The organism is Sulfurovum xiamenensis (assembly GCF_030347995.1).
GTDB classification, from domain to species: domain Bacteria; phylum Campylobacterota; class Campylobacteria; order Campylobacterales; family Sulfurovaceae; genus Sulfurovum; species Sulfurovum xiamenensis.
Genome location: NZ_JAQIBC010000002.1, coordinates 403,700 through 460,685, shown reverse-complemented (window position 1 = coordinate 460,685; position 56,986 = coordinate 403,700). Strand labels below are relative to the sequence as shown.

Annotated in this window: 68 protein-coding genes (2 of these 68 cut by a window edge); 58 read left to right on the top strand and 10 right to left on the bottom strand. The window is 38.2% G+C overall.

Features of this window, described 5'->3' with window-relative positions:
- From trxC to PF327_RS05425, 7 genes are all read left to right on the top strand, one after another.
- Positions 1 to 291 carry the 3' portion of a thioredoxin TrxC gene (gene trxC / locus PF327_RS05455; RefSeq protein ID WP_289401617.1) on the top strand. Its footprint begins 138 nt before the window's first position, so 291 of the gene's 429 nt are visible here — the last part of the coding sequence; the start codon falls outside the window, past its left edge; the stop codon is at positions 289 to 291.
- Positions 292 to 963, top strand: coding sequence for a response regulator transcription factor (locus PF327_RS05450; RefSeq protein WP_008242313.1), 672 nt, complete (start codon positions 292 to 294; stop codon positions 961 to 963).
- Positions 917 to 2,107, top strand: a complete 1,191-nt coding sequence (locus PF327_RS05445) for a sensor histidine kinase (protein ID WP_289401616.1) — start codon at positions 917 to 919, stop codon at positions 2,105 to 2,107. The genes PF327_RS05450 and PF327_RS05445 overlap by 47 nt, the downstream gene beginning before the upstream one ends.
- Positions 2,101 to 2,433, top strand: coding sequence for a hypothetical protein (locus PF327_RS05440; RefSeq protein WP_289401615.1), 333 nt, complete (start codon positions 2,101 to 2,103; stop codon positions 2,431 to 2,433). The genes PF327_RS05445 and PF327_RS05440 overlap by 7 nt, the downstream gene beginning before the upstream one ends.
- Before the next feature lie 112 nt (positions 2,434 to 2,545).
- Positions 2,546 to 2,869, top strand: a complete 324-nt coding sequence (locus PF327_RS05435) for a hypothetical protein (RefSeq protein WP_008242316.1) — start codon at positions 2,546 to 2,548, stop codon at positions 2,867 to 2,869.
- A gap of 117 nt (positions 2,870 to 2,986) precedes the next feature.
- On the top strand, positions 2,987 to 3,304 hold the full coding sequence (locus tag PF327_RS05430; protein ID WP_008242317.1) for a hypothetical protein: 318 nt from the start codon (positions 2,987 to 2,989) through the stop codon (positions 3,302 to 3,304).
- Positions 3,305 to 3,397: 93 nt separating this feature from the next.
- Positions 3,398 to 3,694, top strand: a complete 297-nt coding sequence (locus PF327_RS05425) for a c-type cytochrome (RefSeq protein ID WP_289401614.1) — start codon at positions 3,398 to 3,400, stop codon at positions 3,692 to 3,694.
- A 127-nt stretch (positions 3,695 to 3,821) separates the two neighbouring features.
- Here PF327_RS05425 and PF327_RS05420 read toward each other — a convergent pair whose 3' ends face one another.
- The gene (locus PF327_RS05420; protein ID WP_008242319.1) at positions 3,822 to 4,505 is read right to left on the bottom strand and encodes a DUF4395 domain-containing protein; all 684 of its coding nucleotides are present in this window, start codon (positions 4,503 to 4,505) and stop codon (positions 3,822 to 3,824) included.
- Positions 4,506 to 4,837: 332 nt separating this feature from the next.
- On the opposite strand from PF327_RS05420, the gene PF327_RS05415 reads away from it, so the two are divergent.
- Genes PF327_RS05415 through PF327_RS05400 form a run of 4 tightly spaced genes read left to right on the top strand, consistent with a single transcriptional unit; the run spans position 4,838 to position 8,184 of the window.
- Positions 4,838 to 5,296: a DUF4395 domain-containing protein gene (locus PF327_RS05415; protein ID WP_289401613.1), complete on the top strand. Its 459-nt coding sequence runs from the start codon at positions 4,838 to 4,840 to the stop codon at positions 5,294 to 5,296.
- Positions 5,277 to 5,690 carry an RrF2 family transcriptional regulator gene (locus PF327_RS05410; protein ID WP_289401612.1) on the top strand — a complete coding sequence of 138 codons (414 nt, stop codon included), beginning with the start codon at positions 5,277 to 5,279 and terminating at the stop codon, positions 5,688 to 5,690. Before PF327_RS05415 ends, PF327_RS05410 begins: the two co-directional genes overlap by 20 nt.
- A gap of 8 nt (positions 5,691 to 5,698) precedes the next feature.
- The gene (locus PF327_RS05405) at positions 5,699 to 6,958 is read left to right on the top strand and encodes a trans-sulfuration enzyme family protein (RefSeq protein ID WP_289401611.1); all 1,260 of its coding nucleotides are present in this window, start codon (positions 5,699 to 5,701) and stop codon (positions 6,956 to 6,958) included.
- Positions 6,959 to 6,975: 17 nt separating this feature from the next.
- On the top strand, positions 6,976 to 8,184 hold the full coding sequence (locus PF327_RS05400; RefSeq protein WP_289401646.1) for a CAP domain-containing protein: 1,209 nt from the start codon (positions 6,976 to 6,978) through the stop codon (positions 8,182 to 8,184).
- On the opposite strand, the gene sppA is transcribed toward PF327_RS05400, so the two are convergent.
- The gene (gene sppA / locus PF327_RS05395) at positions 8,185 to 9,039 is read right to left on the bottom strand and encodes a signal peptide peptidase SppA (protein WP_289401610.1); all 855 of its coding nucleotides are present in this window, start codon (positions 9,037 to 9,039) and stop codon (positions 8,185 to 8,187) included.
- Positions 9,032 to 10,246 (bottom strand): aminofutalosine deaminase family hydrolase, encoded by a 1,215-nt coding sequence (gene mqnF, locus PF327_RS05390; protein WP_008242330.1) that lies wholly within the window; start codon positions 10,244 to 10,246, stop codon positions 9,032 to 9,034. Before mqnF ends, sppA begins: the two co-directional genes overlap by 8 nt.
- 62 nt (positions 10,247 to 10,308) lie before the next feature.
- On the opposite strand from mqnF, the gene aroQ reads away from it, so the two are divergent.
- From aroQ to PF327_RS05335, 11 genes are all read left to right on the top strand, one after another.
- Positions 10,309 to 10,797, top strand: a complete 489-nt coding sequence (gene aroQ, locus PF327_RS05385; RefSeq protein WP_008242331.1) for a type II 3-dehydroquinate dehydratase — start codon at positions 10,309 to 10,311, stop codon at positions 10,795 to 10,797.
- 69 nt (positions 10,798 to 10,866) lie between these two features.
- Entirely contained in the window at positions 10,867 to 11,886 is a 1,020-nt protein-coding gene (locus PF327_RS05380) for a M24 family metallopeptidase (protein WP_289401608.1), read from the top strand.
- Between the two features lie 8 nt (positions 11,887 to 11,894).
- Positions 11,895 to 12,389 carry a 2-amino-4-hydroxy-6-hydroxymethyldihydropteridine diphosphokinase gene (folK, locus tag PF327_RS05375; RefSeq protein WP_289401607.1) on the top strand — a complete coding sequence of 165 codons (495 nt, stop codon included), beginning with the start codon at positions 11,895 to 11,897 and terminating at the stop codon, positions 12,387 to 12,389.
- Complete coding sequence (locus tag PF327_RS05370) at positions 12,382 to 13,470, top strand: flagellar biosynthesis protein FlhF (protein WP_289401606.1); 1,089 nt, start codon at positions 12,382 to 12,384, stop codon at positions 13,468 to 13,470. Before folK ends, PF327_RS05370 begins: the two co-directional genes overlap by 8 nt.
- Positions 13,460 to 13,930: a FliM/FliN family flagellar motor switch protein gene (locus tag PF327_RS05365; protein WP_289401605.1), complete on the top strand. Its 471-nt coding sequence runs from the start codon at positions 13,460 to 13,462 to the stop codon at positions 13,928 to 13,930. Before PF327_RS05370 ends, PF327_RS05365 begins: the two co-directional genes overlap by 11 nt.
- Position 13,931: 1 nt before the next feature.
- Positions 13,932 to 14,951, top strand: coding sequence for a tRNA 2-thiouridine(34) synthase MnmA (mnmA, locus tag PF327_RS05360; RefSeq protein WP_008242343.1), 1,020 nt, complete (start codon positions 13,932 to 13,934; stop codon positions 14,949 to 14,951).
- 126 nt (positions 14,952 to 15,077) lie between these two features.
- Positions 15,078 to 16,184: a MotA/TolQ/ExbB proton channel family protein gene (locus PF327_RS05355; protein ID WP_289401604.1), complete on the top strand. Its 1,107-nt coding sequence runs from the start codon at positions 15,078 to 15,080 to the stop codon at positions 16,182 to 16,184.
- 4 nt (positions 16,185 to 16,188) lie between these two features.
- Positions 16,189 to 17,406: an OmpA family protein gene (locus PF327_RS05350; protein ID WP_289401603.1), complete on the top strand. Its 1,218-nt coding sequence runs from the start codon at positions 16,189 to 16,191 to the stop codon at positions 17,404 to 17,406.
- Entirely contained in the window at positions 17,396 to 17,578 is a 183-nt protein-coding gene (locus PF327_RS05345; RefSeq protein WP_289401601.1) for a hypothetical protein, read from the top strand. The genes PF327_RS05350 and PF327_RS05345 overlap by 11 nt, the downstream gene beginning before the upstream one ends.
- A 117-nt stretch (positions 17,579 to 17,695) precedes the next feature.
- The gene (locus tag PF327_RS05340) at positions 17,696 to 19,366 is read left to right on the top strand and encodes a M30 family zinc metallopeptidase (protein WP_289401600.1); all 1,671 of its coding nucleotides are present in this window, start codon (positions 17,696 to 17,698) and stop codon (positions 19,364 to 19,366) included.
- 12 nt (positions 19,367 to 19,378) lie between these two features.
- Positions 19,379 to 19,660, top strand: coding sequence for a hypothetical protein (locus tag PF327_RS05335; RefSeq protein ID WP_289401599.1), 282 nt, complete (start codon positions 19,379 to 19,381; stop codon positions 19,658 to 19,660).
- Between the two features lie 5 nt (positions 19,661 to 19,665).
- Here PF327_RS05335 and murA read toward each other — a convergent pair whose 3' ends face one another.
- Positions 19,666 to 20,934: a UDP-N-acetylglucosamine 1-carboxyvinyltransferase gene (gene murA, locus PF327_RS05330; RefSeq protein ID WP_289401598.1), complete on the bottom strand. Its 1,269-nt coding sequence runs from the start codon at positions 20,932 to 20,934 to the stop codon at positions 19,666 to 19,668.
- Between the two features lie 245 nt (positions 20,935 to 21,179).
- On the opposite strand from murA, the gene PF327_RS05325 reads away from it, so the two are divergent.
- From PF327_RS05325 to PF327_RS05315, 3 genes are all read left to right on the top strand, one after another.
- Entirely contained in the window at positions 21,180 to 21,737 is a 558-nt protein-coding gene (locus tag PF327_RS05325) for a hypothetical protein (RefSeq protein ID WP_008242364.1), read from the top strand.
- A gap of 85 nt (positions 21,738 to 21,822) precedes the next feature.
- Positions 21,823 to 22,161 (top strand): hypothetical protein, encoded by a 339-nt coding sequence (locus tag PF327_RS05320; RefSeq protein WP_008242367.1) that lies wholly within the window; start codon positions 21,823 to 21,825, stop codon positions 22,159 to 22,161.
- On the top strand, positions 22,162 to 24,240 hold the full coding sequence (locus PF327_RS05315) for an ATP-dependent helicase (RefSeq protein WP_289401597.1): 2,079 nt from the start codon (positions 22,162 to 22,164) through the stop codon (positions 24,238 to 24,240). It abuts the gene before it with no gap.
- Here PF327_RS05315 and PF327_RS05310 read toward each other — a convergent pair.
- From PF327_RS05310 to PF327_RS05295, 4 genes are all read right to left on the bottom strand, one after another.
- Entirely contained in the window at positions 24,237 to 24,986 is a 750-nt protein-coding gene (locus PF327_RS05310) for an NYN domain-containing protein (RefSeq protein ID WP_008242373.1), read from the bottom strand. The genes PF327_RS05315 and PF327_RS05310 overlap by 4 nt on opposite strands.
- Position 24,987: 1 nt before the next feature.
- A complete protein-coding gene (gene rsmD, locus PF327_RS05305) occupies positions 24,988 to 25,593 on the bottom strand; it encodes a 16S rRNA (guanine(966)-N(2))-methyltransferase RsmD (RefSeq protein WP_008242375.1) in 606 nt (201 codons plus the stop codon).
- 24 nt (positions 25,594 to 25,617) lie between these two features.
- On the bottom strand, positions 25,618 to 26,946 hold the full coding sequence (locus PF327_RS05300; RefSeq protein WP_289401596.1) for a C40 family peptidase: 1,329 nt from the start codon (positions 26,944 to 26,946) through the stop codon (positions 25,618 to 25,620).
- Positions 26,947 to 27,015: 69 nt separating this feature from the next.
- Positions 27,016 to 27,549 carry a DUF2062 domain-containing protein gene (locus PF327_RS05295; protein ID WP_008242379.1) on the bottom strand — a complete coding sequence of 178 codons (534 nt, stop codon included), beginning with the start codon at positions 27,547 to 27,549 and terminating at the stop codon, positions 27,016 to 27,018.
- 117 nt (positions 27,550 to 27,666) lie between these two features.
- Here PF327_RS05295 and PF327_RS05290 point away from each other — a divergent pair, with 117 nt between their 5' ends.
- From PF327_RS05290 to PF327_RS05225, 14 genes are all read left to right on the top strand, one after another.
- Complete coding sequence (locus PF327_RS05290; RefSeq protein ID WP_248576856.1) at positions 27,667 to 28,602, top strand: ribose-phosphate pyrophosphokinase; 936 nt, start codon at positions 27,667 to 27,669, stop codon at positions 28,600 to 28,602.
- A gap of 23 nt (positions 28,603 to 28,625) precedes the next feature.
- Positions 28,626 to 30,437: a translation elongation factor 4 gene (lepA, locus tag PF327_RS05285; RefSeq protein ID WP_289401595.1), complete on the top strand. Its 1,812-nt coding sequence runs from the start codon at positions 28,626 to 28,628 to the stop codon at positions 30,435 to 30,437.
- Positions 30,437 to 30,793, top strand: a complete 357-nt coding sequence (locus tag PF327_RS05280) for a hypothetical protein (RefSeq protein WP_289401594.1) — start codon at positions 30,437 to 30,439, stop codon at positions 30,791 to 30,793. Before lepA ends, PF327_RS05280 begins: the two co-directional genes overlap by 1 nt.
- Positions 30,793 to 31,239, top strand: coding sequence for a hypothetical protein (locus tag PF327_RS05275; protein ID WP_289401593.1), 447 nt, complete (start codon positions 30,793 to 30,795; stop codon positions 31,237 to 31,239). Before PF327_RS05280 ends, PF327_RS05275 begins: the two co-directional genes overlap by 1 nt.
- Positions 31,240 to 31,347: 108 nt before the next feature.
- Entirely contained in the window at positions 31,348 to 32,136 is a 789-nt protein-coding gene (gene thiD / locus PF327_RS05270; RefSeq protein ID WP_289401592.1) for a bifunctional hydroxymethylpyrimidine kinase/phosphomethylpyrimidine kinase, read from the top strand.
- On the top strand, positions 32,120 to 32,740 hold the full coding sequence (gene thiE, locus PF327_RS05265) for a thiamine phosphate synthase (RefSeq protein WP_289401591.1): 621 nt from the start codon (positions 32,120 to 32,122) through the stop codon (positions 32,738 to 32,740). Before thiD ends, thiE begins: the two co-directional genes overlap by 17 nt.
- Positions 32,737 to 33,615 (top strand): ABC transporter substrate-binding protein, encoded by an 879-nt coding sequence (locus PF327_RS05260; protein ID WP_289401590.1) that lies wholly within the window; start codon positions 32,737 to 32,739, stop codon positions 33,613 to 33,615. The genes thiE and PF327_RS05260 overlap by 4 nt, the downstream gene beginning before the upstream one ends.
- A 12-nt stretch (positions 33,616 to 33,627) precedes the next feature.
- Complete coding sequence (locus PF327_RS05255) at positions 33,628 to 34,578, top strand: YbgA family protein (RefSeq protein ID WP_289401589.1); 951 nt, start codon at positions 33,628 to 33,630, stop codon at positions 34,576 to 34,578.
- The gene (locus tag PF327_RS05250) at positions 34,575 to 35,444 is read left to right on the top strand and encodes a hypothetical protein (protein ID WP_289401588.1); all 870 of its coding nucleotides are present in this window, start codon (positions 34,575 to 34,577) and stop codon (positions 35,442 to 35,444) included. Before PF327_RS05255 ends, PF327_RS05250 begins: the two co-directional genes overlap by 4 nt.
- A gap of 29 nt (positions 35,445 to 35,473) precedes the next feature.
- The gene (locus PF327_RS05245) at positions 35,474 to 36,829 is read left to right on the top strand and encodes a cryptochrome/photolyase family protein (protein ID WP_289401587.1); all 1,356 of its coding nucleotides are present in this window, start codon (positions 35,474 to 35,476) and stop codon (positions 36,827 to 36,829) included.
- A gap of 8 nt (positions 36,830 to 36,837) precedes the next feature.
- Positions 36,838 to 37,476, top strand: coding sequence for a pyridoxamine 5'-phosphate oxidase (gene pdxH / locus PF327_RS05240; protein ID WP_289401586.1), 639 nt, complete (start codon positions 36,838 to 36,840; stop codon positions 37,474 to 37,476).
- Positions 37,477 to 37,614: 138 nt separating this feature from the next.
- Complete coding sequence (locus PF327_RS05235) at positions 37,615 to 38,598, top strand: DUF2156 domain-containing protein (RefSeq protein WP_289401585.1); 984 nt, start codon at positions 37,615 to 37,617, stop codon at positions 38,596 to 38,598.
- A 2-nt stretch (positions 38,599 to 38,600) separates the two neighbouring features.
- Positions 38,601 to 39,038: a GNAT family N-acetyltransferase gene (locus tag PF327_RS05230; protein ID WP_289401584.1), complete on the top strand. Its 438-nt coding sequence runs from the start codon at positions 38,601 to 38,603 to the stop codon at positions 39,036 to 39,038.
- Positions 39,019 to 39,669, top strand: coding sequence for a hypothetical protein (locus PF327_RS05225; protein WP_289401583.1), 651 nt, complete (start codon positions 39,019 to 39,021; stop codon positions 39,667 to 39,669). Before PF327_RS05230 ends, PF327_RS05225 begins: the two co-directional genes overlap by 20 nt.
- Before the next feature lie 11 nt (positions 39,670 to 39,680).
- Here PF327_RS05225 and PF327_RS05220 read toward each other — a convergent pair whose 3' ends face one another.
- Positions 39,681 to 40,574: a metallophosphoesterase gene (locus tag PF327_RS05220; RefSeq protein WP_289401582.1), complete on the bottom strand. Its 894-nt coding sequence runs from the start codon at positions 40,572 to 40,574 to the stop codon at positions 39,681 to 39,683.
- A gap of 194 nt (positions 40,575 to 40,768) precedes the next feature.
- On the opposite strand from PF327_RS05220, the gene PF327_RS05215 reads away from it, so the two are divergent.
- From PF327_RS05215 to trpB, 6 genes are all read left to right on the top strand, one after another.
- Positions 40,769 to 42,199, top strand: coding sequence for an SDR family oxidoreductase (locus tag PF327_RS05215; protein ID WP_289401581.1), 1,431 nt, complete (start codon positions 40,769 to 40,771; stop codon positions 42,197 to 42,199).
- 103 nt (positions 42,200 to 42,302) lie between these two features.
- Positions 42,303 to 42,851 (top strand): lipocalin family protein, encoded by a 549-nt coding sequence (locus PF327_RS05210; RefSeq protein ID WP_289401580.1) that lies wholly within the window; start codon positions 42,303 to 42,305, stop codon positions 42,849 to 42,851.
- Positions 42,841 to 43,206, top strand: a complete 366-nt coding sequence (locus PF327_RS05205; protein ID WP_289401579.1) for a sirohydrochlorin chelatase — start codon at positions 42,841 to 42,843, stop codon at positions 43,204 to 43,206. Before PF327_RS05210 ends, PF327_RS05205 begins: the two co-directional genes overlap by 11 nt.
- A gap of 58 nt (positions 43,207 to 43,264) precedes the next feature.
- Positions 43,265 to 43,807, top strand: a complete 543-nt coding sequence (locus PF327_RS05200) for a flavin reductase family protein (protein ID WP_081501814.1) — start codon at positions 43,265 to 43,267, stop codon at positions 43,805 to 43,807.
- On the top strand, positions 43,804 to 43,974 hold the full coding sequence (locus PF327_RS05195; RefSeq protein WP_155993677.1) for a hypothetical protein: 171 nt from the start codon (positions 43,804 to 43,806) through the stop codon (positions 43,972 to 43,974). The genes PF327_RS05200 and PF327_RS05195 overlap by 4 nt, the downstream gene beginning before the upstream one ends.
- A gap of 115 nt (positions 43,975 to 44,089) precedes the next feature.
- On the top strand, positions 44,090 to 45,298 hold the full coding sequence (gene trpB / locus PF327_RS05190; protein ID WP_008242419.1) for a tryptophan synthase subunit beta: 1,209 nt from the start codon (positions 44,090 to 44,092) through the stop codon (positions 45,296 to 45,298).
- Here the strand turns inward: trpB and PF327_RS05185 are convergent.
- Complete coding sequence (locus PF327_RS05185) at positions 45,276 to 45,734, bottom strand: SRPBCC family protein (protein ID WP_008242421.1); 459 nt, start codon at positions 45,732 to 45,734, stop codon at positions 45,276 to 45,278. The genes trpB and PF327_RS05185 overlap by 23 nt on opposite strands.
- A gap of 150 nt (positions 45,735 to 45,884) precedes the next feature.
- Between PF327_RS05185 and PF327_RS05180 the strand changes: the two genes are divergently transcribed.
- From PF327_RS05180 to PF327_RS05120, 13 genes are all read left to right on the top strand, one after another.
- Positions 45,885 to 46,652 (top strand): SDR family NAD(P)-dependent oxidoreductase, encoded by a 768-nt coding sequence (locus tag PF327_RS05180; RefSeq protein WP_008242424.1) that lies wholly within the window; start codon positions 45,885 to 45,887, stop codon positions 46,650 to 46,652.
- 10 nt (positions 46,653 to 46,662) lie between these two features.
- The gene (locus PF327_RS05175) at positions 46,663 to 47,085 is read left to right on the top strand and encodes a nuclear transport factor 2 family protein (protein WP_008242426.1); all 423 of its coding nucleotides are present in this window, start codon (positions 46,663 to 46,665) and stop codon (positions 47,083 to 47,085) included.
- A gap of 4 nt (positions 47,086 to 47,089) precedes the next feature.
- Positions 47,090 to 47,380: a hypothetical protein gene (locus PF327_RS05170; protein ID WP_008242428.1), complete on the top strand. Its 291-nt coding sequence runs from the start codon at positions 47,090 to 47,092 to the stop codon at positions 47,378 to 47,380.
- The gene (locus tag PF327_RS05165; protein ID WP_289401578.1) at positions 47,377 to 48,645 is read left to right on the top strand and encodes an MFS transporter; all 1,269 of its coding nucleotides are present in this window, start codon (positions 47,377 to 47,379) and stop codon (positions 48,643 to 48,645) included. Before PF327_RS05170 ends, PF327_RS05165 begins: the two co-directional genes overlap by 4 nt.
- A 25-nt stretch (positions 48,646 to 48,670) precedes the next feature.
- Complete coding sequence (locus PF327_RS05160; protein ID WP_289401645.1) at positions 48,671 to 49,096, top strand: methyltransferase family protein; 426 nt, start codon at positions 48,671 to 48,673, stop codon at positions 49,094 to 49,096.
- 82 nt (positions 49,097 to 49,178) lie between these two features.
- On the top strand, positions 49,179 to 49,694 hold the full coding sequence (locus PF327_RS05155) for a lipocalin family protein (RefSeq protein WP_008242435.1): 516 nt from the start codon (positions 49,179 to 49,181) through the stop codon (positions 49,692 to 49,694).
- Complete coding sequence (locus tag PF327_RS05150) at positions 49,691 to 50,926, top strand: NAD(P)/FAD-dependent oxidoreductase (protein WP_008242437.1); 1,236 nt, start codon at positions 49,691 to 49,693, stop codon at positions 50,924 to 50,926. Before PF327_RS05155 ends, PF327_RS05150 begins: the two co-directional genes overlap by 4 nt.
- Positions 50,923 to 51,663, top strand: a complete 741-nt coding sequence (locus PF327_RS05145; protein ID WP_008242440.1) for a DUF1365 domain-containing protein — start codon at positions 50,923 to 50,925, stop codon at positions 51,661 to 51,663. Before PF327_RS05150 ends, PF327_RS05145 begins: the two co-directional genes overlap by 4 nt.
- Before the next feature lies 1 nt (position 51,664).
- Complete coding sequence (locus tag PF327_RS05140; protein ID WP_008242442.1) at positions 51,665 to 52,891, top strand: SAM-dependent methyltransferase; 1,227 nt, start codon at positions 51,665 to 51,667, stop codon at positions 52,889 to 52,891.
- Positions 52,888 to 53,442, top strand: a complete 555-nt coding sequence (locus PF327_RS05135) for a DUF3833 domain-containing protein (protein ID WP_008242444.1) — start codon at positions 52,888 to 52,890, stop codon at positions 53,440 to 53,442. The genes PF327_RS05140 and PF327_RS05135 overlap by 4 nt, the downstream gene beginning before the upstream one ends.
- Before the next feature lie 76 nt (positions 53,443 to 53,518).
- Positions 53,519 to 53,713: a redoxin domain-containing protein gene (locus PF327_RS05130; RefSeq protein ID WP_289401576.1), complete on the top strand. Its 195-nt coding sequence runs from the start codon at positions 53,519 to 53,521 to the stop codon at positions 53,711 to 53,713.
- 77 nt (positions 53,714 to 53,790) lie between these two features.
- Positions 53,791 to 55,953 carry a hypothetical protein gene (locus PF327_RS05125; RefSeq protein WP_289401575.1) on the top strand — a complete coding sequence of 721 codons (2,163 nt, stop codon included), beginning with the start codon at positions 53,791 to 53,793 and terminating at the stop codon, positions 55,951 to 55,953.
- Positions 55,947 to 56,986 carry the 5' portion of a site-specific integrase gene (locus PF327_RS05120; RefSeq protein ID WP_289401574.1) on the top strand. The gene runs 847 nt beyond the window's last position, so the window shows 1,040 of its 1,887 coding nt (coding positions 1-1,040); it begins with the start codon at positions 55,947 to 55,949; its stop codon lies off the right edge, out of view. Before PF327_RS05125 ends, PF327_RS05120 begins: the two co-directional genes overlap by 7 nt.

The window sequence follows — 56,986 nt, the reverse complement described above, 5'->3', positions numbered from 1 at the left end:
CTGGGTACCTTTGTAGCGAACTCGGAAATTCCTGTAATCGTTGATTTTTGGGCTCCTTGGTGTGGACCTTGTCTGCAGATGGCTCCTGCTTTTGAAGAAGTTGCTTTGGCAATGCCGCTTCAGGCGCAGTTCGTGAAGGTCAATACGGATGAACAGCAGGTCCTAGGTGCCCAGTACGGTATACAGAGCATACCTACGCTCATCGTGTTTAAAAATGGTAAAGAGGTGGATAGAGTGAGTGGTGCGTTAGATGCCGGTAGACTACAAAGCTGGGTAAGGCAGTATCTGTAGATGAGTAAAATATTATTGCTGGAAGATGATGCCAATCTCAATGACACCGTCACAGAATTTCTGGAAGAGAAGGGTCATGAGGTGGTCAGTGTCTATGATGGATACGAAGCACAGGAAAAATTATATGAGAGTAAGTATGATTTGCTTCTTTTGGATGTCAACACCCCAGGTATGAATGGTTTTGATCTTTTAAAAGAGGCAAGAGAGAATGACGTGGTCGCACCGGCTATTTTCATCACATCTTTAGATTCAGTGGATGACCTAGAAAAAGGTTTTGAAAGCGGATGTGATGACTACATACGTAAACCTTTTGCTTTGAAAGAACTGCAGATACGTGTGGAAACACTGCTTAAACGTGCTTTTTATCATGAATCCAAAGAGTTGATAAAGATTGCAAAAGATATTGCCTATGACATTAAAAATAATGAACTGATCATCAATGGCAAAACGGTATCTTTGGGACATAAAGAGTCTATGCTTCTTAAACTTTTTATGAAAAATGAGGATGAGGTCATTGTCCATGAACGTATCTATAAACATTTATGGGATTTTGATGAGGAACCTAGTGATACGGCACTTCGTACTTACATTAAAAATCTTCGCAAAATCATAGGTAAGGAAAGAATTGTTAGCATTAAAAAACAAGGCTACAAATTCACTGTTGAGAAGTGAGAAAAAATCTCTATTAAGATTTTTAACACTTTATGTGGCCATGGTCATATTTTTGATCACACTGCTATCACTGTTTTATTATCAAAGTCAGGAAAAACTGATGCTTTCTGATCAGCGGGCGATGCTGACCAAATATGCGTATATCCAAACGAGAAGACTGAAAGTACTGCATCATTTTTTTCCTGAAAGAGTCGAATATCCTCGTGATCCCCGTTTCAAATCAGCGATCTATGATCTAGAACATATGAAAATATTTTCATTACTGGAAGATGAAAATGTACGTTTTGATGCGGAAGAGATCTATATTACGAATGGTCATATACATTTAGTAAAAATGCTGGATGAATTTTATTTGGGAACGAAATACCTTGTTATAGAAGTAAAAGACAGTGGTGCATGGCGAGGAGAGATATGGAAAAATATCATCACTTATGGTATGGTTGTCTTTATCTTTTTTATGCTGTTCGGACTCTATCTTGCTAAACTGTTTTTAAAACCGATGCGGGATTCCATTGTACTGTTAGACAGGTTTATTAAGGATACGACACATGAACTTAATACACCGCTCTCTGCGATACTGGCAAATATAGAGATGATGGATACCGATGTGATGGTAGAGAAAAATAAGACCAAACTGGCACGTATCAATATTGCAGCCAAAACGGTTTCTGTACTCTACAAAGACCTCACCTATCTTATGCTGGAAGAAGATCAGCAGAACCATGACGAAGAGATCGAGATCAAAGAGCTCATCTATAACAGAGTAGAGTATTTCTCTGTTCTGGCGCAGTCAAAACATATAGCCTATGATCTGGATCTGGAAGAGTCAACGATCATGATGGATAGAAGAAAATTGACCAGAGTCATAGATAACCTGATATCCAATGCGATCAAATATAACAAACGTAACGGTACCATAGGCATACGATCAAGAGAAGGGTTGTTAGTAGTCTGGGATACAGGTATAGGGATACATGAAGAAAAAGTACCTTATATTTTCGATCGCTATATGAGATTTAATAACAGTGAAGGTGGTTTTGGTATCGGTCTGAGTATTGTTAAAAAAATAGTGGATGAATACCATATCTCAATAGAGGTAGACTCAAAAGAGGGAGAGGGTACAAAAATGGTGTTAAGATGGTAAAGCCTATCATTCTATGTTTTGGTTTGGTTTCATGTGTGTTCGCCCAGAATGCGTATGAACGTCATTGTGTGGAGTGTCATAAAGAGTTACCCACATCACTGCAGCGTATGTTTATGCGTTATCTGCTTGTCTATAGTGGTGAAGAAAATGTAAAAGCAGGGATGAAACACTATTTGAAATACCCTTTAAAAGAGATCTCTGTCATGTCTGACCTGTTTATAGACACATATGGTATTAAAGAAAAAACCAAGTTGAGTGACAGTGAAATTGATGAAGCACTGGACATTTATTGGGATAAATATAAGGTATTTAATAAGTTGAAGTAGTTACATATTGTCAAGCTTTAGATATATATTGGGATAAGTTTAAGGTTTTTAATAAGTTGAAGTAGTTACAATAACTTTGGATAAGGTTATATTATAAAAAAGGAAGAATGAAATGAAAAGAATAGTCACTGTACTTAGTCTTGTTGCATTTGCAATGGTTAGTACGCCTACAGTTGCATCTGCGAGTGTTAAAAAAGGTCAAAAAATATACAAGAAGAAGGTGAGAAAATATTGTGGATTCTCAGGTGTGAGATTTGCAAGACAGCATAATCAGGATGAATGGGAAGAGATATATGATGATGGTGAATTTCCAGCAGAAATGAAAAGAATTTGTCCCAAATTACCTCTAAATAAAATTAAAAAATCATGGTGGAAACATTTGTATGAATTTACTTATGAATATGGTGAAGGTGGATCTCACGTTCCAAAGTGTTAACACAAATGTAACTTCTCGAAGCAGTTGTGAACCTTCTGCTTCTTCTTTCACACACTTCACAATATTTTCACAATTACGTGCTATTATACTTTTACCTAAAAATAAAAAGGATTATATATGAAGACTATGACTAAATTAGCAGTTGCTGCTTTACTTGGTATGACATTACTTTCATCAACTGCATCTGCAGATGTGAAAAAAGGTCAAAAAATTTATCTTAAGAAGCTAAAAGCTCCTTGTGGATTCAATGGTGTTAAGTTTGCACAATCACATACACAAGATGAGTGGGAAGCGATCCATGAAGCTGGTAAATTTGAGGCTGAAGTTAAAAAGCTTTGTCCAAAAGTAAAAAAATTCAAGGCAAAATATATTCCAGATGTATATGACTTTGCATATGAGTATGCAAGTGATTCAGGTAACGTACCATCTTGTTAAGGTATGTATCTTAAACTAAAATAGAGGTGGGAGGTCTACTAAAAGCAGATCTTCTTAATGTTAAACAAATAAAATAAACTTAAAGGAATTAAAATGAAAAAAATCGCAATCGCAATGTTACTTGCTGGATCTACACTACTTATGGCTGATGGTGCTGCTGCTTACGCTAAATGTATCGGTTGTCACGGTGCAAACGGAGAAAAAGCTGCTTTAGGTAAATCTGCTATTATCACAGGTCAAGATGCAGCTAAAACAGTTGAACAACTTAACGGTTATAAAGCAGGTACACTTAACCAACACGGTATGGGTGGTCTTATGAAAGGTCAAGTAGCTTCTATGGATGATGCTACTATCAAAGCTGTTGCAGATTACATTGCAGCAATGAAATAAGTTTTTAATTTCAATTCAAAAGCCTTTTGGCTTTTGAATGTTTCTACACTCTTTTTAAAATTTCTCTCATCATTATTTAATTTACATATATTTTTTATTGTAATACAAACAAGTATTTACGTTTATATTACATACTACTTCCACATTTTCCTGTTTCACATTTCATTTGTTTCATGTATCTCTCTTCTTCTATATTAGGATCTTTAGCGTGATTCATACTATCACTTAAAAAATATAGACCTGTAAAAAACAGGACTAAGCTTGTCATTTGCAGTTTAGAGAATTGTTGTATCTTGTCTTTAGTTTTGACCACACAGACATTACCTGGACAATAGAGTGGTTTGTTCTTTTGTATCTTCTGATAGAGTATGCAACCTATACATATGCCAAATGCAGTCTCACTAAATAAAAATGTAATACAGAGTAGACAGATACCAATTTTAATTGTAGTCATGATCTCAAATATTACAATAATGAAGAACATAATTAATGAAAGTAAAAACCCGATTGACCACGCAAATCTTTTTTGTTTGGCACCCACATATTCCGGTGTTTGATTTTGGACGAAAAAACGACCTATAATGAGGCTAGGTGCATAGTTTGGGTTGATAAAGATACGTATAAAAAAGTCTATCATAAAGACCGTTACAAAAATTTTTGTAAAAATAAAATTATGTGTTATATATGAATTTACAAATGATGCAATAGCCGGCAAAAGTAATATTCCTGCACCTGCACGTGCTTCACGTTCATTCAGTACAGGTATGTCATACCCGTCTACCGATTCACCAAAATAGATATATTTCTTCATTTAAATAAAATTCCTTTTAAGCATTTATATAAGAGATTATATTGTCATTGTGTGTATAGAGTGTGTAGTATTATACCCTTTTTCTATAAAACCTATAGATTTACTTGACATTAAAAATAGATTTGGTTAAAATACAATTATAAGCACTTGTAAAAACCCTAGAGATTTACATAGACAAGGTCATTTACATTTTTCTTGGTGATTTTAGTCTCCCCCTATACACAAGCTTAGAAAAAAGTCAATGTAGTAAATTACTCTAGGGTCTTTAGAGGTGCTAATGATATGGCGAATGGGCTTCACCCAAAAATGTTACTTCAGTGAAAGGAAAGAATATGTCTCCAAGTTGTCCGATATCTACAAGAAGAGTTGACGCTAATATGGTAAGAATGATCTCTTTCCAGGTAGCTCTTTTTACGCTTTTATTTTTGATCACACAACAGAGTTTCTTTGCATGGGTTATCCTATTTGATTTCTTTATGAGAGCATTACGTCTCTCAAATTTCAGTTTATTTCAGATCATTGGTAAATTTGTACTCAAAGGATGGGGTGTTGCACCTAAACTTTGTGATGAATCACCCAAAAGATTCGCTCTGTATCTGGGACTCGTCACTTCGTTAATTATTGTTGTATTTTATTTTGCTGGTTTTATACTATTTGCTACAGTGGTAGCGGTTATTTTATTAATTTGTGCATTACTTGAGACAGTATTCGATTTTTGTATAGGATGTAAGCTATACTACGCAATACAAATCGGTAAAGGTCTTTTAGGAAATGATAGGAATATCCAGTAAAACAATTTATGCTATCGCTGCACTTCAGGAGTTAGATTCTATTCCGGATGATAAAGTTCTGAAGATAAAAGAGATAGCAGCCAATGCATCCATCCCACAAAACTTTTTGGAACAAATACTTTTAGAACTTAAAAAGCAGGGTCTTCTTACCAGCATCAAAGGTGCACATGGCGGATACAAACTCGCAAAAAGCCTTAAAGATATCACGCTTAAAGATGTGGTACTTATCTTGGAGTCAGATATATTTGCTGATAACTATCAGACAGATAGTCAAGCTCTAAAATTCTTTTGGGATGATATTAAACAAAAAGTCTCAGCGGTTTTCGAGATCCCGTTGTCGGAACTGAAGAACTATCAACTTAAAGCCAACCAGATACTTAATTATTCAATATAGGAACAACGATGAACAATCCCACTGATTTTGACTACTTCAATACCTTACTTGTACAAAATGTAGGTTCAAGAGTAGGCGCTATTGCACCTACGATCACCCCATCTGCAGCGTATGGCTATGAAAATGCCGAAGAGGCAGAAGGTATATTTGCTGCCCAGGTCAATAAGCCACTTTATGCTAGAGTAGGTAATCCGACCAATGCCAAATTGGAAGCTATCGTAGCGAAGATGGAGGGCGGATTTGGTGCCATTGCCACCTCTTCAGGTATGGGTGCTATCTCTATGGTCTGCAGTGCTTTTTTATCTGCTGGAGATGAATTGCTTTGTATCGGTGGATTCTTCGGGGGAACCTATTCTCTGGTCAACGAAACTTTGGCACGTTTCGGTATTAGCAATACTTTTTGTACCGTAGACGATTTCGAACATATTGAAGCAACACTTCAGCGCGGGATCAAGATGGTTCTTTTTGAGTCTGTAGGAAACCCAAGCCTTACCCTTCCTGATATACAGCGTATTATAGACCTCTGTAACAAGTATGAAACCTTGGTCATGATAGACAATACTGCGACGCCACTTCTGGTTAGACCGCTGGAGATGGGTGCGGACATCTCTGTGCACTCCTCAACCAAAAATATGTCTGGACACTCAGCTGCACTAGGTGGTATAGCTGTTTTCAGAGCTGTAAAAGAAGAGGGGGATAAACTGCTGAACCCGAAATATGCAGATGTACACAAAATAGTGAAAAAGATGGGAGAAAAAGCATTTATACCTATCTGTAAAAAACGTGCTATCCGTGACTTTGGTATGACTGCCAATGCCTTTGGTTCATTTATGACCATGATAGGATTGGAAACACTCTCACTCAGAGTAGAGAGGATCAATAAAAGTGTGGAAACTGTCGCAGCACTGCTTGATGAAAAACTGCCTGATGGGGTAAGCGTAAACCACCCGTCATTAGTATCAAGCCCAGATCATGCACGATACAAATCAGACTTTGCACAGGGGTGCGGCCCACTACTCACTCTAGACTGTGGCACAAAAGAACGGGCATTTACACTCCTTAACAAACTGAATCTTGTGATACAAACTGCGAACATAGGGGACAATAGAACACTAGCATTGCATATGACAAGTACCATTTATAGTGATTTTGATGAGGAGACCCGTAAATTTCTAGGTGTACATGAAGGATTGATCCGTGTTTCCATAGGCCTTGAAGATCCTAAGGCCATTGCAGAAGACTTTTTACAAGCAGCAAATGCACTGTAAGTAGCTAAGTGCAATATATGTTTCTGCGCTTTTCTCTGTTCCTCATGTTTTTGTTGGTTTCTCTTGAAGCCAAGAGTGAAGATGGAGGACTTAACTATCTCAATATGATGAGAGAAAAGAGTGGTCTTATTAAACTTAAAACCAATAAAGCTTTACACAATGCAGCTGCTTCTCACGCCCACTATCTCATACAGCATCAAAGAAATGGACATTACGAAACAAAGGGAACTTCAGCATATACAGGTAGTACACCTTCTCAGCGTGTAGTGCAAGCAGGGTATCCTTCCACATTTGTGATGGAAAATGTCTCTATTAATACCGTAGGTCAGAAAAAATCCATTGACAATCTTTTTTCCGCGATCTACCATCGTTTAGTATTTTTGAATTTTGATAAAGATGAGATAGGTTTGGGGGTTTCCTCCAGCAAGAAAAAAAGACAAGTGAAACATGCCTATGTCTATAATTTGGGTTCTTCAGGTATTGCAGAGCTTTGCAGCAGGCCCTTTACTTTGACACGTGGTGTCTACTATATGACAGAGATTTGCAAACAGAGTAGCAAGATGGTACCTCAGTCACTTTTTGAAGAAACAAAAAATAACGTAAGACGAAAAAACAGCGAGATCATAGTCTATCCATATGCTGAACAGACTGATATCTGGCCTGCATTTTACAATGAATCTCCAGACCCACTGCCTGGTTATGCCGTCAGTGGTTTTCCTCTTTCTGTGCAGTTCAATCCTGTCTATCATACGCATGTAAGGTTGCAATCTTTTCGTTTATTTGATGAAAATGGACAAGAGATCAAAGAGACCAAGATCCTGCAGTACAACAATGATCCTAACCATATTTTGACCAAATTGGAATTCGTACTTATGCCATTGAAAAGATTGGAGTTTGATACAAAGTATATTGCAGTCTTTGAAGGTATTGCCAATGGGACTAAAGTCAAAAAACTTTGGAAATTCAGGACAGCAAAGCCTGAAGGAAAACTATACAGGGTGAGTAGGACTAAGACAACATTGGCTGTAAAGGCAGGTTCATCAGCCATACTTTACATGGTTCCGGACTCCAGAAAAGATATCTTACACAGTTACCGGTCCAGGGGAGGTATCAATGCCTCATTCCTGGATCAAAATACCTTAAAGGTGACGTTCCCGAAGAGACGTTCTTCAGGAAGGGTCAGTTTAGACTTTGGTAAGAAAAAAGTTTTCTTTGACGTACAGTAGTTAGAAGGAAGCTTTTAACCCGTAAAAATAGTTTTGTAACTGCATCATACCTTTGGTGGCAAACTGTTCCATAAAGCTTTCGAGCTTATCTTTTTCTTTCCATCTCGGATCTGTGACATTCGCAAGTTTTTCCACTTCTGCTTTGGCTTGGCTTTTCACCCCGACATGGTCTATGAGTCCTGCATCTTTGGCTCTTTTGGCTGAGAATATATGTGCATCTGCATACTCTTTTGAATGTTTTAGATCTAAGCCTCTCGCATCGGCTACATCATGTATAAACAGTTCATAGGTATCTTTGGTAAGCCTTTCGAGTTCAGCACGTTCTTCTGTGGTCCATTCTCTTGTTGGTGTACCTGCTTCTTTGTAGGTACCTTGTTTGACTATTTGTGTTTTCACACCGATCGTATCCATCAATTCTTCTACATTCGCACTCTCCATGATCACCCCGATAGAGCCCACGATAGAACCTGGATTGGCAATAATGGTATTTGCATGGATAGAAGCATAGTAACTGCCACTTGTCATCATGCCAGAAGCATAGGCAACTACGGGTTTATGCTCCTTTAATGCTTTGATCGCATAGGCGATCTCAATAGAAGGGGGCACCGCTCCTCCGGGTGAATTGATGTTCAGCAGTACACCTTTGATCTTAGGGTCTTTTTGTACCTCTTCTATCTCTTTGAGTATCACATCCGCATCCATGATGGGACCTGAAAGCTGTATCTCTTGCAGATTGGCAGGTTTTAATTCAGTCGTTGAAGTGGGCATAAGCACAACAAAAGCAATGAGTAAAAAAAGCATTCCCAAAAAGTGTTGACCGATCCATTTGATCACTTTTCCTATAGCACTAAACATATTTTTCTCCTTCTATATAAACTTCGGAAACTTCTTTCGTATGCAAGATGGTCCACAGTGCCAACTCCTCTGTTCTCTTCGGTGCTTCGGGCAGTGTAACGACTGCAAAGTCCGCAAGTTTGTCAACTTCTATTTTACCACAGTTGAGGCCTAATATATCAGCGGCATCTGTAGTCACTGCACGTAGCAGTTTTTCCGAAAGTTCCTGGATCGGTATGTCATTGTGCAGCATGATCGCAGCTTTGAGTTCATCGAAGATATTGAGTGAATCGTTAGAACTTAATCCATCTGTAGCGATACTGAAAGGCAAGGATAGATCTTCAATGGCAAGCCTTCCGCATCCCAAATATCTGTTAGAGCGAGGACAATGGGCAATAGAGTGTCCTTTCTTGGTCAAATAGTCTAACTCATCCTCCGTTGCCTGCACACAGTGTGCAAAATGCGTCGGATAGGTATCAAAGGCATGCATGAACTCTTCGATATTGGTGACAGTTGTGGAGGTGTTAAAGTATTTCAGAAAAAATGCTTTGAGTGTACCGCTACTGGATTCGAGCCATTCTCTTTCGGCCTGTGATTCTAAAAAATGCGCACTAAGGGGCATCGTGTGTTTTTTGGCCAGGTTGACCGCTTTTTGCAGCAGTATCGGATGCACAGAATAGGGAGAGTGTATTGCTATGGCCGGAATGATACGAGAACGCTTCTCACATGATTGAGAGGCTCTGACACGCTCCTGAAAGTCACCATAGAGCATATCGGCGTACATGGCATTTGAGCCTATCAGTTCATTGAAAAAGACCACACGTTGAGGGGTTTTTTCACACACTTCAAGTTCATTCCCAAAACTTGAAATGGCACCAAATGTCGTGATGCCTGAACGCAGCATTTTTTGACACTCATGAAGCATCATTTCATTGTTACATGCACCCATGAGTTCTTCTCTATGTTCTATGACAGAATCAAGCCAGGGTTTGAAAGAACCATAGACCAAAGAGGTTTTATTCGCAGAAAACTCTAGATGTACATGCGTGTTGATAAATCCAGGGTAGAGTATCGAGTTTGGTTTGGTATGGATGACCTTAGCATCTGGATAACGTAGGATGAGTTCTTCTAATGGACCAATATCTTTAATGATTTCTGTAAATGCAACTGCTTGATTTTGTATGTAGCCATGGGGTGTATAGAGAAAGTCTGCATTTATTATCTTCATTTTGCCTCACATTTAATATATTTTGATAGAATAATACCTAAATTATATAAACAAGGTAGAAAATGAAAATAGTAGTGATCCAAGGTCCAAACCTCAATATGCTAGGAATCAGAGAGAAAAATATCTATGGTCCAATGAAATTAGAAGATATCCATTCGCAAATGAAGGCATTTGCTGATCAAAATAAAACAGAGATCGAATTTTTTCAAAGCAACTTAGAGGGTGAGATCGTTGATCGTATCCAGGAGTGTATCGGTGATGCTGATGGTATTATTATCAATCCAGCTGCATATACGCATACCTCTATCGCAATTCGTGATGCTATTGCTGCGGTACAGATACCTACACTTGAAGTACACCTTTCAAACATTTATCAAAGAGAAGAATTTAGACATAAGTCATTGATAGCACCTGTGTGTGCAGGTCAAATTTCAGGTATGGGGCCATTTAGTTACCACTTGGCAATGGTTGGTATGACACAAATGCTTTCAGAAGTGGCAGCAATGAGAGAACATCAAGCAAAAGCACAAGCAGCAGCACAACAAAAATAATTCTAACCCTTTCCTCTCCTCCGAGAGGAGGGCTATACCCCAATTTTAAACCAAATCAAAAGGTCACCTATGAACTACATGCTCAAAGATGAAAATGCTATCTACTATGAATGTGGCTACAGTTGTGATAATGCCCTTTATCTTTCTTTGGGAAATGAAGCATTTTTTATCACAGACAGTCGTTACACCATCGACGCCACACAAAATGTCAAAAATGCAACTGTGGTTATTGATCGTGACCTTTATGGTGCTGCCGTTTCCCTGCTCAAAAAGGCGCGGGTTAAAAAAGTGATCTTTGATCCCAAAGAGTGGAGTGTAGACGGTTTTGAGCGTGTGAGTTCCCAATGTAAAGTAAAGTTTGATCCACAGCCGGATTTTTCACATAAAAAACGTATCATTAAAAGTGATGAAGAACTGAAGATACTTGCTAAGGCAGCAAAACTTGGAGCAAAAGCGTTTAAAGCACTGGCAAAAGAGTTTTCTGCCAATGGTTTTGGTGAAAATGAATATACACTTACCTACAGAGCAAAAGGTGTTTTGAGTGACTTTGGCAAGTATGAACTGAGTTTTGATCCTATTGTGGCGGTGAATGCCAATGCTGCGAAACCTCATGCCATGCCGACATCTAAAAAATTAGCAAAGAATGATCTGCTCCTAGTGGATGCAGGATTGAAATATAAACGCTATTGTTCAGACCGTACACGTACGGTACAGGCAGATAAAGATTTTGTATTTGAGACAAAGCAGCGTTTTAAACGTAAAAAGATACAAAAAGCGTATGATACGGTGCTTAAAGCACATGACAATGCCATCGCTAAGGCACGTTCGGGAATGAAAGCGAAAAAGGTCGATGCCCTTACACGTGACATTGTGACAAAGGCAGGTTTTGGAGAGTATTATGTACACTCAACAGGACATGGGGTGGGATTAGACATCCATGAGATGCCTTATATCTCTACAAAATCAGATACGGTGATCGAGGATGGTATGGTCTACACGATAGAACCCGGGATATATATTCCCGGTGAGTTTGGTATCCGTATCGAAGATATGGTAGCGATGGTAGACGGTAAAGCTGTTGTCTTGTAGGTTATGCTATGATAAGAAAGAAAATAGATGCAAGTAACACTCTAATCAGAACAAAAGAGTTTCCTTGTATTCTGTCAAGTCATAGTGGCTATAGGGCTTTATTGGGGATCGGTGGGAATATTGGTGATGTTGTACGTCGCTTTGAACATCTTTTTTACTACCTTCAAAGATCCTCACTGCTACGGATCATAGAGACGGCACCTATCGTAAAAAATCCTCCCTTTGGGTATACAGAGCAGGGAGATTTTTATAACTCTTTACTGCTTATTGAGACATTTCTAAGCCCTAAAGCGTTACTGCGGTACGTGCTGCGTGTGGAAAAGGTATTTGGGCGTAAACGACTTTTTAAAGATGGCCCCAGAACATTAGATATAGATATTATATTTTATGAAAATGTGAAAATGGAAACAAAAGATTTGACACTCCCACATCCGGGTTGGAAAGAACGAGCGTCAGTATTGATCCCATTATCAATGATGAAAGGGTATAACAATAATGGTTAATGAAACATTTGTAGCTTCTGATCCAAAAAGTGCATACGAGCAAGCCGTAGAGAAATACGGAGAGAGTGTTGAACTCATTTCAGCAAAACAGATCAAATATGAAGATGGCAAATTACGTTCTGAAGTATGTATTGCTGTACCTAAAGATCTCTTTATGGAAAAGTCTTTTGGCAAAATTTCTACTGGGGATCATGCTTCTGAAAAAGATGAAGAGGAAACACTGTTGGCAGAACTGGGTGAACTGAAAAAACAACTCTCTTTAATGAAAGAAGATATGCTAGATCCAGAAGATGAAAGTGTCGTACAAAAAGTAAAAAAACTTTTTATGAAAAAAGGCATTGCAAAAGTTTGGCTGGATGATATTTTAGCGTCCTTAATGGGAAGTACTATACTGGGTGATGCAACACTACTTGTTTCTTATTTGCTTGAAGAGATAGATGAAAGTTTGAAAGTACATGAAGAGACACTGGACGAGCCTAAGATCATGATGCTTGTAGGTCCAACGGGTGTAGGGAAAACAACAACTATCGCTAAACTGGCTGCTCGTTATGCCTATCTGATGGATAAACCTTATAAAGTAGCGCTTCTTAATCTTGACAGTTATAAAGTAGGTGCCTTTGAACAACTGGCACACTATGCGGATATTATGCAACTTGAGCATATTACTGTAGAGAGTGTAGAAGGTTTTGCTGCAGGGTTAGAAGCTTTGCGTGATTATGATGTTATCTTGGTAGACACAGCGGGTATGTCGCCTTATGATACGAAAAAACTTATTAAAACGGTTGAGTTTGTTCAGACGGATATCCCTAGAAAACTGGAGGTCAGTCTTGTTTTCTCTGCGACGGTAAAATATGAAGATATGGATGATATTTATAATAACTTCTCATTCCTGGATATAGATTCTGTGATGATCAGTAAATTTGATGAGACAAAGCATTTTGGAACGTTGTTGAATTTTATGCTATTATACAAATTACCTATGAGCTATTTCTCGACAGGTCAAGAGGTACCGGATGATCTTATGGTTGCTTCAAAAGAGTATCTTTTAGAGCAGTTTATCGGAGACTTGGATGAAGCATGAAACGCAGGCTCTTCGTTTAGCGAAGATGATGCAAAAGCATATAACTTATCCGACATATGAACTTACCTTGCCACTTGTTATGGTACGAAGTAGCAAGTTTAAAAAACTCAGTCTGAATGATATACTGCTTACAGGCTTTGACAGATTACAACTGTTATTAATGAATGGTGAAACTATCTGTGCTAAAATACGGCTCAAACCTATGCACAATACGTATGGATCAGAAATTGTTCATATCGTTGAAGATACGATAAAACATCCTGATAGTAAAAAATATAAAATGCTAAAGATCTCTTTTGGTAGTGTGCAAAGCAAAGCGTTGGAAATAGGATCTACGATAGATATCACACATCTAGATCTAGAAAAAGTAACGCTTGTATCAGAGGGTAAAATAATCGCAGAGGGCTCTTTGGTCAATGTAGATGAAGAGATAGCAATACAAATAAAGAAAGTGAATTGATATGAAAAAGAAAGTATTAGTCGGTATGAGTGGAGGTGTAGACTCAACGGTGACATCGATACTCTTGCAAAAAGAGGGATATGAAGTTGAGGGTGTCTATATGAAACTCCATCAGAAACCTGGGTATCATGAAGAGAATTTTGCCAAAGCACAAAGAGTAGGTGAGTACCTGGGTGTAAAGGTACACTTCCTTGATCTGAGTGAAGAGTTTGATAAGCAGGTTTACAACTATTTTGTAGATAGTTATAAACAGGGACTGACTCCAAATCCCTGTGTCATGTGTAACCGTACCATCAAGTTTGGAAAGATGGTGGAGTTTGCGGACAGTATCGGTGCAGATCATGTCGCGACAGGGCACTACATCAAATGTGACGGTGAGTTCATCTATGCAGCAGATGATCCGAACAAAGACCAGAGTTATTTCCTTTGTGAAGTAAAAAAAGAGGTTCTGCCTAGATTGCTTTTCCCATTGGGTACATGGGTGAAAAAAGATGTTAAAGCCTATGCAGCCAACATAGAAGTGCTGAAAGACTTTGCCACACAAAGAGAGAGTTCTGAGATCTGTTTTGTGGAAAACACCTACGATGAAGTCTTGGCAAAGCATATGGATATTGATATGCCTGGTGAAACAGTAGATACCGAAGGAAACGTAGTCGGTACACACAAAGGATACATGCATTACACGATAGGAAAGCGTAGAGGTTTCTTTGTTGATGGCGCACATGATCCGCACTTTGTACTTGATATTAAACCTGAAACGAATCAGATCGTTGTAGGCACCAAAGAGAAACTTGAAGAGCATGAGTTTGAAGTCAAACAGATCAACCTTTTTAAGGATCTTACTGAGTTCGATTGTATGGTAAAAGTCCGTTATCGTACCACTGCAGTACCATGTCATGTGAGCATCAACGATGGAAAAGCCAGAGTAACGTTGGAAGAGCCTGTCTTTGGGTTGGCAAAAGGACAGATCGCTGCATTTTATGAAGCAGACAAGTTGATCGGCGGCGGAGTCATCTGTTAAACATTAAGATGAAGTGATGTAGAATATCATTACCTTTATATTAAGGAATATTAATATAAAATCTTCTATATTTTCATTTAAACATTTTGGATATAATGGATTAATTCACTTTAAGTAGGATGCTTTATGCAACAATTTGACAGAAAAAAATCAGCTTCATGTAGTTCAAACTTTTTTATCATATTATTGATACCTTTTCTTTTTTTGTTAGGATTGATACTTGCATATTTGGGTATCTTCCCTGTGAATGTAGAGACGCATACCTTGGGTATCGTAGCATTTATATTTGTGGTATTTGTCACTTTTGTAAGACATAATGCAAATTACGCAGTGTGTCATATGAAAGGCTCTTTTGCTAATATGGAAGAGAACCTACAGGCAGCCTTACGTGAAAATGCATTAACAATCATGGGTAAGACCAAATCTACTTTACATATCAAAGAGTTTATCACTGAGTATTATGCGGATATCCGTAATGACAATTTTGCACGTGTGGCACCTTCAGTCTTTCCTATGTTGGGTATCTTGGGTACATTTGTCGCTATAGCCTTGTCGATGCCTGATTTTACAGTGAAAGATCTTAGTGCACTTGACCGTGAGATCTCTATCCTCCTTTCGGGTATCGGTACGGCATTTTATGCATCGATCTACGGTATTATGCTCTCACTTATCTGGACCTACTTTGAAAAAAGGGGTATCGCAAAAGTAGACAAACAGGTCTTTGATCTGGAAAAACTCTATGGACAGCGTGTATGGAAAAGATCTGAATTGATCAAACATGAACATATGCAGAGTGAGCTTAAAGACCAACAGATCGTTCAGACACTGAAAGAGACATTCAATATGGATTTTATTAAAGAGTTGAATGATCAGTATCTTAAAAATTTTACAACGATCGTACATGATACAACAAACAGTTTTACAAAGCTGACCGTACATATGCAGGAAGCTGCTTCAGAATTACGTGATACACTTGAGAATATTCAGCACAGACAAGCAAGTGTGGATGCCGTTGATGCGATGGAAAAAAATATTGAAGGATTCAATGAAAATGCTCAAAACCTTCAAAAATCTATGGAACGTTTTGACGGTTCAGTGGACCATACGTTTGAAAAGATAGATGAAGAACTTGGACAGGCTGTTGAAAAGCTTTCAGAATTTGGACGTATCATCTCTGAACAGAATGAACAGATACTTGAAAATATAGCTACATTAAAACAGCAAAAAAAGTAAAAAAATGTTTAGAAACGACCAGACGAATGCAGAAAGCAATTTCTGGATATCCTATGCAGACCTGATGGCAGGTTTGCTTTTTGTTTTCATTTTACTGATCGGTGCGATCGTATCAAAATCTGTCATATTGAAAGCAGATCTGCATACCAAAGAAGAGACTCTTTCAAAACTCTCTGAGACACTTGACGTGAAAGAGTATACATTGACAAAGTTGAATAAATCTTTGGCAGAAAGTCAAGCACTTTTAGCTGAAAAAGAGAGACTGTTGACACTGCGAAATGCACGTATTGCCGAAGATACGATCAAATTGACTGAAGCGGAAAAACAACTACAGCTTCAAAATGCACGTATTGCAAAAGACCAACTACGATTGGCTGAAAATGAAAGAATCTTCAAGCTTCAGATATCTGAAATAAAAAAGCTGAATAAACAGTTACTTGAAGCGAATGCCAAACAGGATATGCTTAGTAATAAAATCGTTATCGTTCAAAATCTGCTAGATGAAAACAAAAATGCATTAGATAAAACGACAAAAAGTTTAGAAGAGTATGAAGGTAAAGTAGTGATTCTCTCTAACGAGTTGAATGAGATGAAGAATAGTGTAAAAATAAAAGATGAAAAACTCTTAACGCTTCTGAATGCCATAGATGAAAGAAAAACAAAGTATGATGAACTGGTGGCAAAGCTTCAGGCACAAAAGGCAAAGATCAAATCACTGACAGGTATCAAGCTCAAAGTTGTGGCCGCACTAAAAGAGGCATTGGGTGACAAGATTGATATAGATAAAAAGACAGGGTCACTCAGACTGGCTTCCAATATACTGTTCGGAAGCGGAGAAGCAACGCTAAAGCCAGAAGCAAAAGTAGAGCTAAAGAAAGCATTTGAAGAGTACATCGGTACTTTGGTCACGAATCCAAGTATCAAGTCTCACCTCGATAAAATCATCATTGAAGGACATACTGACAGTGTGGGCTCATACATCTATAATTTGAATCTTTCGCAAAAACGTGCACTGGCTGTGATGGAGTATCTGCTGACGTTGGAGTTCACGAAAAAGCATAACATTCAACCGCTTATGATCGCCTCAGGTAGAGCCTATCAGGATGCTATCATGGTTGATGGTGTTGAAGATAAAGAAGCATCGAGACGTATAGAGATCAAATTTAGACTCAAAAATGAAGACGCGATGCATGAGATAGAAAAGGTATTAGATGCGCAGTGATTTTGAGCCTGTACATTTAAAAGAGGCAAATGCTGAATTAGACAAGATCCTCTCAGATTTCAAACGACCTCAAGAGCAGGAAGAAGAAATCGTAACAAAGTCTCTATGGAAAAAGTTTTTAGACTTATTTAAACGAAACCCTTTTGAATTACCTGATGAGCTCTCTAAATAAACTCAAGATTTTTATCTTTGCCTCAAATTTCATATAGATTTCATACAAGTTTCGTATAGTATGTTATACTAATAATATAATGTCAATATTTGACCGAGCGAACAGAGGAATAATAAAATGCAATTCAATCGTTTTTCAGCATTATTGGTGGTTGTGGGAATAACACTTTCCGGCTGTGGGGGTGGAGGTGGATCAACAAGTACTGATCCTGTAATACCGCCAACCAATATAGATGTAAACGTTACTATTACTGGTGACTATCAGGTTGAAAGTCTAGGGACTACAAATACAATCAATGCCAAGGTTTCGTTGGGAACTTTGACGAGAGATCTTTATCTGGTACTAAGCAATAGTGCAACTACTTCTTATACTCCAACGATTACACATAACCCGAAAGTTATTGTAGTACCCCAGGCTAAAACTGTTTTTTCTACAGATGTTAAAGAAAAGCCTCGCATTCTTCTTCACCCTCAATATGTTGAGGACTTCAATGCTCAAATAGGTACATTGCTTTCTAAAGCAGAAGAAAATCAGTTTCAAGCTAAAACGATCGCTGTACCGGAGAGAATGGAAGATATTGCAGGTACGAGTACAGGTATATTTTATCGTAGTTCCGATACATCGGATCCTACTGCAGCAACTGCTAGATATGTCTCAACTTTACCTGTAAGCACTGATTTTGGAAATAAAACACTCAATATATGGGTATCAGATGACAGTTATGGTGTGGGATGTGCAAAAGCTAAATGTGTGACGCAAGATATGGTAAATGCTTTGGCAGATACTTTTTTGAAGAGTGCTTCGGATAACGACATCTATGATTGGGTAACCAATATTTATGGAGAAGAGTGGGGAAGTAATGCAGAAGAGAAATACAGTTATCTTATTCCGGCCAATGATGAGATCACTATCTTACTGACAGATATAGATGATGATGGACTACCAGCTTCTGGAGAAGGAAGGGTTGTTGGGTTCTTTTGGGCAAAAGACAATTTTGATAAAAGTGTAGTGAGTGGGTCGAATGAAAGAGTAATGTTCTATATAGATTCTGTGATGTTTGCCAATGGTAATACAACGTGGAGTATTGATGATTATTGGCCTAAGGAGATGGTTTCAACACTGGCTCATGAATTTCAGCATATGATCCACTATTATCAAAAAAATATTTTACGTTATGCAACTATTAATGACAATACAGATACTTGGATCAATGAAATGCTTTCTGAAAGTACAGAAGATATTATTGGTACTAAAATCGGACATAGTGTTGAGGGAAGATATCCGACTTTTAATGAAAATAATACCCTTTCACTAACAACATGGAATGGTATCTTGGCAGACTATTCTAAAGTCAATGTATATGGAGCCTATCTCCTTAGAAATTATGGAGGGGCACAAGTGCTTCATGATATTATGCATAATAGTTTTGACGATCAACAGGCAGTCGTATATGCTGTCAATCAATCTTCTAATGGTTTAGGTAAAACGTTTGCAAACCTACTGAGTGAATGGGGGATTGCTGTGATGCTTTCAGACCATGATAATTTAGTGGATACACCAGAATATAATATCGGTACGTTATTTGAGGATGTGTATGGCAGTACAATATATCAGATGAACTCTATAAACTTATTTAACTATAATCCACCACCGATCATATATACAACAAGTGGTACTGTCAAGTCTAACGGGAATTACTACTATAAAATAGGTGATAATGTAACAGGTGATATTACTGTCAGTTTAGAGCTAAATGGTCAAACTGAAGCAACGTTAATAGCCAAATAGAGAGAAATATAAATGAAAAAACTAATTATGATATTAACTTTCCTAGGATTTACAGGATGTGCACACGATAATGTGATGGAGCTTGAGGGAAGGGTAGCGATGAAAGGCTCTTCACCGCATACGTATGTAAGTATTAAAGACACGAAAACCCAAACCTCTTACAAGATACAAAATCAAGCCAAGTTTGACCTGATGAAAAAACAAAATCAAACTATTAAAGTCAAAGCAGTGCTTATCAAAGAAGCGATAGGCCCTGGTTTTCCGGCAGTGATAGAAGTTGTAGAGGTCCAATAGACCTTCTACTTACTCTCTTTCTTTCTCACGATATTTGCTCCCAGTGCAGCAAGTTTCCCTTCCAGGTTATCATATCCGCGGTCTAGGTGATAGATACGTCTTACATTTGTCGTACCCTCTGCAACAAGCGCAGCTAGAACAAGTGCGGAAGAGGCTCTGAGATCTGTTGCCATGACATCTGCACCATAGAGCTTATCCACACCTTTCACTGCTGCAGTACTCCCTTTGAGCCAGATATCTGCTCCCAGACGGTTCAGTTCACTGACATGCATAAAACGGTTTTCAAAGAGACGCTCTTCTATAAGGCTTTCACCTTCAGCCATGACTGCAAGTGCCATGAATTGCGCTTGCATGTCTGTAGGGAAGCCTGGATATTCAATCGTGATAAGATTGACAGGCTTGAGGGTTGAAGCAGGGTGGATAGTGATACTCTCATCACCCAGATCGAACGTACACCCCATATGTTCCAGTTTGTCTATAGATGCGCGTATGTGTTTATGGTTGACGTTATGAAGGGTAATACTTGAATGTGTGATAGCCGCCGCACAAAGGTAGGTTCCTGCCTCTATACGGTCTGGAATAATCTCCACCGTTTTAAATGTAAGAGGCTGTCTATCTGTACCCTCTATAATAAGCTCATCCGTGCCGATACCTTCTATCTTTACACCTGCATCACGTATCATTTCACAGAGTTGTACCACTTCTGGTTCTTTTGCCGCATTAATGATAGTGGTAGTTCCTCTAGCCAATGCAGCAGCCATCACGATATTTTCTGTACCGCCTACTGTGATCTTGTCAAAAATGATCTTTGCACCTTGAAGGCCATTAGGTGCTTCAGCACGAACATATCCGCCTTTGATCTCTATATGTGCACCCATCTCTTCCAATGCCTGAAGATGAAGGTCTATAGGACGCTGTCCAATTGCACAACCACCAGGTAGACTCACTTCACATTCACCAAATCTTGCAAGTAGAGGACCCAAAACCAAAATGGATGCTCTCATTTGAGAAACGATTTCATAGACTGCTTTGGTAGAGTTGATGCTGGCATTGTTGATATGTGCTACGGTATTATCATGTTCAACGTTACCTCCAAGCATCGTCAGAAGTTTAAGGAGCGTTCGGATATCTACTACATTAGGAAGGTTTGTTAATATGACCTCTTTGTCACTGAGTATAGTCGCAGCGATGATAGGAAGCGCAGCATTTTTAGCACCACTGATCGTCACATTTCCACTTAATTTTCTACCACCTACTATCTCTAAATAATCCATCCATCATATCCTCAAATTATATTTGAAAGATTTTACCTAAATCTCGATTAGAAGTGACCAATGGATAGAGGGGGTCAGCACTGTAATAATAGCCAATATTACACAATGTTTTTCTTTTTACATTAAAAAATAGAAAAATTAATATTATTCACTATTATTTAATCTAACTATAACGAGAACTTCTGTACTATATTTAATAATATATACTCAAAAAGGGCTATAAGCCCACATTTTAAGGGAAAAGAATGTCGAGTAGTTTAGATAAATTAAAAGCGCTTACGAGTCGCTTGGAAGATAAAATCGAAGAAAAAGAAAAAAAGTCTTCGCTTGTATCGACTGAGCAAAAAGAAGTGCCAAAAACTCAAAAAAAACCACGGGTAAAAGCTGTTAGTAAAGCAGGTGAGAACTGTGACAATGTTCGTGAAGAGAATATTGTACGGGTCAAAGAGCTTTATGAAAAACTTAAAATATTTGAGAAGTCTCCAGACTTTGATAAGGTCTTTATGTATAAAGCGATGAACCTCTCTGGTATCGGTTTAAAAGAAGATGATTTTGGTGAAGTACGTGAGGGTAAATATATCCAGGTGATCGCTATTACTTATGAGCCGGATAAGTATGGTAAAAAGAAAGCGAAAAATATCTCTTTAGGATATTTCGGTAAAGCGGAGACCTTAGAGAATAAACGTAAAAATGAGATCATTGAGTTTGTTTTGCGATGGCGTTATGAAAAAGCCTTTCAAAATGTGGAGCATTATAAAGATCTCATATCACGTGTTGAAGTACCATCTGATACGCTCTTTTAAAAGTTAGGAAAATTTAATTTTTCTAACGCTTCGCTAATCAAAAATTTGCTACAATCAACTTATAATTTTACTACATAGGATTGTTATGCATCTCGATCTTACACCTGAAGCACTTTTGGCACAACTTGGTTATACAAAAACGGAACAAACACTCAAACAGATCAATGATATTATCAGTAATACAAAGAACTTTGATAAGTTTTCACAGCATATTCCTTCATTTAATGATGCTTTGGCTGTTGAAAAAGGTTTTATCGCTATGTCCAACTCGGAAGATCATTTAAAGATCAAATGTGATGAAGACAGTAGTGCAGATAACCTTTCTGCATTTACAGAACTGGTAAAACATTGGGCAGATAAATACAAACTGGAACTCAAACAGGTAGACAATAAAAATACGTACTACATCATCGGTCAGAAATAATTGCCTTTATCCTCTCTTAATAACGAGCAGCTTAGTGCTGCTACGGCACCTCTAGGACACAATCTTATCATTGCCAGTGCAGGTACAGGAAAAACCTCCACCATCGTTGGACGTATCGCACATCTTTTACATCAGGGTACTGAACCTTCCAAGATATTGCTTTTAACCTTTACCAATAAAGCTGCAGGAGAGATGATCGCACGGCTTGAACGCTATTTTCCTAAAAAAATCGTATCGAAGATCGAATCGGGAACATTCCATGCCGTCTCGTATCGTTGGCTCAAAGAGATCTATCCAAATTTGGCACTGAAACAGCCTTCCGAGCTTAAAACACTTTTTAGAAGTATCTATGAAAAACGTAATTTTGAACGCATGAACCTAAGTATGCAGCCATTTTCAGCCACCTACCTCTATGAGATGTACTCTTTGTATCAAAATGCATCTCTAGACGGCTTTGATACATGGTTTTTGGAGAAATACCCTGAACATGAAGCTGTTATGGATATCTATATGGATATCACTCAAGAGTTTGAAAAAGAGAAGATAGACTACGGGTTTGCTTCTTTTAATGACCTTCTGTTACGTATGAAGAGACATTTGGAAGAGCACAGGATAGCTTTTGAAGAGGTACTGGTGGATGAGTATCAGGATACCAATACACTTCAAAGTGCTCTTATCGATGTACTGAAACCCAAATCTCTTTTTTGTGTTGGGGATTATGATCAGAGTATCTATGCATTCAATGGGGCGAATATTGAGAATATTGCAACCTATTCAGAACGTTATAAAGATGCCAAGGTCTTTACATTGAAAACAAACTATCGTTCGACTGCACCTATACTCTCTTTGGCAAATCGTGTGATAGAACGTAATGAACGGATCTATCCCAAAACACTGGAAGTAGGACGTGATGTGAAGAGTTATCCGCCTAAACTCTTGATGTATAATGATCTTTTTGAACAGTACCAGTCCATAGCAGAGGGTATTAAACGTACCCATGTACCTAATGACCAGATAGCTGTTATTTTCAGGAACAACTCTTCAGCCGATGGAGTGGAAGCAAGTCTGCGTGAATATGGTATCCCGTGTAAGCGTAAAGGCGGGACAAGTTTTTTTGATACCAAAGAGATAAAGTTTTTACTGGACCTTTTGGCACTGCTGGTCAATCCGAAAGATATGATGGCATTTATTCATGTGTTTGAGTATGCAAGAGGTGTGGGATCGGCACTCTCCAAAGAGTTTTTCCAGTCTTTTTTACATTTTGGGCAGGGAAATTTCATGCAGGGAGTACTATATCCAAAGGTGCATGATCTGCCGAAGCTGAACCCCAACAAAAATGTTCAGCTGGGACTTTTCGATGATGACCAGGAGATAGGATCTGCTGCAAGGTTTAAACATATGGATCTAGATAGTGCTCTTTATAACCATCCGTTGCTTAAACATGCAAAACTCACGAATGACGGTATGGCATTTTTCAAAGATTTTTATATGCTGATGAAGTCTATACATCAGCTAGAGAAACCCTCTGATATTTTAAAGAACATTGTCGCTTCGAAACTTTATGCAGGGATCATAGAGCTCCTGGCAACACAAAGAGGACGACTCAAATCTGGTGAAGTCGATGAAGAAAAAAAGAAACAGGCGAAAGAACGTATACAGAGAAAAGCACATCTTCTGCTGGACCTTTCACGACAATACAATGAGTTGGCACGTTTTGTGAATGCCATGGTACTGGGTGGAAATGAACTCAGCGAAGGTGAGGGGATCAATCTACTGACCGTCCATGCAAGTAAAGGACTGGAGTTTCCGGAAGTCTATGTCATTGACCTGGTAGATGGAAGATTCCCGAACAGGAAGATGATGTCAAGTATCGAAGAGGAACGCCGGTTGTTTTATGTTGCGGTAACACGTGCTAAAGACAGACTGTATCTCTCTTTGGCAAAATTTGACAGAGTGAAAAAAATAGACTACAAACCTTCACAGTTTCTCCATGAAGCAGGGTTGATCAAAGGGGAATTTGTAGAACCTGAGACCAAAGATAAAAAAGAGAAGAAAGAGACGAAAGAACCTACGGTTTAGTGGTACCTTTTATCTCTGATACTCATCTGTTTAGTACCTTCATCGACATAGATATCAAACAGGTCGATCTCATCTATCAGATTGCTTAGTTTTTTGTATCCGAAGTTGATAGGTGAAAAGGAAGTAGAATTATTAATATATTGGCCTATATCAGCAAGATTTGCCCATCCATCCTCATCCATGGTCTGTTCAACTGCTGTTCTTAGTACATTGACCAGCCAGGTATCTTGCCTCATCTCTTTACCAGATTGACGTACAGGGGCCTGTATAGTATCAACACTCTCGGTACTATGGGTTATGTTTGTCATAAGCTTTTCAGTAAAGATGAATTGTGAACATGCGGCCATAAAAGGTTTGGGTGTCTTTTTTTCACCAAATCCATAGACCCTGATACCTTCAGCTTGTACACGCATGACCACAGGTGTAAAGTCAGAGTCACTCGTAGCAAATGCAAAAGCATCAATGTCTTTGGTGTGAAGCAGATCTATGGCATCTATCGTCATGAGAATATCGGTGGCATTCTTGTTTTTAGAGTAGTCAAACTGTTGTATAGGTTTAATAGCAAATTCCAACAGTTTGTCTTCCCAGTTTTTAAGATTGTCTTTTGTCCAGTTACCATAGGCTTGACGAATGTTTACGACCCCGTATTTACTCAGCTCATTGATAATACCTTCTATGGAACGGTGTGAGATATTATCACAGTCTATAAACAATGCGATGTGGTCTTCAGTTTTACTTTTTGCCATGTCACTCCTTTGGTTTGTAATAGGTCATAGTGCTTCTGCCAAACTTTTTACGTTTCATCAACTCCAATGCACCTATCTTCTCTGGCATATCCAGGCTTGTCATATGCTCTACAATGACCATTTCAGCCACTTCAGGTTCAATACCTTCTATGAGTGCAATCGTTTTATCATAGATGTCATCCATGCCATCACGGGTAGAAAAGGGAGGATCAAAGTAAAAATAGGTCTTTTCTTTGCTTTGTTTGACGATATCATAGACAGTGGAGAACTTTTCAAAACTGTCACCGTAGAAAAGATGACACTTAGATGGATCGACACGTTTTACATTGCCTTCCAGACACCGAAAAGCTGTTCTGTTGTACTCCATAAAATAACATTGTCCTGCACCACGGCTTAATGCTTCCAGCCCTATGGAGCCTGAACCTGCAAAGACTTCAACAAAGTTCTTGTCAATAATATCAAATTGTAAGGTATTAAAAAGGGATTCTTTTAAGATACCTTTTGAGCTTCGCGTTGTAAAGATATCTGGTATCTCTATTTTTTTGCCTTTATGTGTACCGGCAGTGATGGTGGTGGTAAATATTTTGATTTTCTCTTTTGATCTCATGGTATGAGTGTATCCAAATATGCGTTAAAAATTGACTATGGTCTGAAGCGTATTGATCAACTTACTCTCTTCTTTGATATCGGCACGCTCTTTCCCTGGTTCAGTACTGGTAATGATAGTACGGGCAGTGATGAGTTTAGTCAAGTCCTTCTTACGTATACCCCAGTACGTATGCATAATAACAGGCTCGCCTTTATATTCACCCAGATAGAGTACGACATGTCCAGGGACATAGAGCAGGGATCTAAAAGGCTCAGCATCTTTGATGATCTTCTGCTTTTTTGTCATTTTTGCAAGACCTTTGATGGAGATACTCTCTCCATCTTCAGCCTGTTTACTGGAGTTTCGACGTAAGAAGATACCAAATGCTCCTAAAAAGTCTCTGGTGGTTGCAGAACAATCGCGACACTCATAACTTCCACCCCATCCATATGGTTCACCATACAACTCTTTGGCCAGCATTCCTACGTTCTTGGCAGTGAAAGGGAGCGGCTTCTTTGCGATGAGAGACGGATTATTTACTTTGACCTTTTCAATATGGGCTCTGCCTTTGTCATCACGTGAAGCCACTAGATACTTTTGGTCTTCAGAGATGGGAAAGAGTGCACCCAGTTTCACGATAGAGATATCTTTAGAGCCGTTATAAAGACGGAGATTGTCTTTGATAACCATGGCATACGTATCATTTTTAAACGTTTTGATGAAATCAGCACTTACCAGTGCCAGGTCAGATGTTTTGACCCAACCAAAGGCGTAGGATGCCCTTACAAAAGCCCAACGTTTATCCTTGGAAAAATGGGAGATGTAAAGGGGAACATTAATGTGCAGTGCAGAATTTTGATTATAGTCAAAAGGAAATCCTTCACCGGTTTTTTTAGGGTCTCTAAAGAAAGAAGATGTTGTAGGAAGCGCTTTGACATTTGTGCGACGTATAGTAATGGCTTTATATTTTTTAGTATTAATATGTTCATAATCAGCATTTTCTATCCATTTGTTATACACTCTAGCCGGTATAATGGCCCCTTTGGCTTTATAGATGGGCTTTTTTGTGATAAATCTGATCTCCCAGCCAAAGTCTTTTTCAGGGATATCCAATGCACTTAAACTCCATGGTTCGAAGTATTTTTCGTTAAATTTGTCATCGAACTCTTTTTGTTTACTTTTGGAAAAAGGTTTGATCTGATCCGCATAATATGCAGGATCCTGAGGGATCTGCTTCATATCTGCCACTCTGTTTTTAGGCATACGGTCTATTCTGCTTTTTATCCGTTTACTCTCTTTGAGTACATACTCAGCATGTAAGCTGGAAAAAGAACCAAGAAGAAGGAAGAGGAGGGTTAGTTTTCGATACATTTTTTCTTTCTTTTTTGTTTAATCATATGATAGTTTGGTTAATGGTTGGTTTATATCTGTGTTCAAAAGTTAGTCTTCTGGAGGATGAGATTTTTTACTGTTTCTTTTACGTCTTTTTTGTTTTCGCTCTTTGTTTTCCGTATGTACGGATTTCACCCAGAGCCTGTTAAGTACCACATAGATAATACCTGTAACAATGACGGAGTAGAATGCGGTCCCCACATAGAGTGGCACCAGTATATCATCAAAATGTTCACTGAACCATGACATGGTCAATTCTATATCTTCAAGACCTTCACGCCCCAGGATAAAGTTCCCCGTCAGGTACTCCATATAATACATAGGAGGCATGGTAAAAGGATTGCTTAGCCAAACCATGGAGATCGCTATGGGCACATTAAATCGGATAAAAGGTGTGGTAGCCATGACAGCAAGCATTTGCATCGGCATAGGGATAAAGCCCCAAAAAAGTCCTACAGCTACACCTCTGGTCACCATCCGTCTGTTTACAGCAAAATAAGCTTTGGGTAAATTGTATTTTTCTAAGAATGCATCTATTTTATTGCTGCCAGAAGGCTTTTTTTTAAAAACTTTTCGTATCATTTATATCTATAGTTCCAATTAGTATCTGGCTTAGTGTAATACCCGGGAGCTTTAAATCACCTTTTTATCAACTTTTGTGTAAAATACGCGTAATAAAATAGTCACAAAGGTACAATTATGAGTGGATATATGATTTTTTCCGGAACATCAAACCCTGAACTTGCTGAAGAGATAGCAGCTTACCTGGAAATGCCTCTTTCCAAGGCAAATATTAACCGTTTTTCTGATGGTGAGATATCTGTACAGATCGCAGAAAGTGTCCGTGGTAAAGATGTATTTATCATCCAGCCTACCTCTGCACCTGCGAACAGTAATTTGATGGAACTTCTTATTATGACAGATGCACTGAAGCGTTCTTCTGCAAAGTCTATTACGGCTGTTGTACCTTATTACGGTTATGCAAGACAAGACAGAAAAGCTGCGCCAAGAGTACCTATCTCTGCAAAGCTTGTAGCAAACCTTATGGAGACCTCGGGTATCACTCGTATGGTTACTGTGGATCTTCATGCTTCTCAGATACAAGGATTTTTTGATATCCCTGTAGACAATTTGTACGGTGCTATTTTGTTTATGGACTATATTAGAGCCAAAAATTTTGAAAACCCTGTCATCGCTTCTCCTGATATAGGTGGTGTGGCAAGAGCAAGATACTTTGCCAATAAACTAGGTCTGGATATGGTGATCGTTGATAAGAGACGTGAAAAAGCCAATGAGAGTGAAGTGATGAATATCATTGGTAATGTAGAAGGTAAAGATGTGATCCTCATTGATGATATGGTCGATACTGCTGGAACGATGGTGAAAGCCGCATCTGCACTTAAAAAACTCGGTGCTACTTCGGTCATGGCATGTTGTACCCACCCTGTACTTTCAGGACCTGCCTATGAGCGTATCGAAGAGGGGGATCTTGATGAACTAGTAGTTGCCAATACGATCCCTATGGCAAAACCGTCCAAGAAGATCAAAATGCTTTCAACAGCTTCTATGCTGGGTGAAGTGATCCGTAGAGTACATAATAACGAGAGTGTAAACTCTCTGTTCGAAACGAACTAGTAAGTAAAAATACAAGGAATGTAATGGCCAAACCAGTACCACAGAAGAATATCCGTAATTTTTCTATTATCGCACATATCGACCATGGAAAGTCGACACTTGCAGACAGAATCATACAAGAGTGTGGGGCGGTTTCAGACAGAAAGATGTCTGCACAAGTGATGGATACGATGGATATAGAAAAAGAACGTGGTATTACCATTAAAGCGCAATCTGTACGTCTTGACTATGTAAAAGATGGTGAACATTACATCCTCAACCTTATTGACACTCCGGGCCATGTGGATTTCTCTTATGAAGTGAGCCGCTCTCTGGCATCATGTGAAGGTGCACTGTTGATCGTGGATGCTGCACAGGGGGTTGAAGCACAGACGATCGCCAATGTCTATATCGCTATAGAGAATGATCTTGAACTTTTACCGGTCGTAAACAAGATCGACCTTCCTGCAGCCGATCCGGACAGGGTATTGACTGAACTGGAAGAGGCGATAGGTATCGATGCGACTGAGCATAATCTTGTGTCAGCCAAGACCGGTGTGGGTGTGAAAGATCTTATAGATGCTATCGTAGATCGTGTCCCGGCACCACAAGGTGATGAGAATGCGCCAGCTAAAGCACTTATTTACGATAGCTGGTTTGACAATTATCTAGGTGCCTTGGCATTGGTACGTGTCTTTGAAGGAAGTATCAAAAAGAGACAAAATATCAAGATCATGGGAACAAAAGAGGAACATCAGGTACTTGATCTGATGTATCCTAACCCTATCGCACCGATAAAAACAGATGAGATCCGTACGGGTGAAGTGGGTATCGTTGTCACCGGACTTAAAACCGTTGAAGGCCTACAGGTTGGTGATACTATTACTGATGCCAAAAATCCTACTGCTAAAGCCATTGGAGGTTTTGAACCCGCTAAACCGTTTGTTTTCGCAGGTATCTATCCTATAGAGACCGATAAGTTTGAAGACCTGCGTGATGCACTGAACAAACTCAAACTCAACGACTCCTCATTGAGCTTTGAACCGGAGAGTTCTATGGCACTGGGCTCCGGGTTTAGAACAGGTTTCCTTGGAATGTTGCACATGGAAGTGGTTAAAGAGCGTTTGGAACGTGAGTTTAACCTTGAACTTATCGCGACTGCACCTACGGTTGTCTATAAGGTCAAACAAACCAACGGTACTGAAATTGAGATACAAAATCCAAGCGAGCTTCCTGAACCGCAGAAGATCGATACAATCTATGAGCCGTATGTAAAAGCGACGATACTTACACCTCAAGAGTACGTAGGTAATCTTATCAAACTACTGAATGACCGTCGTGGTCTTCAGGTAAAGATGGATTACCTGAATGAAACACGTGTGCTTATGGAATATGATATCCCTATGAATGAGATCGTGATGGACTTTTATGACAAACTGAAGTCGATCACCAAAGGATACGCGAGTTTTGACTATGAACCTATCGGATTTAGACCAGGTAATCTTGTGAAGCTTGATATACGCGTCGCGGGAGATATAGTGGATTCACTCTCTATCATCGTTCCTGAAGAGAAAGCTCGAACAAGAGGACTTGCCTTTGTTGCACAGCTCAAAGAGCTTATTCCAAGACAGCTTTTTGAAGTCGCTATCCAGGCGAGTATCGGAAACAATATCATTGCCCGTTCGAATGTAAAATCGATGGGTAAAAACGTGACGGCAAAATGTTATGGTGGAGATATCACACGTAAAAGAAAGCTTTTAGAGAAACAGAAAGCAGGAAAGAAACGTATGAAATCCATCGGTTCTGTGGAAGTACCGCAAGAGGCATTTATGGCTGTATTGAAGTTAGACAGCTAATGACACTCATTTCTGTAGAAGAAGATAAAAAAAACATTTCCGGACGTTTCAGAAAAGCACACTCCTTTGCTTTTCTTGATGAAGGACAGATCTTTGTACAGGAAAACCCCCATAAAACGTCAAAATCACCAGAATTTTTTGAATATTTTAATACATTGAAGATAGATAGGGTCTATATCAAAGAGTTGGGTTACAAAACGTTCCTGAAACTTCAGGAACTGGGTGTAGAAGTTTATCTGGTACAAGGAGCAGAGAGATGGAATACTATCAAACCTGATTCACTGCTTTTGTTGGATAGAGACAATGCAAAAGAATATTGTTCGTTAGGGCATCATAACAAAGAGGCTAGAAAGTAGTGGGCTGGTCATTACATTTACACATGGTGGCAGCCATCGCATGGATAGGTGGTGCATTTTTCATGTTCATGCTGGGTGTGAGTCTTAGAAAAAAAGAGGACCAGGATGCTGTATATCCGCGTATAGGTCCTATCTATGGGTATTTTGAGACAGCAGCACTGATCATTCTACTTACTACAGGGTATCTGATGATCTCCAGCAATGGTTTGTTAGATATACTTTTTTCAAATCTCTCCAATGAAGTGATCGATGCATTGCGTATGAAGCTCTATATAGTAGCCGTCATTGTAGTACTTACCGTGATACATATGGCTATTTCTTTGAAGACCCTGCACAGAGAAAAAACACCTTTACAGCGTCTTTTCTCCAAAGGCTCATCGATGGGTATTTTTCTTTTAAACCTTATTGTCCTGCACTATGCGATGGTACTTCGAGACATACTTTGATCTCCAAACTCACCTAATTTTTTCATTTATTTCATTGAACTGACATTTTTACACTACTAAAAGTATCCTACGTTTTATATACTCCTAAATATAAATCAAGGAGTGAATATGAAAGTAGTATTGAGTATTGCCGGTTCTGACAGTAGTGGCGGTGCAGGTATTCAAGCGGACCTAAAGACATTTGAAGCTTTTAATGTGTTCGGTACCACAGCGATCACAGCTCTGACAGCACAAAATACCACAGGTGTTGAACAAATTGTAGGTATGGATGCAGCATTTGTCAAGAAACAGATTGAAATGGTATTGAACGATTTTGATGTAGCTGCGATCAAGATCGGTATGCTTTTCAATAAAGAGATAATAGATGCTGTGTGTGAGATGATACAGGATCTTCATATTCCTATTGTGCTTGATCCTGTCTCTATCTCTAAAGCAGGTTCCCCATTGCTTGAAGATGATGCTTTAAGTGCTATGAAATCTCTTTTTGATCATGTGACACTGATCACACCCAATCATCATGAGGCCTATGAATTCTTTGGATATATAGATGGAGATACAAAATCCCTTGAAATGATCCAGAGTCTTAATACACCAGTACTGATCAAACATCATGTGGTTGAATCTACCGAAGGAAGCTTCAGTGTGGACCAACTTTATTTTCAGCGTCAAAAACGTCTGTTTCAGTCACCGCTCATAGAAACCTCAAATTTACACGGTACAGGATGCTCTTTTTCAAGTGCGATCACAGCAAATCTTGCATTAGGGCATTCTCTTGAGAAATCGATCTCCATTGCAAAAAGTTTTATTGCACATGGTCTGAGAGAGGCTCCTGACATTGGAAATGGACCGGGCCCTATACATCATAAAAAAGGAGGAGAATATGCAGCGATCGCTTAATGGTCTCTATGTGATCACAGATGAGTACCTTACACCAGATGAAACTGTACATAGTTATGTTGAAGATGCCCTTATCGCAGGAGCTTCTATCGTACAATATAGAAACAAAACAAAATCAGATGAAGAGGTAGAAGAAGTATGTCGAATACTTCAATCACTTTGCAGCAGTCATAACGTGCCTTTCATTATAGATGATCGTCCACATTTAGCAGCGAAGATGAATGCTGATGGACTGCATATCGGTAAAGATGATATGCCTATTGAAGAGGCGAGGAAAATTTTCCCCAAAGGTATCATAGGGGTATCATGTTACGGAAGTATTCGTAAAGCCAGAGAGGCTCAGCAGGAGGGTGCGGACTATGTAGCATTTGGATCATTTTTTGCTTCGCCCACAAAACCTCACTCAGGTATTATCTCTCTAAATGTATTGCACAAAGCAAAAGAAGCAATTGATATACCTATTTGTGCCATTGGTGGGATTTCCCAAACAAATATAGGACAAATTGCAGCCACACAGACAGACATGATCTCTGTTGTAAGTGCAGCATTTAAAGGTAATACAAAAGAAAACGTATCGAATTTAATAAAAGGAATGAAAATATGAAACTGAAACTCGCTTTTGAATGGTTTTTAAACCCAGATCACTTACCCTTTTTGGTAGGGTTACACAAAGGTTATTTTGAAAATTATGGTTTAGACCTTGAACTCATTGTACCAGATGAGCATTATGATGGACTGGATGAACTCATTGAAGGGAATATCCAGTTCGCAACCAACGAACCACTGCATCTTATAGAACAGTTTGATGAGAAATTCCTTTCATTAGGTACCTATTTTGAAACCAAAGGTGGTGTTTTACTTAAAAAAGAGACGTATGAAAAAGTGAAGAATGGTGAAATGATCACCATAACCACGCCTGTATCAAACGATGTGACCAATACCATAGGATATGAGATCATCCGTCGTTACTTTGAGAAAGAGGGTATTGATGTATCTAGAGGACAGGTACACTTTGAACCTAATGGATTTGAACATATCAAGTATATGAAAGAAGGTGCAGATGGTGGATGGCTCTACTTCTATAATTTTGAAGGGATAGAGGCACAGCATGAAGGAATAGATCTGCTCTATCTCGACGCTCAAACTTCAGGTTTTGAAAATTTCAGTGCACTGGATTTGTTTGTCAATAAAGACTTTTACCATGCCAACGAAAAAGTATGTAAAGATTTTGATGCAGCAGTCAAAGAGTCTATCAGATTTATGAACGCAAACCCAAAAGAGGCAATGGATATCTACTATGATCATACCAAAGAAGCTAAATCAGCACTTATGGATGATATACTAAGAGCAACATTAGAATGTTTTGATGAAAATTATAGTTCAAATTATGCACAGTCTTTACCTATTTTGGAATTTTTTAGAGAGATAGGCATCACAGCATTAGATGATGAGCGATTCAAAACAGCTTTTTTACACTAAAAAGGGTGACTTATGAAAATAGCCGTATCAGGATGTTTACTAGGGGAAGAAATACGTTATAGCGGCGGACACAGTCATGATCGATTTGTGACCCAAAGTTTAGGAAAGTATGCCCAGTTCGTTTCATTTTGTCCCGAACATTTAGCATTCGGTACGCCTAGATCAACAATAAGACTGGTAGAAGATGAGAATGAAGGCTATTATGTGCAAAGCAGTGATGGAGAGGTCGATGTTACTGAGAAGCTTTTAGATACCAATAACTTGGAACTTCAAAAAATTCAGAATGAACCTATACGGGGTATCATATTCAAGTCCAAATCTCCTTCTTGCGGGCTCGGAAGTGCCATGGTTTACAGGTCGAACGGCTACTCCAAAGAGAAAGATGACGGTCTTTTTGTAAAGATGTGTAAAGAGCATTTCCCTTTATTGCCCATGGAAGAGGAAGGAAGACTGAATGACCCATGGTTACGCGAGAATTTCATCATGCAACTTTTTGCTTACGATGATTTCGAAAATTTTAAGGCTTCAAACCCCACTATGAAAACATTGGTATCTTTTCATCAGAGCTATAAATTCATGCTACAAGCAAAAAATGAAATGATGTATCGTGAACTAGGACAAATTGTAGGTAATCATGAGGGGTTACCATTTGATGAAATATTTAGACAGTATGAGATCCTATTTAAAACAGCTATCGCGCAAAAAAGTTCTATAGGTAAGAACAGAAATGTCCTGGAGCATATGGCCGGCTTCGTGAAGGATAAAGTAAATCAAGTAGAAAAAGAGATGCTTCATGAACAAATACATGATTATGCAAACAAAATAGTACCTCTGATCGCACCACTAAGCAGACTTCATATGTTTGCAAAAGCCTATAATGTAGAGTATCTTTTGGATCAAAAATTTCTTCATCCCTATCCTAAAGAGTTGGCACTACGTTCAGATATAAAGAGTGGAAAATGAAAGGTCTTACCTTTCTCGCGCTAGTTTGTAGTTCATTATTGATCGCTGAAGAGCAAAAACTGTCACTGCTTGAAAAAATTGCACAACCAAAAATAACTTTTCAAAGTGATTTTCTTTCGGATGCCAAATTTGAAGGGTATGAGGGCAGTGTGAAGACATATAAACAAATGATCCAGATCAATAATGAGATTGTGGGCTTTAGTTATAGCCGTTGGGATTTTGACTGGAGCAATGAGAATGATCTCCCTTTTTACAAAGGTAAAACACCTATAGATGCTATGAATCGGTTCAAGCTTTATACAAATTTTCCTTTACATATCAATGATAAATGGTTCATGCTTAATTCAGTCAATGTGAATTCAACCTATGAAAAAGAGATGAGTCACTCTTTGGGTGCAGGTATTACAAGTTTTTTTTCCTATAAAGTGGATGATAAACATACGATCCAGCTTGGTGCTTTTGCAAATTATCACTCTGTGAAAACACTTGTGTTACCAGTGCTTGGGTATTCTTATCGAGCGAGAGCAACAGATGGTTTAAAAATGGTCATTGGATTTCCAAGAGCCTATGTAGGCTATCAGATCACTCCAGAAGTTTTAATTAATGCGGGTATGGTCTACTCTCAGGCAGTGATACGTCTTGCAGATGACAGCGGTATTGAGCCAGGGGGCTATAGCGAAGCAAAAGATTTTCAGGTAAACCTAGGATTTCGGTACGAGATCAATCAACACTTTGAATTAAGTACAGATCTTCTCTATGCATTTAAACGTGATTTTACCATCTACAACCATAATGCTGATGAAGTAGACAGTTATAGTATCGAACCCTCTTTGGGTAGTATCATCAAGTTAAAATATCTTTTTTAAAGAAGTTATGAGGAGAGTAGGTAATATAGATGAAAAGGATTCTCTGGTTCAGGCGTGATCTAAGAGTAGAAGACAACCCTATACTCTCATTAGGTGGTGAGGTACTGCCTATTTTTATCTTCGATACACAAATACTCAATGCACTTCCTAAAGATGATAAACGTGTCAGCTTTATTTTTGACAGGGTGATCAAGCTCAAAGAGTCACTACAAGACAAAGGTTTAGACCTCAAAATATTTTGGGGTGATCCTGTAGAGATATTTAGAGTATTAGAGGCACAAGGTTTTGATGAGGTGGTTGCCAGTGGAGATTATGACGCCTATGCCAAAGAGCGTGATATAAGGGTTTCTCATCTTCTTCACTTTCGCTATATGTATGATACCTATATCTTTAAACCTGAAGAGATACTCAAAGATGATGGTACACCTTATCTTGTCTTTACTCCCTTTTATAACAAGGCTAAAGCACTTTTTTCTAAAGAACATCTTCGAGAGTATACGTTTGGAGAACATACGCTCTATAAGACTTCGTATGAAGGTATCACCAAAATTGATGATAAAGAGGAGATCCTGCCTTTAGATATTGATTCGATAGGATTTAGAGAAAATCTTCCCCGCATCGATCAGCTCGAAACGAAACTAAAAGCCCTGAAAGATAATCTTTCCATCTATGCCAAGGAGAGAGATTATCTTGATAAAGAGGTGACTTCACATCTCAGTATCGACCTTCGTTTTGGTACGATCTCTATACGAAGTCTGTTACGCTTTTTGGTCGAGCAGAAAAACAGAGGTGTGGATACGGAACCTTTTTTCAGACAACTCATTTTTCGTGATTTTTATGCTTATTTGCTCTTTCATTTTCCTGATCTAGCGTGGGAAAACTATAAATACAGATTTAACGGCATAGAAGATGAAGAAAAATACAGTGCATTTTGTGAAGCCAGAACAGGAGTACCCGTAGTGGATGCAGGGGTAAGAGAATTGTTGCAAACAGGTTTGATGCATAATCGTGTACGTATGATCTGCGCTTCATTCTTTACCAAGGATCTGCTCTTGCCATGGCAGTGGGGAGAAAGTTTTTTTGCGAAGTATCTGTTGGATTATGACGCTGCATCCAACATACTCTCTTGGCAATGGAGTGCAGGTACAGGTATAGACCCTCAACCGTATTTCCGTATATTCAATCCCTATCTGCAGAGTAAAAAATTTGACAAAGAGGCACGCTATATCAAAAAGTGGATACCCGAACTCAGAGACGTAGATGCAAAAAAGCTTCATGATGAGAGCTATCTGCTAAACTATAGTATTGAAAAGTATCCCAAACCGATAGTCGTACATAAAGAGGCTTCACAATATGCTTTGGCATATTTTAAACAGAGACTTTAGGAGGTAGCATGTTAGATTTGCAAGAGATGCGTACAGAATATATACAAGCGACACTCGATGAAAGTACGGTACCTGAAGATCCTTTTATTCTTTTTGAAACGTGGTTCGCACAAGCAGTCGAGACAGAGGTGAAAGATCCAAACAGTATGATATTGGCTACAAGCTCGAAAGAGAATATTCCAAATATACGTACCGTACTTTTAAAGATATTTGATGAAAAGGGGTTTGTGTTTTTTACGAACTATAACAGTGTCAAAGCCAAGGAGATAGAAGAAAATCCTCATGTGGCACTGGAATTCTTATGGTTGGATCTCGAACGTCAGGTACGTGTGATAGGTACCTGTGAAAAGATCAGTACGTCTGAGTCTATGTCATACTTCATGAAGCGTTCTCGAGGTAGTCAAATAGGTGCATGGGTGAGTAAACAAAGTTCGGTCATCTCTTCACGGAAGATGCTTCAAATGCAAATAGAAAAAATGAAACAAAAGTTTGCTAATGGTTCCATCCCACTACCTGATTTTTGGGGAGGCTACAGGGTCATACCCTCACAGATAGAATTTTGGCAGGGAAGAGCGAACAGACTGCATGACCGTATCCTCTATAAGAGAGAAAACGGCGGATGGAAGATAGAAAGACTTGCTCCTTAGAATACTGTTTTTTAATAGGTTATTATCCAGTAAAAACAGGAAAGCAAAATATTTTTAATTTCTCAAAAAAATTGTTGAAAATTTGATGCAAATCCGAAAAAAAGGAGTAAAATTCGAAAAAATACTTCGGAGAAAAATGTGTCAACTTTGACCGTGAGCAACTATACCCTAAAACACTTTGACCTGAGAGCAAAAGAGCACATGGATAGATACCTTAAAGTGGTCAATGCAGATATCAGTGACTATACCTTTGCAGGTAATTACATCTGGCTCTCTACTGCCACAGGATTTTATGCCATTGTGAATGATACCTTTTGTCTGTTTATCCTAAATTCAGGTGAACTTTCCATGCTCCTTCCGCCTTTGGGAAAACAGGAAAATACCTATGAAGCGATGCTGCAATGTTTTGAGATCATGAATGCACATAACAGCAATAGGCAGTACTCTAAAATAGAATATATCCATGAGAATATGCTTGAAGGATTTGTGGATTACCTTGAAGAGGGCACAGTGATCTTTGATATGCTCAAAGACTTTATCATTGAAAAGAAGCTAGTGGACTATATCTATAAAGTGGATAATCTTATTGAACTCAAAGGGGATCAGTACAAATCAAAAAGAAATGAGATCAACAAATTTCAGAAGGTTTACACCAATCACAGGGTTGAGATCATAGATATCGATAAACATCGGGATGGGATAACACATCTTTTTAACAAATGGGTCAAAGACAGGACAACCTATATGCCAAAAGAAGAGGTCGAAACATTTTTAGACGGTATTTATTTTGAGAGATTTGCCATCAAACGACTATTGAATGATTATAAAAATCTCGATGTGGTAGGCATGGTGCTTTATATAGATGATGAGATCAAAGGCTTTACTGTCGGTGAGAGGATCAATGAACAGACATCCAGTGTGATCATTGAAAAGACTGATTTTGAGGTACTGGGATGTGCCCAGTTTATCTTTAGAGAGTTTACCAAATATCTCAAAGAGATCTATCAAAGTGAGTATATCAATGTAGGCGATGACATGGGGTTTGAAAATTTGAAAAAAGTGAAAATGTCCTATCGTCCTGATAAGCTGATCCCTAAATATACGATTTATCAGAAACAATGATCATGCGCGCTACAAGAGAGCATCTCAATGCATTGGTTGCATTGGAAAACAGCCTCTTTCCCAAAGATGATTTTCCTTTGAGCAGGGGTTCGTTCTCCTATCATATCAAAAAGAACGATTTGTTCGTTTTTATGCACGAAGGGGAAGTAGCAGGGTATATCCTTTGGCTCAAAAGAAAAACCTATTACCGTCTTTATTCACTGGGTGTCTCTGCGCAGTGCTGGGGGAGAGGTGTCGCACAAATGCTCCTTGCATATTCTTTTGGACTTTTAAAATCTCCTAGTTATACGCTGGAGGTCAAAACGACCAATCAAAGGGCCATATCACTTTACGAGAAGTTCGGTTTTACAAAGCAAAAAATACTAAAGAATTATTATCCAAACAACCGTGACGGATATCTTATGAGAAAGCAGGAGAATGATGAAATTAAGAAATTATAAGTTTATACTTTATGAGATCAATCAAAGTACATTTTTGTATCTGCAATCTTTGGCGATATTGCTGATCACCTATATTGATTGGACACTCATGCCCTATGTGACAAAGCTCGAAGGTACCTATCTTCCTGTGTATATGATTAGTTTTTTTATGTTGATAGGTGCGCTTGACGGTATCATACAACCTCTGTTCAAGCATATCAGGATATACAAGATCTATCTTTTTTCCATCGTGCTTGATGTGATACAGATAGCAAGCTATTCTTTATACCTTGTTTCCATTGAAGTCTTTACCTATGTGATCTTGGCCATTTTTACGATTCAGGGGATTACCTTTGAAGTGGCCAGGGTGCATACGGTTGATTTCATGAAGGATGAATCTATTGATCTGAAAGAGTATTTGATGATACGGTCATTTATCATTTCTCTGGCCATCATTTTGGGTGGGGTGAGCGCTATGCTGTTTGACTCTCTTGATGTTCCTTTACTCTATATCCTTAGTTATTTAACACTGTTAGCTCTGTACGGTATCTATCTACAGTATAAATTGTACCAGATCTTTAAAAAAAGAATTTTTTTGTCGGATATAGAACTGGAGCAGGATAAAAAAGAACTTTTTGAAAAATTCAGATAATCCGGGTTTGGCTAATGATTTCCTAGTATCTTCTTTGCCTGTTTAACAAAGAGCTGCTTTTTTTCCAGCATATTCTCTATCTCTTGTTTGCCGACATCACCAAATCTCTTTACAATGTACTCTGCAACCTCGGTGGAGACAAGGTCGAAGTCTGTAAAAAGTGCGTCTATGTGCATACGCAGATTACTGATCGTATGTTCATCTTGTGGCAGATCGATATGGGCAAGCTTCAACTCTTTGATACTGTATTCAGAATCTCTGGGATCCATTGTCTCCTGATAGGTTTGCATGGTTCCTAGTTGTATGGCTGTAAGTTTTTTTCCATAAGAACACCCTGTATCAATACCATAAAAATTTTCTTCTGATATAACTTCATCAAAGACACAATGCCCGAAAATATTGATTACCTCTTCATTTTTAATTTTCATGCCATCCTCATATCTGTTGAGTAAATAGTCATTGTAATAAACAGGGTTGTTTCGGTGTTCATAAAATGGCAATGCAAAACCATGTGTTATGAAATATCTATCTATTTGTATATACATAGGTAGGGTTCTGATCCACTCGAGATGGGAGAGTATTTTGGTATGATCACCTTGATAACTCTCAAGGGTAACCATCCCACCGTAGCGTTTGTCTGAACTCCATGGACCGTGTTTGTTGTGAAAAATCGCATCTTCCAAGTAGGTATCCATGAGATGTTCATGATTCCCTTTGACACAAGCATAACCTTTTTCAATGACAAAATCGATAACATCTTTTGAGAAGTTACCTTTATCACACAAATCTCCAACAAATATGAGTTCAGCACCTCTTGGAAGACGTGCAATGAGGTTTTGTAAAGTATAAAAGCATCCATGTACATCGCCTACAACATATATATTTTCGATTTTTAAGTCGTCCATAATGTATGCCTCCTTTTTTATCTGATTATAATGTGATTTCATCTACTTTCATAGTAAAAAGATGTCAATTCATTATAATACAGATGATGAACAGTCATAAGAACACTATGAATAATAATTTGGTTAGACTATACTTAAGCATAAGATATATGTATTTTATACAGTGCTTGTTATAATGTTAGAAAGGATACATGATGAAAGTTCTGCTTACAGGTGCAAACGGGTATATAGGAAGACGCCTCAAACAAACGCTTTTAAATGAAGATGTATTCTTACGCCTGCTTGTGCGTAATCCTAAAAGTCTTGATTCTAATCTAAATGCTGAAATAGTACAAGGTGATACTTTTGATATGGACTCTTTGGAGCGTGCACTTGAGGGCATTGATGTTGCCTACTATCTCATACACTCTTTGCAACACAAAAACTATAAAGAACTTGACAAACAAAGTGCGCAAAATTTTCTGGATGCAGCCATCAAAAAAGGGGTTAAACGTATCATATACCTGGGTGGACTTGGTGTGAAAGAACATGCAAGTGAACATCTTTTAAGCCGAATAGAAACAGGAGAAATACTTTCAAGCAGACCTGACAAGATAGAGACCATCTGGATACGTGCAGGGGTGATCATAGGTTCAGGAAGTGTCAGTTTTGAGATCATCAGGCATGTTACAGAAAAACTGCCTATCATGGTCACACCTAAATGGGTCAATACCTTAGCACAGCCAATAGGAGTAGATGATGTCATTGCCTACTTGAATGCCTCAAAGGATCTTAGTATCGATGGCAATCTTGTAGTGGATATAGGTAGTGAGAAGATGACCTATAAAGAGATGATGCTAGCTTGTGCCAATGCACTGGGTCTTCGACGCTGGATCTTTCCGCTTCCTATACTGAGCATTAAATTCTCTTCTTATTGGCTGAATCTCTTTACCCCTGTACCTTATACGGTTGCACGTCCACTTATAGAAGGACTATCGTCTGAAGTGCTCATACAAAATGACAATGCCAAGAGGTACTTTAGTCATATACACCCTATGAAATTTAATGAAGCAGTTAAAAAAGCGATCAAAGAGATGGAAGAGAATCAAGTTCTCAGTCGATGGAGTGATGCGGGTGGTGGACAGGACATGTGGGAGAAACAGCATAAACATGACCCTGCATCAGCAGTTTTGATGGATCGTCAGTCTATAAAGCTGCGTGGTATTCCAAAAGAGACAATATATTGCACTTTTTGCTCCATAGGTGGGGAAGAGGGATGGTTCGGATATGATTGGCTTTGGGAGATCAGAGGCTGGATGGATAAAATGATCGGTGGTGCAGGATTGAACAGGGGACGAAGAGACTGTCGACAACTTAGAATAGGAGAGAGTGTGGATTTCTGGAGGGTTGAAGATTTGAGTGTCAATGAAAGGCTGCTTCTCTATGCACAAATGAAAATTCCGGGTAAGGCTTGGCTGGAATTCAAGATAAAAGGGGATGAGCTGGTGCAAACTGCTTATTTTTCTCCACGTGGACTATGGGGCAGACTCTATTGGTATATTCTTACTCCTGTGCATTATTTAGTATTTCGTAATATGATAAGGTCCATATTAAAAAAAGCACAAAACGATGAACAGACAAAATAAAACTATGAATACGTTGATAGAATGGCTAAAATAAAATAAATGGATTTACTCATACTTTATGTTGCAGGAATACTGTATTTCACTATTATAGAAAAGGATAAACATGAAAAAATTACTATTACCACTCGCACTCTTATTTGCATTATTATTGACAGGGTGTGAAGAGAAAAAACCAGAAAAAGTAGCACCCGTTGAAAATTTCAAACTCACCGAGTACCTTGGAACATGGTATGAGATAGCAAGATTGGAACACAGATTTGAAAGGGGTATGGAAGCGATATCGGCAACCTACAGTATGAGAGAAGATGGTGGGGTTAAAGTACTCAACAAAGGGTATAAAACAGAAGAGAAAGAGTGGAGTGAGGCAGAAGGTAAAGCGTACTTTGTAAAAGATCCTGACAAAGGCTTCTTAAAAGTATCCTTCTTTGGGCCTTTTTATGGCTCCTATATCGTGATGGATACAGATTATGAAACTTACACGATGATTAGTGGGCCTGATCTGAGTTACTTCTGGATACTCTCTAGAAAACCCACACTTGATGAGACAACACTGAAGAGACTTTTAGCGCAAGCAAAAGAAGCCGGCTTTGATACAAGCAAACTGATCTATCCGGACCAAAGTATGAATACAAGTAGGAATAATGACAAATAAAGCACTCATCATCGTAGCACATGGAAGCCGAAAAGACTCTTCCAATGAAGAGGTCAAGGCACTTGGAGAGAAAGTAAGATCCCTACAGATTAAAAACTATGCATTTGTCATGACGGCATTTTTGGAGTTTGCCGCTCCTTCTTTGGAAGAGAGTATGCACTCCTGTATAGATAAAGGTGTGAGTGAGATAGTCATCTTACCTTACTTCCTGGCTTCGGGTAACCATGTTACCCGAGATATTCCTGAAGTGGTTCAGAATATACAGGCTTCATACCCGCAAGTAAAGATAACACTCAAAGAACATGTAGGCAGTTCCTCTGGTATGGTGAAGCTTCTTAGCGATATGGCAGAGTAGATATTTAGTATGAATTGACATAATTTCTATACGAAATACTGTTGTATCAGTATAAAATATGAGAAAAAATGAGGAACCAATGTTTAAAACCTATGATACTTTAGAACAAGCAACACACGCACAACCAAGAGTCACGGCTTTGCTCGCCTGCCAAGATAATCTCATGCCGGCTTCATGGCATATGCCTATCTCTAAGTCACCTTTTCGTTATGCAGTGGCGGTACGTGAAGAGAACTACACGCATGCACTACTGGAAAAACATCGAAGCTTTACACTCAATTTTTTACCATTTGATCATTATGAAACTATCAATATTTTGGGAAAAATACATGGTGACAGTGAAGATAAATTGGCTAAAAGTGGATTAAAGGTTGAGGGTAAAGATAGCCATGAAAATGTATTACTCAGTGCTTCAGACTTTATCTATGAATGTAAGGTATGTGATACTTATAAAAATGGTGATCATACCATTTTTATAGCAGATGTCACCAAAATATATGTGAATGATAAGCAAAGTGAGAAGCCTATGCTATTTTCTGGTCGTGGGAAGTATGGGACAGTGGAAGAGACATTTACATTATCAAAAAGGAGTATAAAATGACTTTAGAAGAAATTGAATTTGAATTGGAGCTAGCAGGGTTGAGTAGAGAACAACAGATCAAATTAATATCATCGATTAAAAGAAATGGTTTTGATGCAAAAACAGTGGATAAAAAATTACAACTTATGGGATTTGAACCGATCTTCACTATTTATGATGAAGATTGAGAAGATATCTATATAAAAAAACTAAGTGCAAAAAAGTGAGTGTATTTTTTAATCGACATAAATATACTACGAAAACTTTTTTAAACTGTATAGTATAGGTTATAAAGGAGTTTTCATGAAACCGTATATACCAACAGAATTTAGTTTTGACCCGGATGAAAGAGGCCACTTTGGCAAGTTTGGAGGTAGATATGTACCTGAGACACTGATGCCCATACTTATTGAACTTGATGAGGTCTATAAACAATACCGTTTTGACAAAACCTTTTGGAATGAGGTTAATGCACTCTACAAAGACTATGTAGGACGTCCATCCCCTTTATATAAAGCACAGAACATCAGTGATGAAATAGGTGCAGAAGTCTATCTGAAACGTGAAGATCTCAACCATACAGGTGCACACAAGGTGAATAACACCATTGCCCAGGGTCTTTTGGCTAAGCGTATGGGGAAAACGAAGATCATTGCTGAGACGGGTGCAGGACAGCATGGCGTAGCTACTGCAACTGTCGCAGCACTTATGGGTCTTGAGTGTGAGGTTTTTATGGGTGCAAAAGACGTAGAGCGCCAACAGCTCAATGTCTTTCGTATGAAACTGCTTGGAGCCAAAGTACATGCAGTGGAATCCGGCAGTAAAACACTGAAAGATGCGATGAATGACGCTATAAGACACTGGGTCACCCATGCCAGAGACACTTTTTATGTTATAGGTACCGCTGCAGGCCCCCATCCCTATCCTTTGATGGTACGTGATTTTCAGGCCATCATTAGTTATGAAGCCAAAGCACAACTCTTAGAACAGGCGAATACGCTGCCTGATTATGTCATTGCCTGTATCGGTGGCGGATCCAATGCATTAGGTATGTTTGCCCACTTTATAGAAGAAGAAAAAACAGAGTGCATTGGCATAGAGGCAGGAGGAAAAGGATTGGATAGCGGGGATCATGGTGCTTCTCTGGCATTAGGTAGACCCGGTGTTCTTCATGGACAGTTGAGTTATCTGTTGCAAACAGATGACGGACAGGTAGAAGAGGCTTATTCTGTCTCTGCTGGGCTTGACTATCCGGGGATAGGTCCTGAACACTCATTTTTAATGGAGCAGGGCAAAGTGATCTATGACTCTGTTACCGATGACGAAGCGATGGATGCCTTTGTATGGCTTAGCCGCACTGAAGGGATCGTTCCGGCATTTGAAAGTGCCCATGCCATCGCCTATCTTAAAAAAATGCCTAAAGAGAAGATCAAAGATAAAACAATTATCATCAGCCTTTCTGGAAGAGGAGATAAAGATATGATACAGGCTATGGAGATTTTGAAGCTATAAGCTCTTGAGTCTTTTGATGTCTGTAGGCAAACATTTTTTTCATATCTCGTTTGATCAGCCATACAATAGCTGTAGTCAGTGGCTCAAAAGGCAGCGAAAAAGTAATTTCGTCCCGTAGTACACTGTGTGAATCATCCACTTGTATAAAGTGATGTTCATGCCTGAAGCTTTTAAAGGGTGACTGTGTTGCTGTATCAATGATAAGATCCGGATATTCTACTTTTTCAAATGTCAGTTTCCAGACAAAAGAAAACCATCCTTTTTTAATGCGTAGCACGGCTTTATTTCCCTCTTTCAAAGGTGTATCAAGTTTGAGTATCTCAAGACTGGTATCTTTGGGTGTAATCAGAGGAAGATTCTTTGTGTTTGCATGAAAGTCAAAAAGGGTTTTGACACTGCATGGTATTGGAGTTTCAAATATTAGTGTATGTTTCATATTTGCATTATGTCATGGGATATAAATCTTTTGTATAACCTTTTTGTCAATTCATTATTTTTCAATCGACAATAAATGACTACAAAGATAGGTATAAAAATCATAAACTTACATAAAGATGAAAATAAAATCTCATAAAAGGAACCACAAATGAAAAAGCGCATCTGGATTGTCGGTGGAAGCAGTGGGATTGGACTGGAACTTGTAAAAAAGTGGTTACAAGAGGGTATGTATGTTATTACCAGTGCCAGAAAGGCGAGCAGTACAAAAGAACTTTTAACGCTCAAACAAATTTATGAAGAACAACTACAGATCGTAGACATAGATGTGACCTCTATAGCATCTGTAAAAAAAGCTGTACCTCAAGCATGGAAACGTTTTGAGGGTATCGATATATGGTTCTATAATGCAGCAGTCTACGAAGTGATGTCTACAGAAGAGTGGGATGTTGAACATTTTGAAGCGATGATGCAGATCAATTATATGGGAGCAGTACGTGTGATGAGTGAACTTTTACCATATTTTGAAAGAAAAGGGGAGGGAAGGTGGATATGGAATGCCAGTCTCTCAAGCTACTTTGGCCTTCCTCTTGGAGGTGGGTACAGTGCACCTAAAGCGGCATTACTGAATTTGGCTGAGTCTCTACAGCCTGAGTTGAATGTCAAGGGTATAGAACTTCAGGTGATCAATCATGGTTTTGTGAAAACAAGACTGACACAGAAAAACAGTTTTGATATGCCAGAACTTATGACACCTGAAGAAGCAGCAGAAAATATTATCAGAGCGACAAAAAAACCATATCGTTTTGAGATACATTTTCCGTTTAAACTCTCTACCTTTTTGCAGGTATTACGCTTGATTCCCTACAGGATCTCTTTGGCATTGACTAAAAAGATGCTGCCTAAAGACATTTCGTAAGGATGCTATGATGAACCAAGAGAAATTGAGCCATTATTTTGAAACACTGAATGAAGGTGTTGACATTGAAGATTTTCGTACTATCTATGATGATGCTGTTGTTTTCAAGGATCCCTTCAATGAAGTAAAGGGTATACGAGCAGTATATGAAGTATTTGAACATATGTATCAGACTCTGGATAAACCAAGATTTATCATTAAAGAATACATAGACAAACAAAATGTGGCCTACGTCAAATGGGATTTTACCTTTGCATTTAAAGGTGAAAAGAATGAAAACAGGTTTGAAGGGGTAAGTCGCTTGCAAATAAATAACCAAGGAAAGATTATATCGCATGTTGACTTTTGGGATGCGGCTGAGCATATATATGAAAAGATGCCTGTAGTAGGGTCTGTTCTTAGATTGATCAAGCGCAAGATTTCGAGAAGTTGACCTTATGCAAAACTCAAAAACCTTAGGAATATGTGCTACCTGTTCTCGTCATACAGCATTGACAAAACACCACCTTATACCGAAAAAAAGACATAAAAAAATGAAAAACAGTTCTATCAATGAATTGCTTGATGCGGTTATTTATGTATGTCGTACCTGTCATAACGGTATACATGATTTGTATGATGAACATACCCTTTCTAAAGAGTTTAATACACTTGAAAAACTCTGTGCTGATGAGAGATTGCGTAAACATTTTATGTGGGTATCAAAATGTAAAAAGGGTGTACAATGAAACAAGAAAAACTTACATATTTTACATTGATCTCCTACGCTTCAACTGCAATACCCCTTGCTATGTTAGGACTTCCACTGTATATCTATCTGCCTACCTTTTATTCACAGAGTGTAGGAATAAGTGTAACACTAGTAGGTCTTATTCTTTTTTTTGCACGACTCACGGATGTTATTACAGATCCACTGGTAGGACTTTACAGTGATAGACTTCAAAGCAGATATGGGAAAAGAAAACCTTTTATACTTACAGGTTCCTTGATCTTAGTTGCAAGTTTTTATGCACTGATACATCCACCTGAAAATCAGACTGAACTATGGCTTTTTAGTTTTTCAATATTGGTTTACTTAGGATGGAGTATTGTATCCATACCCTATCTTGCATGGAGTGCCGAGATCACTTCAGACTATCATGAAAAGACCCGTTTGAGTGGAGCAAGAGAGCTTTTTACTATACTCGGTGCATTGGCAGCACTTCTTATACCGTACCTTTATAGTGTTTCAGAATCCGCAGATAAAAGCCTGAGTATCTTATATACTGCATTTCTGATAGCACTCATTTTGATGCTTCCTCTTACCCTTACGGGTATTAAAGAAAGTAGAGTAAAACCTACTAAGCACATTACATTTAGAGAGGTTAAAACACTCTGGCAGAAAATACCTGCACTTAGCCGACTGCAATCAGCTTTTACACTTAACTCACTGGCAAATGCTCTTCCTGCAACACTTTTTTTGTTTTTTGTTCAGCTTGTCTTGGAAGAAGAATCAAAAACAGGTCCACTGCTTTTACTCTATTTTGCTTCAGGTATAGCAGGCTTACCTTTTTGGACTATGTTAGCCAAAAAGATAGGCAAACGGAAAAGCTGGCTGGGTTCTATGTTACTTGCTTCTACTGCCTTTGTCTTTGTTCCCTTTCTCGGTAGTGGCGATCTTGTATGGTTTGCATGTATTACTTTCGTCTCAGGGCTCTCTTTAGGTGCAGATATGGCATTGCCATCTTCCATTCAGGCAGATGTGGTACAAAAGATAGAAAAAGAAAAATCTTCTTATGCCGGCATACTGTTTGGAATCTGGGCTATGTTGACCAAGTTTGCACTTGCACTAGCTGTGGGTATAGGGTTTGTCATATTAGGGGCAGTGGGGTTTGATCCTCATGAACCTACACCATTGGCACTGACTACACTTGCCTTACTCTATGGCGGTGCACCGGTTTTTTTCAAAATGATCGCGTTTTGGATTATGAAAGATTATCGTGAAACAGTCTAACCTTAGTCCTTCAATTTTATTTTTAATGACATTTATTTTAGGTGTATATCTTTCGTGGATTCAACCTTTGAATTTTAAACTTTATATAGATAGTGATAGTGATGTAATACGATTTATAGGGCTAATTTTACTTTTCGTTAGCCTGATACTCACTATCTTGGCTTATAGAATGTTTAAAAATCATTTCACCCCTCATGCCCCCTTTTCTACACCTACGGTACTTATAGACAGCGGTGTTTTTGCTATGAGTAGAAACCCTGTCTACTTGGCATTGGTATTGTCTCAATTTGGTTTGGGTTTTGTATTAGATATGGTGTGGCTTTTGCCTTCTGCTCTGATTTTATGGATTACCCTTCATTACCTGATTGTACCAGATGAAGAAAAGATTTTAGAAAGCCTATTCAAAGAGAGATATACACACTACAAACAACACACACGTCGCTGGTTTTAATCAACTGACAAAATAACAATACAAAAAGATTTAAAAACAGCATAAACTACAGTTAGAGTAAAAAACTGTAAAGGAGCTAGAGATGAAAAAATTGTTATTTATTTTATTTTCAACATTTTTGTTTTCTAACGCCCCTTTGCCTGTACCTCATGTAGACGTTAAAGCGTTTAGCGGTCTATGGTATGAAGTAGCAAGAACTTATAACAGTTATCAAAAAGATTGTGTTGCATCGTCGGTTGAATATGCATTGCAAAACGACAGTACTTACAAAGTTTTCAACCGATGTTTTGAAAATATCATAGGTGGAGATCTTATAGAGTACAAAGGTACTGCGGAGCCTAAGAATGGAAACTCTATGTCAAAGATAGACATGACCTATTTTTATATTTTTACACGTGAATACCGTGTTATTTACTTAGAAAAAGATTACTCTGCTGCAGTGGTAACAGATGAAGAGATGGATCAGGTCTGGGTGCTGAGCAGAAAGCCTCAGTTGCCAAAAAGAAAACTCAAGAAGATTCTATCGAAACTTGAAAAAAAGATGGATGTGAAGAGACTGATCTTTACACCACAAGACAAAAAAGGACGTTACAAATGAAAATTGCAGTACTTGGAGCAGGCATCAGCGGTTTGGGTTCTGCCTATCTTTTAAGCCAAAAACATGAAGTAGATCTGTATGAAAAAGAAGGACGTCTTGGAGGACATGCACGTACTACCATGGTAGAGGAAGATGACAAACGTTTTGGTGTTGATACAGGTTTTTTGGTATTCAACCATGAGACCTATCCGCTTTTGACCAAACTCTTTTCAAAACTGGATGTCAAGATAGAAAACAGTGACATGAGTTTCGGTTTTTGGGACGAAGTATCCAATACGGCCTATAATGGTCAATCTCTTAGTGGTCTATTCTTCCAGAAAAGAAATCTTTTTTCATTGTCTCACTACAGAATGATAGCCGATATTATGCGGTTCAATAAAACGGCTAACATCGATATAGACGAAAATAGTTCTGCACTAGATGGTACTCTTGGAGAATATCTTGAGTCCTATTCGAAGGTATTCAAAGAACGTTATATCATACCGATGGGAGCTGCTATCTGGTCAACACCGAGTGACAAAATGCATGATTTTCCTGCAAGGACTTTTGTACAGTTCTTTAAAAACCACGGACTGCTTGGTGTTACGACACAGCATCAGTGGCTTACTGTAAGCGGAGGTTCAAAAAATTATGTAGAGAAGATTAAAGCGCACATTTCAGGAAAGATCATTTTGAACAGTGATGTGGTGGGTATTAAGCGCCATGATGACTATGTGATACTTCTCCATCAAGACGGGAGTGAGAGCCATTATGACAAAGTAGTCATGGCAATGCATGCACCTGAGGCATTAGAGTTGCTACAGGATGCCACAGCTGAAGAAGAGGAGATACTTTCTGCTTTCCCTTACAAGCAAAACGATGCACTACTGCATAATGACAGTAAGGCACTTTACCCGGACAAGAAGATCTATGCAGCATGGAACTATAAAACAGGTGGGAAAGAGAATGCCGTGACACTCTCTTACTGGATAAACAGGCTGCAAAATCTTGACAGTAAGAAAGAGTATTTTGTCTCTTTGAATGAAACTTCAGAGCTGGAAAATGTGATAGAACAGATCTCTTATGCACATCCGCAGTTTGACAGCAGGGCGATCATGATGCAATCCAGACGTGAAGAGATCAATGGTCAGAACCATACGTACTATGCGGGTGCCTACTGGCGTTACGGTTTCCATGAAGATGGACTCTGGAGTGCCAACACGATAGCCCAGAGCTTTGGATGTGCATTATGAGCCATAGTTTTTTTGAAGGAACGGTCTATCATAAACGGTATACACCAAAGGTTCATGAATTTACCTACCCCTTCTATCTGTTGGATATCGATCTGAGCTTACTGAATACACTGAAAAACAAGCTTTTCTCATTCGAAGGGGTGAACCTTTTTTCTTTCAAAAGTAAAGATCATTTTGGCCAAAGTGAAGATTTTAAGCAGAATGTAGAAGCATTACTCCAGAAGTTTGAACTTACACCTAGTGAAAATATGCATTTTATGACCCTTCCAAGAGTTGCAAATTTTGTATTTAATCCTATAAGTGTACTGATACTTTTTAATGAGAAGACACCAACACATCTTTTTGCTGAAGTACATAACTACAACGGTGGGAGAGTCGTCTACCCTGTGATATTAGAGACAAAAAAGAATGATGTCTATGAAGGCAAAGTAATGAAAGATATGTATGTTTCTCCTTTTTTGGAAACGAAGGGAGAGTACCGATTTACACTGCAGTATCAAGAGACAAAAATGTCACTGAAAGTGGATCTCTATGAAGAAGGAAACAAAAAACTGACTGCTTCTTTCAGAGGCAGAGCAAAGCCCTTTAAGAGTACAACGGTTGTAAAACTGTTTGCACGTCACTCTTTTTTAACATTTTGGGTGGTTACAAGAACATTGTGGCAAACCTTAAAGCTTTGGCGAAAAGGATTGACCTGGTATTCGCCAACAGCAGCAGATCAAATAAGGAGGTATTGAAATGAAAGGATTTTGGAACAAATTCGGAGACAGATATTTAAAGCGTATTGAACAGGGAACACTGAAAGTAATCTACAGTGACGGAACCAAAAAAATCTATGGAAACGGTGAATCTCCAAAAACAAGTATGATCATACATGACAGCCGCTTTTTTAGACGTCTTGCACTTTATGGTGATATAGGATTTGCAGAGAGTTACATGGACGGTGATTTTGAAACTACCGACCTAACGAACCTGATCAGTATTGCACTGCTGAACTCAAAAGCATTGGCAGCAAAAAGTGAAGATAAAAGCACTAACCATTTTATCAACCTATTGCCTCAGCTCAACAAGATAAAGCACTGGATGCGTAAAAACTCTAAAACGCAGTCACAAAAAAATATCTCACAGCACTATGACCTCTCTAATGATTTTTTTGAATTGATGCTGGATGATACGATGATGTATTCCAGTGCAGTATTTGAACACCCGGAAGAGTCACTGTATGAAGCACAACAAAGAAAGATCAAACTGCTTTCAGACAAGCTACGCCTTAAGCCGGGGGCTAAAGTACTTGAGATAGGTTCGGGCTGGGGAGCAATGGCGATTCACCTGGCCAAAGAGAAACAGTGCGAGGTGACAACAGTTACACTGAGTAAAGAGCAAAAAGCACTTTGTGAAAAGCGTTTTAGAAAAGAAGAGGTCGATAACCAGATAGAGATCCTGCTTAAGGACTACAGGGATCTTGATGGCACTTTTGATGCCATCATTGCAGTAGAAATGTTTGAAGCAGTCGGAAAAGAATATTTTGATGTTTTTTTCAAAAAATGCGAATCACTCCTCAAGCCTTCAGGTGTAATGGTGATGCAGGTTATTACTATGCCAGATCAGCGCTATGATGCCTATAGTAGAGGAACCGACTTTATCCAGAAGTATATTTTCCCGGGAGGACATTTGCCAAGTGTCAGCAAAATACTTCAAACAACGACAAATCACACCCGTTTAAATCTTTTACATATGGAAGAGTTTACAGAAGATTATGCGAAAACTCTAAGATTATGGCATGATGCGTTCAGGTCCAAGCTTCATAAGGTTAAAGAACTCGGATTCGATGAATACTTTATACGGATGTGGAAAATGTATCTTTGTTACTGTGAAGCAGCATTTTTAACGCGAAATATCAATTTGGTACAAGTGGCTTTTACCCGTGATCAGAACATACATTTGAATAAAGGATTGGTAGCATGAAACTCAAATCTATTTTAACACTTGGAATATGCGGACTCTTAACAGGGTGTGGCAGCAGTATGAAGATTGATGATTTCTCCAACACTACACCTGAGTTCATCCCTCAAAAGTATTTTAACGGACCAATGACCGCATACGGTATAGTGAAAGACAGAGATGGAAAGATCATTAGGCGTTTCAAAGGAAAACTAGTAGGAAGCTGGGACAAGAATGGTGTAGGTACCCTGGATGAGAAATTTGTCTATGATGATGGAGAAACACAGACACGTGTCTGGACCCTGACACCTACTGGAGAGAAAACCTTTACAGGCACTGCCGGAGACATTGTTGGTGAAGCGCAGATGATTGCAAAAGGCAATACAGTTATGATAGACTATACGATGCGTGTCCCGTACAATAAGTCAACGATAGATATCAATGTACGTGACTGGCTGCATCTTCAAGAAGATGGTGTAATTTTAAATCATTCTAAAATGAAAAAATTCGGTTTTGAAGTGGGTGAACTGGTGATCACAATCATTAAAGATTTTCCTGCCGATGCAATGGATTAAAGGAGACAGTATGTTAAAAGGTATCTTATCTTTATTGTTTATATTGAGTGTGAATACGTTAGCAAAGGATGTACAGATGAAAACAATTTATGATTTTAAAGTTAAAACTATTGAAGGGAAAGAGACAACACTGGAACCATACAAAGGAAAGGTGTTGCTTATCGTAAATGTTGCGAGTAAATGTGGCTATACACCTCAATATGATGGACTTGAAACACTCTACAAAAAATATAAGGATCAAGGATTGGTGGTACTTGGATTTTTTTCTTAATTTCTTAATTTAGTATAATTATATGACAATTTGACATATTTCTTATCTTTTTCAAAAAAGTATAATAGTATACTTTTATGGCAAAAACAAAAAAACTTAATATCACTGGCAAATCATTAGCACAATATAATGAAAAGAATACTAGGTCCCATTTTGATTCAGTAGTTCCAGACTATGCTGAAGAACATTATGGCTATTACTTAATTTATAAAGGCAATGATGAAACTTCATCGAATCAATCAAGACTGTATTTCTCCACTAAACATTTGAAAGAATTTAAAATTTCAATCGGGGAAACAAATGGTCTTGAAAAGTGTACTGTTGAAAAATCACCAAAGCAATACTTGATAGATCTATATCCAGAGTATGAAGATTTCATTATAGATACTATGATCCGTATTGTCCCAAAAAATTTATCTATTACTTCATGTAGAGAATATATCTGGGGATGTGGCTTATTTCTTGCAGCTATGAAACTACATAGTTATGACCTTGAGAAATTATCAGATGTAACAAATGAGATGCAGGATGAAGCCTGGAACTCATTATCTAAAATTGATCATGCAAAAAATAGCAAAGCTCATCTTCAAACGTTTTTTGGAAAACTCTCTTTGCATTCAGATAAAATAACTCAACAGTTTCGCAAAGGGGAAAAGAAGAAAAGTAAACTAGGTTATCCTACTACAACAATTTATCAATTAGATTATTATGCTAGACAAGATATTAAAAGAATTATGAAAAGAGTATCTGAATACCAACAATGGGAAAATGAATTCACGTCCATAGGTTATCTTTTTAGCTTAGAGAATCTTGCAAAAACATATTATGAAAATCTTGAAAATATCGTTAAAATCGATCGAACACAGGTAAGAAAACTTGCGAAAGTACTTTATAATGTTGAATTAAAATGTTATATACAAGCAAAGGACAATGAGACACATCTTCGTCCATATCGATATAGGTATGAAAACCTCGAACAAGAACTAAAACATAAAAAATTATTAGAATTATCCAAGAGTGGTAAAAATATCACTATGAATGATGAGCGAATGATGACATTTTGGTTATTGGAATTGTTAGAGTCACCACTTGCACATACATTTAAAGACAAATATGCGAACTTATTTAGTTTTTCATCCCTATCTACAACAATAAACAAACGATTAAATGTTGAATTAGTTGATTTTCATACACGTATTGGGCCAACATTTCATGAAATATACCCCTTATATGTTCTAATATTGATACGTGAAGGTCTTAACTCTGAAGTTCTAAGAAGTTGGCAAGTACATAAAACCCCTACCGGAAAACACCATATCGGTGACAACTCAGGAATAGCTACAGTAATAAAGGGCTTAAAAAATAGAAGCAAGAGTATTATTTGGACACCGATTAAACGTGATTCTATAATTGAAAAATACTTGATGTTTTATATTGACTGGCTTACACCAATCTATGAAAAAAGCCACAAAAATAGTTTATGGCAATATCGTTCTGAACGTTCAGGTAAAAAAAATATTTCAGTTTTTAACTCCCGAAAACATATTTCGCTTGCTAAACAATCCATACGTTGGTTTTTTAAACGTTATGACGTTTTTTTACCAGATGGAACTAAACTTGATACCATAGATCATACACGATTACGGATCAGTAATAATTTCAATGATTATTTAAAGGGTCTAAGTGAATTTGAACGGCAAATCAAAAAAGACCATACTAGCATTAATACGCAGCTTCATTATGACAACATGATTGAACGTAAAGAAATTCAAAAAAATAAACTTGCTAAAACCGTTAATTTTGCTGAGGATATTTTTAGAGGAAGAATAACTAGAGAAGATAACGACAAAATCAAAGTTTTTGAAGGAATGTTTGCCGATTGTGCTGATCCAAAGCACCCTACATATCCTGGTAAACCTAAATTACATAACAATGAAGTGTGTAGTGATTGGTTCATGTGTCTTTGTTTATGTGATAAAAGTCGAGTAATACCAAATATTCATGGTCCAGCCATATATGCATGGAGAGAGTATTTACTTGAAGAAAAAAAACGTCTTCCACGGGAATCTGATTGGGAAAAAGAATATCTTCTCCAATTGGACGGTATAAAATCCACTATCAAAGGTTTTACAAAAGAAGAAAAACATTACTGTAAGATAAATATGGGTCGATTTAGAGGTATGGTTCGTGCCCACTATAAAAAGAAAAGAGAAATTAATTTAAAAGGTAGTGCATGCTGAACTCAAACATACGTGAAGAATTATTGAAATGCAATAATAAACAAGATATATATAAGCTACTCGAAGGTGTTACATACCCCAAAACTAATCAAACTTCGTTTAGTGAAGAAATCATTCAATTACCTGCTAGCAGTGGATATAGCAATATGAATGTAAAGACACAAGGCCTATATGATCTTTCATTTAGAGTGCTCTTATTATTAAAATTTAATGGACATGTCGGCCTAACCCCTCAAAATACCGGAAAATCTAGCTATGCAAATAATCTACATAGACTTTTAGCTCGTCTTTATGAGATTACGGGACAAATTAAACGAATGGATGATATAAATAATGCTCATCTTGAAAAATATCTTTCATTACGGTCTGACGAAGTATCGCCCACTACTCTTTCAAGTGAAATTTACATGCTTGAAGAGTGGATTACTGAGGCTAATCCCAAATTACCATATTTTCTCAGATTGGATGAAAGTCTTGTATCAAGTACATCATTAGTTAATACTATTAGAGAAAATGCAGCTATACTTGATAGACAATACCGTAGTGGTGTTGGTGGCGTTGAGAAAAGACTCTACCCATTAGATGAAATGAAAAGCATAGTCTATGAAGCGATTAACCTGATTGAAGAAGTCTCAGAAGATATCCTCAATATAGCACCAATTTATGTTCAATCTCTTCAACTTACTGAAGCACGTAGTAGAATTTATATATACAGATCATTAAAATCTATGCAAGCCTTCAAAAGTCATCCTCAGCTTATTAAACTTCAAAACGAGTGTAAAACAACGACAAACTCAAAAGGCATAACCATAAAAGAACCTATTCTTCAGTCTATAAAATCCCTAGAAGGAGCCTGTGTGCTAATTGGGATAATTATGACAGGCATGAGGGTATCAGAGTTTACCACTCTCCCGCGTTTTCCGAATTTTAGACAGGATGAACAATACCATCTTTTAACACGTTTAATTACAAAAACTGCCTCCAGTGAGGATGGGGAAGAACTTGAAATGCCAATACCTAAAATTGGTAAAAG

Coding starts and splice junctions, on each gene's coding strand:
- PF327_RS05380 (WP_289401608.1), top strand. CDS start 10,867: ATGAACTACATGCTCAAAGATGAAAATGCTATCTACTATGAATGTGGC.
- PF327_RS05405 (WP_289401611.1), top strand. CDS start 5,699: ATGAACAATCCCACTGATTTTGACTACTTCAATACCTTACTTGTACAA.
- murA (WP_289401598.1), bottom strand. CDS start 20,934: ATGGATTATTTAGAGATAGTAGGTGGTAGAAAATTAAGTGGAAATGTG.
- PF327_RS05230 (WP_289401584.1), top strand. CDS start 38,601: ATGCGCGCTACAAGAGAGCATCTCAATGCATTGGTTGCATTGGAAAAC.
- PF327_RS05130 (WP_289401576.1), top strand. CDS start 53,519: ATGAAAACAATTTATGATTTTAAAGTTAAAACTATTGAAGGGAAAGAG.
- PF327_RS05425 (WP_289401614.1), top strand. CDS start 3,398: ATGAAAAAAATCGCAATCGCAATGTTACTTGCTGGATCTACACTACTT.
- PF327_RS05345 (WP_289401601.1), top strand. CDS start 17,396: ATGCGCAGTGATTTTGAGCCTGTACATTTAAAAGAGGCAAATGCTGAA.
- PF327_RS05205 (WP_289401579.1), top strand. CDS start 42,841: ATGACAAATAAAGCACTCATCATCGTAGCACATGGAAGCCGAAAAGAC.
- thiD (WP_289401592.1), top strand. CDS start 31,348: ATGAAAGTAGTATTGAGTATTGCCGGTTCTGACAGTAGTGGCGGTGCA.
- PF327_RS05365 (WP_289401605.1), top strand. CDS start 13,460: ATGAAGCATGAAACGCAGGCTCTTCGTTTAGCGAAGATGATGCAAAAG.
- trpB (WP_008242419.1), top strand. CDS start 44,090: ATGAAACCGTATATACCAACAGAATTTAGTTTTGACCCGGATGAAAGA.
- PF327_RS05160 (WP_289401645.1), top strand. CDS start 48,671: ATGACATTTATTTTAGGTGTATATCTTTCGTGGATTCAACCTTTGAAT.
- PF327_RS05170 (WP_008242428.1), top strand. CDS start 47,090: ATGCAAAACTCAAAAACCTTAGGAATATGTGCTACCTGTTCTCGTCAT.
- PF327_RS05195 (WP_155993677.1), top strand. CDS start 43,804: ATGACTTTAGAAGAAATTGAATTTGAATTGGAGCTAGCAGGGTTGAGT.
- PF327_RS05300 (WP_289401596.1), bottom strand. CDS start 26,946: ATGTATCGAAAACTAACCCTCCTCTTCCTTCTTCTTGGTTCTTTTTCC.
- PF327_RS05370 (WP_289401606.1), top strand. CDS start 12,382: ATGGTTAATGAAACATTTGTAGCTTCTGATCCAAAAAGTGCATACGAG.
- PF327_RS05140 (WP_008242442.1), top strand. CDS start 51,665: ATGAAAGGATTTTGGAACAAATTCGGAGACAGATATTTAAAGCGTATT.
- PF327_RS05350 (WP_289401603.1), top strand. CDS start 16,189: ATGTTTAGAAACGACCAGACGAATGCAGAAAGCAATTTCTGGATATCC.
- PF327_RS05290 (WP_248576856.1), top strand. CDS start 27,667: ATGAGTGGATATATGATTTTTTCCGGAACATCAAACCCTGAACTTGCT.
- PF327_RS05310 (WP_008242373.1), bottom strand. CDS start 24,986: ATGGCAAAAAGTAAAACTGAAGACCACATCGCATTGTTTATAGACTGT.
- PF327_RS05295 (WP_008242379.1), bottom strand. CDS start 27,549: ATGATACGAAAAGTTTTTAAAAAAAAGCCTTCTGGCAGCAATAAAATA.
- PF327_RS05180 (WP_008242424.1), top strand. CDS start 45,885: ATGAAAAAGCGCATCTGGATTGTCGGTGGAAGCAGTGGGATTGGACTG.
- PF327_RS05125 (WP_289401575.1), top strand. CDS start 53,791: ATGGCAAAAACAAAAAAACTTAATATCACTGGCAAATCATTAGCACAA.
- pdxH (WP_289401586.1), top strand. CDS start 36,838: ATGTTAGATTTGCAAGAGATGCGTACAGAATATATACAAGCGACACTC.
- aroQ (WP_008242331.1), top strand. CDS start 10,309: ATGAAAATAGTAGTGATCCAAGGTCCAAACCTCAATATGCTAGGAATC.
- PF327_RS05280 (WP_289401594.1), top strand. CDS start 30,437: ATGACACTCATTTCTGTAGAAGAAGATAAAAAAAACATTTCCGGACGT.
- PF327_RS05245 (WP_289401587.1), top strand. CDS start 35,474: ATGAAAAGGATTCTCTGGTTCAGGCGTGATCTAAGAGTAGAAGACAAC.
- PF327_RS05410 (WP_289401612.1), top strand. CDS start 5,277: ATGATAGGAATATCCAGTAAAACAATTTATGCTATCGCTGCACTTCAG.
- PF327_RS05450 (WP_008242313.1), top strand. CDS start 292: ATGAGTAAAATATTATTGCTGGAAGATGATGCCAATCTCAATGACACC.
- PF327_RS05250 (WP_289401588.1), top strand. CDS start 34,575: ATGAAAGGTCTTACCTTTCTCGCGCTAGTTTGTAGTTCATTATTGATC.
- PF327_RS05260 (WP_289401590.1), top strand. CDS start 32,737: ATGAAACTGAAACTCGCTTTTGAATGGTTTTTAAACCCAGATCACTTA.
- PF327_RS05430 (WP_008242317.1), top strand. CDS start 2,987: ATGAAGACTATGACTAAATTAGCAGTTGCTGCTTTACTTGGTATGACA.
- thiE (WP_289401591.1), top strand. CDS start 32,120: ATGCAGCGATCGCTTAATGGTCTCTATGTGATCACAGATGAGTACCTT.
- PF327_RS05440 (WP_289401615.1), top strand. CDS start 2,101: ATGGTAAAGCCTATCATTCTATGTTTTGGTTTGGTTTCATGTGTGTTC.
- mqnF (WP_008242330.1), bottom strand. CDS start 10,246: ATGAAGATAATAAATGCAGACTTTCTCTATACACCCCATGGCTACATA.
- lepA (WP_289401595.1), top strand. CDS start 28,626: ATGGCCAAACCAGTACCACAGAAGAATATCCGTAATTTTTCTATTATC.
- PF327_RS05145 (WP_008242440.1), top strand. CDS start 50,923: ATGAGCCATAGTTTTTTTGAAGGAACGGTCTATCATAAACGGTATACA.
- mnmA (WP_008242343.1), top strand. CDS start 13,932: ATGAAAAAGAAAGTATTAGTCGGTATGAGTGGAGGTGTAGACTCAACG.
- PF327_RS05400 (WP_289401646.1), top strand. CDS start 6,976: ATGTTTCTGCGCTTTTCTCTGTTCCTCATGTTTTTGTTGGTTTCTCTT.
- PF327_RS05355 (WP_289401604.1), top strand. CDS start 15,078: ATGCAACAATTTGACAGAAAAAAATCAGCTTCATGTAGTTCAAACTTT.
- PF327_RS05150 (WP_008242437.1), top strand. CDS start 49,691: ATGAAAATTGCAGTACTTGGAGCAGGCATCAGCGGTTTGGGTTCTGCC.
- PF327_RS05200 (WP_081501814.1), top strand. CDS start 43,265: ATGAGAAAAAATGAGGAACCAATGTTTAAAACCTATGATACTTTAGAA.
- PF327_RS05215 (WP_289401581.1), top strand. CDS start 40,769: ATGAAAGTTCTGCTTACAGGTGCAAACGGGTATATAGGAAGACGCCTC.
- PF327_RS05335 (WP_289401599.1), top strand. CDS start 19,379: ATGAAAAAACTAATTATGATATTAACTTTCCTAGGATTTACAGGATGT.
- PF327_RS05320 (WP_008242367.1), top strand. CDS start 21,823: ATGCATCTCGATCTTACACCTGAAGCACTTTTGGCACAACTTGGTTAT.
- folK (WP_289401607.1), top strand. CDS start 11,895: ATGATAAGAAAGAAAATAGATGCAAGTAACACTCTAATCAGAACAAAA.
- PF327_RS05175 (WP_008242426.1), top strand. CDS start 46,663: ATGAACCAAGAGAAATTGAGCCATTATTTTGAAACACTGAATGAAGGT.
- PF327_RS05210 (WP_289401580.1), top strand. CDS start 42,303: ATGAAAAAATTACTATTACCACTCGCACTCTTATTTGCATTATTATTG.
- PF327_RS05135 (WP_008242444.1), top strand. CDS start 52,888: ATGAAACTCAAATCTATTTTAACACTTGGAATATGCGGACTCTTAACA.
- PF327_RS05185 (WP_008242421.1), bottom strand. CDS start 45,734: ATGAAACATACACTAATATTTGAAACTCCAATACCATGCAGTGTCAAA.
- PF327_RS05340 (WP_289401600.1), top strand. CDS start 17,696: ATGCAATTCAATCGTTTTTCAGCATTATTGGTGGTTGTGGGAATAACA.
- PF327_RS05225 (WP_289401583.1), top strand. CDS start 39,019: ATGAAATTAAGAAATTATAAGTTTATACTTTATGAGATCAATCAAAGT.
- PF327_RS05155 (WP_008242435.1), top strand. CDS start 49,179: ATGAAAAAATTGTTATTTATTTTATTTTCAACATTTTTGTTTTCTAAC.
- PF327_RS05165 (WP_289401578.1), top strand. CDS start 47,377: ATGAAACAAGAAAAACTTACATATTTTACATTGATCTCCTACGCTTCA.
- PF327_RS05255 (WP_289401589.1), top strand. CDS start 33,628: ATGAAAATAGCCGTATCAGGATGTTTACTAGGGGAAGAAATACGTTAT.
- sppA (WP_289401610.1), bottom strand. CDS start 9,039: ATGTTTAGTGCTATAGGAAAAGTGATCAAATGGATCGGTCAACACTTT.
- PF327_RS05220 (WP_289401582.1), bottom strand. CDS start 40,574: ATGGACGACTTAAAAATCGAAAATATATATGTTGTAGGCGATGTACAT.
- PF327_RS05435 (WP_008242316.1), top strand. CDS start 2,546: ATGAAAAGAATAGTCACTGTACTTAGTCTTGTTGCATTTGCAATGGTT.
- rsmD (WP_008242375.1), bottom strand. CDS start 25,593: ATGAGATCAAAAGAGAAAATCAAAATATTTACCACCACCATCACTGCC.
- PF327_RS05415 (WP_289401613.1), top strand. CDS start 4,838: ATGTCTCCAAGTTGTCCGATATCTACAAGAAGAGTTGACGCTAATATG.
- PF327_RS05325 (WP_008242364.1), top strand. CDS start 21,180: ATGTCGAGTAGTTTAGATAAATTAAAAGCGCTTACGAGTCGCTTGGAA.
- PF327_RS05420 (WP_008242319.1), bottom strand. CDS start 4,505: ATGAAGAAATATATCTATTTTGGTGAATCGGTAGACGGGTATGACATA.